Source organism: Collinsella sp. HCP28S3_E12 (assembly GCF_052065595.1).
In the GTDB taxonomy this organism is placed as follows: Bacteria; Actinomycetota; Coriobacteriia; order Coriobacteriales; family Coriobacteriaceae; genus Collinsella.
In genome coordinates, this window is record NZ_JBQHTS010000005.1 from 57,672 (window position 1) to 115,216 (window position 57,545).

The 57,545-nt window shown below is 57.0% G+C and carries 55 protein-coding genes and 1 riboswitch (1 of these 56 only partly in view); of the genes, 45 read left to right on the forward strand and 10 right to left on the reverse strand.

The features are described from left to right. The 21 genes from ACTNBY_RS03230 to ACTNBY_RS03330 all read left to right on the forward strand — a co-directional run. A protein-coding gene (locus ACTNBY_RS03230; protein ID WP_441063333.1) for a DNA-directed RNA polymerase subunit beta' crosses the window boundary here: on the forward strand, positions 1–2,187 show its 3' portion. The gene continues 2,289 nt to the left of window position 1, outside the view; 2,187 of the gene's 4,476 nt are visible here — the last part of the coding sequence; its start codon lies beyond the left edge, outside the window; it ends in the stop codon at positions 2,185–2,187. 439 nt (positions 2,188–2,626) lie between these two features. Then, entirely contained in the window at positions 2,627–3,004 is a 378-nt protein-coding gene (rpsL, locus tag ACTNBY_RS03235) for a 30S ribosomal protein S12 (RefSeq protein WP_154514699.1), read from the forward strand. Between the two features lie 73 nt (positions 3,005–3,077). After that, positions 3,078–3,551 (forward strand): 30S ribosomal protein S7, encoded by a 474-nt coding sequence (gene rpsG / locus ACTNBY_RS03240; protein WP_006235013.1) that lies wholly within the window; start codon positions 3,078–3,080, stop codon positions 3,549–3,551. Between the two features lie 19 nt (positions 3,552–3,570). After that, positions 3,571–5,670, forward strand: a complete 2,100-nt coding sequence (gene fusA / locus ACTNBY_RS03245) for an elongation factor G (RefSeq protein ID WP_154514697.1) — start codon at positions 3,571–3,573, stop codon at positions 5,668–5,670. Positions 5,671–5,730: 60 nt separating this feature from the next. Beyond that, on the forward strand, positions 5,731–6,039 hold the full coding sequence (rpsJ, locus tag ACTNBY_RS03250; protein WP_441063335.1) for a 30S ribosomal protein S10: 309 nt from the start codon (positions 5,731–5,733) through the stop codon (positions 6,037–6,039). A gap of 140 nt (positions 6,040–6,179) precedes the next feature. Then, positions 6,180–7,334, forward strand: coding sequence for a cation diffusion facilitator family transporter (locus ACTNBY_RS03255; RefSeq protein WP_441063337.1), 1,155 nt, complete (start codon positions 6,180–6,182; stop codon positions 7,332–7,334). A gap of 39 nt (positions 7,335–7,373) precedes the next feature. After that, positions 7,374–7,994: a histidine phosphatase family protein gene (locus tag ACTNBY_RS03260; protein ID WP_441063339.1), complete on the forward strand. Its 621-nt coding sequence runs from the start codon at positions 7,374–7,376 to the stop codon at positions 7,992–7,994. A gap of 458 nt (positions 7,995–8,452) precedes the next feature. Further along, on the forward strand, positions 8,453–9,073 hold the full coding sequence (gene rplC / locus ACTNBY_RS03265; RefSeq protein WP_089572481.1) for a 50S ribosomal protein L3: 621 nt from the start codon (positions 8,453–8,455) through the stop codon (positions 9,071–9,073). A 46-nt stretch (positions 9,074–9,119) separates the two neighbouring features. After that, positions 9,120–9,746 carry a 50S ribosomal protein L4 gene (gene rplD / locus ACTNBY_RS03270; protein WP_006235032.1) on the forward strand — a complete coding sequence of 209 codons (627 nt, stop codon included), beginning with the start codon at positions 9,120–9,122 and terminating at the stop codon, positions 9,744–9,746. Next, positions 9,747–10,034 (forward strand): 50S ribosomal protein L23, encoded by a 288-nt coding sequence (rplW, locus tag ACTNBY_RS03275; protein WP_006235033.1) that lies wholly within the window; start codon positions 9,747–9,749, stop codon positions 10,032–10,034. A gap of 179 nt (positions 10,035–10,213) precedes the next feature. Continuing rightward, positions 10,214–11,044 carry a 50S ribosomal protein L2 gene (gene rplB / locus ACTNBY_RS03280; RefSeq protein WP_117583062.1) on the forward strand — a complete coding sequence of 277 codons (831 nt, stop codon included), beginning with the start codon at positions 10,214–10,216 and terminating at the stop codon, positions 11,042–11,044. 32 nt (positions 11,045–11,076) lie between these two features. Next, positions 11,077–11,337, forward strand: a complete 261-nt coding sequence (gene rpsS, locus ACTNBY_RS03285; protein WP_006235035.1) for a 30S ribosomal protein S19 — start codon at positions 11,077–11,079, stop codon at positions 11,335–11,337. Positions 11,338–11,351: 14 nt separating this feature from the next. Further along, on the forward strand, positions 11,352–11,723 hold the full coding sequence (gene rplV, locus ACTNBY_RS03290) for a 50S ribosomal protein L22 (protein WP_006235036.1): 372 nt from the start codon (positions 11,352–11,354) through the stop codon (positions 11,721–11,723). A 6-nt stretch (positions 11,724–11,729) separates the two neighbouring features. Next, a complete protein-coding gene (gene rpsC, locus ACTNBY_RS03295) occupies positions 11,730–12,440 on the forward strand; it encodes a 30S ribosomal protein S3 (RefSeq protein ID WP_154514689.1) in 711 nt (236 codons plus the stop codon). Beyond that, the gene (rplP, locus tag ACTNBY_RS03300; RefSeq protein ID WP_370450531.1) at positions 12,440–12,877 is read left to right on the forward strand and encodes a 50S ribosomal protein L16; all 438 of its coding nucleotides are present in this window, start codon (positions 12,440–12,442) and stop codon (positions 12,875–12,877) included. The genes rpsC and rplP overlap by 1 nt, the downstream gene beginning before the upstream one ends. After that, entirely contained in the window at positions 12,877–13,092 is a 216-nt protein-coding gene (gene rpmC, locus ACTNBY_RS03305; RefSeq protein WP_006235039.1) for a 50S ribosomal protein L29, read from the forward strand. The genes rplP and rpmC overlap by 1 nt, the downstream gene beginning before the upstream one ends. Positions 13,093–13,108: 16 nt before the next feature. After that, the gene (gene rpsQ, locus ACTNBY_RS03310) at positions 13,109–13,369 is read left to right on the forward strand and encodes a 30S ribosomal protein S17 (RefSeq protein WP_006235040.1); all 261 of its coding nucleotides are present in this window, start codon (positions 13,109–13,111) and stop codon (positions 13,367–13,369) included. A 118-nt stretch (positions 13,370–13,487) separates the two neighbouring features. Continuing rightward, positions 13,488–13,856, forward strand: coding sequence for a 50S ribosomal protein L14 (gene rplN, locus ACTNBY_RS03315; RefSeq protein WP_117734331.1), 369 nt, complete (start codon positions 13,488–13,490; stop codon positions 13,854–13,856). A gap of 13 nt (positions 13,857–13,869) precedes the next feature. Next, entirely contained in the window at positions 13,870–14,175 is a 306-nt protein-coding gene (rplX, locus tag ACTNBY_RS03320; RefSeq protein WP_006235043.1) for a 50S ribosomal protein L24, read from the forward strand. A 535-nt stretch (positions 14,176–14,710) separates the two neighbouring features. Next, on the forward strand, positions 14,711–15,790 hold the full coding sequence (locus ACTNBY_RS03325; protein ID WP_441063342.1) for a Gfo/Idh/MocA family protein: 1,080 nt from the start codon (positions 14,711–14,713) through the stop codon (positions 15,788–15,790). A gap of 3 nt (positions 15,791–15,793) precedes the next feature. Further along, the gene (locus ACTNBY_RS03330; protein ID WP_427717633.1) at positions 15,794–16,540 is read left to right on the forward strand and encodes a DeoR/GlpR family DNA-binding transcription regulator; all 747 of its coding nucleotides are present in this window, start codon (positions 15,794–15,796) and stop codon (positions 16,538–16,540) included. A gap of 444 nt (positions 16,541–16,984) precedes the next feature. Here the strand turns inward: ACTNBY_RS03330 and ACTNBY_RS03335 are convergent, their stop codons facing one another. Together ACTNBY_RS03335 and ACTNBY_RS03340 are read right to left on the reverse strand one after the other, a co-directional pair. Further along, a complete protein-coding gene (locus tag ACTNBY_RS03335) occupies positions 16,985–17,644 on the reverse strand; it encodes an RluA family pseudouridine synthase (RefSeq protein WP_441038833.1) in 660 nt (219 codons plus the stop codon). 15 nt (positions 17,645–17,659) lie between these two features. Continuing rightward, entirely contained in the window at positions 17,660–20,155 is a 2,496-nt protein-coding gene (locus tag ACTNBY_RS03340; RefSeq protein WP_441063345.1) for a DUF3656 domain-containing U32 family peptidase, read from the reverse strand. A 299-nt stretch (positions 20,156–20,454) separates the two neighbouring features. On the opposite strand from ACTNBY_RS03340, the gene ACTNBY_RS03345 reads away from it, so the two are divergent. Then, positions 20,455–20,832, forward strand: coding sequence for a RidA family protein (locus tag ACTNBY_RS03345; protein ID WP_152077077.1), 378 nt, complete (start codon positions 20,455–20,457; stop codon positions 20,830–20,832). A gap of 244 nt (positions 20,833–21,076) precedes the next feature. On the opposite strand, the gene ACTNBY_RS03350 is transcribed toward ACTNBY_RS03345, so the two are convergent. Then, on the reverse strand, positions 21,077–21,733 hold the full coding sequence (locus ACTNBY_RS03350; RefSeq protein ID WP_441057188.1) for a helix-turn-helix transcriptional regulator: 657 nt from the start codon (positions 21,731–21,733) through the stop codon (positions 21,077–21,079). Positions 21,734–21,974: 241 nt separating this feature from the next. On the opposite strand from ACTNBY_RS03350, the gene ACTNBY_RS03355 reads away from it, so the two are divergent. Further along, complete coding sequence (locus ACTNBY_RS03355; protein WP_441063347.1) at positions 21,975–23,207, forward strand: uracil-xanthine permease family protein; 1,233 nt, start codon at positions 21,975–21,977, stop codon at positions 23,205–23,207. Positions 23,208–23,821: 614 nt separating this feature from the next. Here ACTNBY_RS03355 and ACTNBY_RS03360 read toward each other — a convergent pair. Continuing rightward, positions 23,822–23,947 (reverse strand): hypothetical protein, encoded by a 126-nt coding sequence (locus ACTNBY_RS03360; RefSeq protein ID WP_441063349.1) that lies wholly within the window; start codon positions 23,945–23,947, stop codon positions 23,822–23,824. A gap of 258 nt (positions 23,948–24,205) precedes the next feature. Between ACTNBY_RS03360 and ACTNBY_RS03365 the strand changes: the two genes are divergently transcribed. The 6 genes from ACTNBY_RS03365 (at position 24,206) to ACTNBY_RS03390 (ending at position 36,031) form a co-directional block, all read left to right on the forward strand. After that, a complete protein-coding gene (locus ACTNBY_RS03365) occupies positions 24,206–24,940 on the forward strand; it encodes an exonuclease domain-containing protein (RefSeq protein ID WP_441063350.1) in 735 nt (244 codons plus the stop codon). A gap of 635 nt (positions 24,941–25,575) precedes the next feature. After that, entirely contained in the window at positions 25,576–28,278 is a 2,703-nt protein-coding gene (locus tag ACTNBY_RS03370; RefSeq protein WP_441063352.1) for a DISARM anti-phage system protein DrmE domain-containing protein, read from the forward strand. Positions 28,279–28,291: 13 nt separating this feature from the next. Next, the gene (locus ACTNBY_RS03375; RefSeq protein ID WP_427727140.1) at positions 28,292–31,582 is read left to right on the forward strand and encodes a helicase-related protein; all 3,291 of its coding nucleotides are present in this window, start codon (positions 28,292–28,294) and stop codon (positions 31,580–31,582) included. Further along, positions 31,575–33,428, forward strand: a complete 1,854-nt coding sequence (drmB, locus tag ACTNBY_RS03380) for a DrmB family protein (protein ID WP_427727142.1) — start codon at positions 31,575–31,577, stop codon at positions 33,426–33,428. Before ACTNBY_RS03375 ends, drmB begins: the two co-directional genes overlap by 8 nt. A gap of 235 nt (positions 33,429–33,663) precedes the next feature. After that, positions 33,664–34,839: a DNA (cytosine-5-)-methyltransferase gene (gene dcm / locus ACTNBY_RS03385; RefSeq protein ID WP_427727144.1), complete on the forward strand. Its 1,176-nt coding sequence runs from the start codon at positions 33,664–33,666 to the stop codon at positions 34,837–34,839. Next, a complete protein-coding gene (locus tag ACTNBY_RS03390) occupies positions 34,817–36,031 on the forward strand; it encodes a type II restriction endonuclease (RefSeq protein WP_441015042.1) in 1,215 nt (404 codons plus the stop codon). The genes dcm and ACTNBY_RS03390 overlap by 23 nt, the downstream gene beginning before the upstream one ends. 174 nt (positions 36,032–36,205) lie before the next feature. Here the strand turns inward: ACTNBY_RS03390 and ACTNBY_RS03395 are convergent, their stop codons facing one another. Both ACTNBY_RS03395 and ACTNBY_RS03400 read right to left on the reverse strand, forming a co-directional pair. Beyond that, positions 36,206–38,767, reverse strand: a complete 2,562-nt coding sequence (locus tag ACTNBY_RS03395) for a DUF2357 domain-containing protein (RefSeq protein WP_441063354.1) — start codon at positions 38,765–38,767, stop codon at positions 36,206–36,208. Beyond that, positions 38,742–41,339, reverse strand: a complete 2,598-nt coding sequence (locus ACTNBY_RS03400; protein ID WP_441063357.1) for a hypothetical protein — start codon at positions 41,337–41,339, stop codon at positions 38,742–38,744. The genes ACTNBY_RS03395 and ACTNBY_RS03400 overlap by 26 nt, the downstream gene beginning before the upstream one ends. A gap of 671 nt (positions 41,340–42,010) precedes the next feature. On the opposite strand from ACTNBY_RS03400, the gene ACTNBY_RS03405 reads away from it, so the two are divergent. Continuing rightward, entirely contained in the window at positions 42,011–43,378 is a 1,368-nt protein-coding gene (locus ACTNBY_RS03405; RefSeq protein WP_441063359.1) for a PqqD family peptide modification chaperone, read from the forward strand. A 55-nt stretch (positions 43,379–43,433) separates the two neighbouring features. On the opposite strand, the gene ACTNBY_RS03410 is transcribed toward ACTNBY_RS03405, so the two are convergent. The 3 genes from ACTNBY_RS03410 to ACTNBY_RS03420 form a co-directional block, all read right to left on the reverse strand. Continuing rightward, on the reverse strand, positions 43,434–43,856 hold the full coding sequence (locus ACTNBY_RS03410) for a hypothetical protein (RefSeq protein ID WP_441063362.1): 423 nt from the start codon (positions 43,854–43,856) through the stop codon (positions 43,434–43,436). Between the two features lie 8 nt (positions 43,857–43,864). Beyond that, positions 43,865–43,955, reverse strand: a riboswitch (SAM riboswitch). A gap of 297 nt (positions 43,956–44,252) precedes the next feature. After that, positions 44,253–44,942, reverse strand: a complete 690-nt coding sequence (locus tag ACTNBY_RS03415; protein ID WP_441063364.1) for a hypothetical protein — start codon at positions 44,940–44,942, stop codon at positions 44,253–44,255. Between the two features lie 121 nt (positions 44,943–45,063). Further along, positions 45,064–45,717 carry a helix-turn-helix transcriptional regulator gene (locus ACTNBY_RS03420; RefSeq protein WP_441063365.1) on the reverse strand — a complete coding sequence of 218 codons (654 nt, stop codon included), beginning with the start codon at positions 45,715–45,717 and terminating at the stop codon, positions 45,064–45,066. A 267-nt stretch (positions 45,718–45,984) separates the two neighbouring features. Here ACTNBY_RS03420 and ACTNBY_RS03425 point away from each other — a divergent pair, with 267 nt between their 5' ends. Continuing rightward, positions 45,985–46,575, forward strand: coding sequence for a nucleotidyltransferase family protein (locus ACTNBY_RS03425; protein WP_441063367.1), 591 nt, complete (start codon positions 45,985–45,987; stop codon positions 46,573–46,575). 114 nt (positions 46,576–46,689) lie between these two features. On the opposite strand, the gene yqeC is transcribed toward ACTNBY_RS03425, so the two are convergent. Then, positions 46,690–47,427 (reverse strand): selenium cofactor biosynthesis protein YqeC, encoded by a 738-nt coding sequence (gene yqeC / locus ACTNBY_RS03430; protein ID WP_441063368.1) that lies wholly within the window; start codon positions 47,425–47,427, stop codon positions 46,690–46,692. A gap of 102 nt (positions 47,428–47,529) precedes the next feature. On the opposite strand from yqeC, the gene yqeB reads away from it, so the two are divergent. The 14 genes from yqeB (at position 47,530) to map (ending at position 57,538) form a co-directional block, all read left to right on the forward strand. After that, positions 47,530–48,321 carry a selenium-dependent molybdenum cofactor biosynthesis protein YqeB gene (yqeB, locus tag ACTNBY_RS03435; protein ID WP_441063370.1) on the forward strand — a complete coding sequence of 264 codons (792 nt, stop codon included), beginning with the start codon at positions 47,530–47,532 and terminating at the stop codon, positions 48,319–48,321. A gap of 12 nt (positions 48,322–48,333) precedes the next feature. After that, a complete protein-coding gene (locus tag ACTNBY_RS03440) occupies positions 48,334–49,377 on the forward strand; it encodes an XdhC family protein (RefSeq protein ID WP_441063372.1) in 1,044 nt (347 codons plus the stop codon). 298 nt (positions 49,378–49,675) lie between these two features. Then, entirely contained in the window at positions 49,676–50,989 is a 1,314-nt protein-coding gene (locus ACTNBY_RS03445; protein ID WP_441015023.1) for a uracil-xanthine permease family protein, read from the forward strand. Positions 50,990–51,296: 307 nt separating this feature from the next. Then, the gene (gene rplE, locus ACTNBY_RS03450) at positions 51,297–51,854 is read left to right on the forward strand and encodes a 50S ribosomal protein L5 (protein ID WP_154516073.1); all 558 of its coding nucleotides are present in this window, start codon (positions 51,297–51,299) and stop codon (positions 51,852–51,854) included. Positions 51,855–51,933: 79 nt separating this feature from the next. After that, positions 51,934–52,119, forward strand: coding sequence for a type Z 30S ribosomal protein S14 (locus tag ACTNBY_RS03455; RefSeq protein WP_022094280.1), 186 nt, complete (start codon positions 51,934–51,936; stop codon positions 52,117–52,119). 119 nt (positions 52,120–52,238) lie between these two features. Then, complete coding sequence (gene rpsH, locus ACTNBY_RS03460) at positions 52,239–52,637, forward strand: 30S ribosomal protein S8 (RefSeq protein ID WP_006235262.1); 399 nt, start codon at positions 52,239–52,241, stop codon at positions 52,635–52,637. Between the two features lie 33 nt (positions 52,638–52,670). Then, positions 52,671–53,207 (forward strand): 50S ribosomal protein L6, encoded by a 537-nt coding sequence (rplF, locus tag ACTNBY_RS03465; protein ID WP_370450587.1) that lies wholly within the window; start codon positions 52,671–52,673, stop codon positions 53,205–53,207. Between the two features lie 75 nt (positions 53,208–53,282). Further along, positions 53,283–53,651, forward strand: a complete 369-nt coding sequence (rplR, locus tag ACTNBY_RS03470; RefSeq protein WP_118270231.1) for a 50S ribosomal protein L18 — start codon at positions 53,283–53,285, stop codon at positions 53,649–53,651. Between the two features lie 14 nt (positions 53,652–53,665). After that, positions 53,666–54,190, forward strand: coding sequence for a 30S ribosomal protein S5 (gene rpsE / locus ACTNBY_RS03475; protein WP_154516070.1), 525 nt, complete (start codon positions 53,666–53,668; stop codon positions 54,188–54,190). A 2-nt stretch (positions 54,191–54,192) separates the two neighbouring features. After that, entirely contained in the window at positions 54,193–54,375 is a 183-nt protein-coding gene (gene rpmD / locus ACTNBY_RS03480; protein WP_154516067.1) for a 50S ribosomal protein L30, read from the forward strand. Between the two features lie 3 nt (positions 54,376–54,378). Continuing rightward, complete coding sequence (rplO, locus tag ACTNBY_RS03485; RefSeq protein ID WP_006235267.1) at positions 54,379–54,828, forward strand: 50S ribosomal protein L15; 450 nt, start codon at positions 54,379–54,381, stop codon at positions 54,826–54,828. Beyond that, positions 54,822–56,108 (forward strand): preprotein translocase subunit SecY, encoded by a 1,287-nt coding sequence (secY, locus tag ACTNBY_RS03490; RefSeq protein WP_370450586.1) that lies wholly within the window; start codon positions 54,822–54,824, stop codon positions 56,106–56,108. The genes rplO and secY overlap by 7 nt, the downstream gene beginning before the upstream one ends. An 18-nt stretch (positions 56,109–56,126) precedes the next feature. Then, positions 56,127–56,753 carry an adenylate kinase gene (locus ACTNBY_RS03495; protein ID WP_347486596.1) on the forward strand — a complete coding sequence of 209 codons (627 nt, stop codon included), beginning with the start codon at positions 56,127–56,129 and terminating at the stop codon, positions 56,751–56,753. Then, positions 56,750–57,538: a type I methionyl aminopeptidase gene (map, locus tag ACTNBY_RS03500; protein ID WP_441063374.1), complete on the forward strand. Its 789-nt coding sequence runs from the start codon at positions 56,750–56,752 to the stop codon at positions 57,536–57,538. The genes ACTNBY_RS03495 and map overlap by 4 nt, the downstream gene beginning before the upstream one ends. Positions 57,539–57,545 lie beyond the last annotated feature (7 nt).

Below are 57,545 nucleotides of genomic sequence, written 5' to 3' on the forward strand. Positions count from 1 at the left end.
GAGGAGGGCTTCATCAACGAGACGGAGCGCCACATCGAAGTCGTTAACGAGTGGACCGCTTGTACCGACAAGGTCGCAGCGCTCATGCTCGACATGTTCGACGAGGAGAACCCGCTGTACATGATGGCCGACTCCGGCGCCCGTGGTTCTAAGACCCAGCTGCGTCAGCTCGGCGGCATGCGTGGCCTGATGGCAGATATGTCCGGCGAGACGATCGACCTTCCCATTAAGGCGAACTTCCGCGAAGGCCTGCTGCCGCTCGAGTACTTCATTTCGACCTACGGCGCCCGTAAGGGCCTGGTCGATACCGCATCCCACACCTCGGACTCTGGCTACCTGACCCGTCGTCTGGTCGACGTGGCCCAGGACGTCATCGTCCGCGAGGAGGACTGCGGTACGCACGAGGGCGTCACCTACAACCTCATCATCCCCGGCACCACCGACCTCAACACCGATCTTGTCGGCCGTTGCTTCATTGAGGACGTCGTGGCTCCCGATGGCACCGTGCTCTTTGAGCAGGACGGCTATATCGAGAAGGTCGCCGACATCCAGAAGATGGTCGATGCGGGCCTTAAGAAGGTCAAGCTTCGCGCGCTGCTCACCTGCCGCTCCAAGTACGGCGTGTGCCAGAAGTGCTACGGCTGGGATCTTTCCACCCGTCGTCCGGTCGCCATCGGTACCGCAGTCGGCATTATTGCCGCCCAGTCCATCGGCGAGCCCGGTACGCAGCTTACGATGCGTACCATTCACTCCGGCGGCGTCGCTGGCGTCGACGATATTACGCAGGGTCTGCCTACGGTCAGCCGTATGTTCGATATCGTCGGCAACGTCAACGAGAAGATCCTGGGTCGCGAGGCCGAGCTGGCTCCGTACTCCGGCCACCTCTCGATTAAGCCCGAGAAGTCCGAGTACGTGCTGACGCTCACCGACTCCGAGGATCACACCCGTGTCCTCGACGAGCGTCGCGTCCCCGCTTCGGTGCGCTTTATGCCCGAGATCGAGGACGGCTGCGAGGTTCGCGCCGGCGACCAGATCACCAAGGGCTTCGTCAACTTCCGCAACCTGCGCAAGCTGACCGACATCGAGTCGACGATGCACACCTTCGTCGAGAGCGTCAAGGACGTCTACACCAGCCAGGGCGTCGACCTGAACGACAAGCACATCGAGGTGCTCGCACGTCAGATGCTGCGTCGCGTTCAGATCACCAACCCCGGCGACTCCAAGTACCTGCTTGGTCAGTACGTCGACCGCTACGAGTTCGCCGACGAGGTCGAGCGCGTTGCCCGTCTGGGCGGTCAGGCTCCCGTGGCTGAGCCCGTCATCTTGGGTACGCTCAAGGTTGCGTCCAACATCGACTCCTGGCTGTCGAGCGCTTCGTTCATCCGTACCGCCGGCGTCCTTACCGAGGCTGCTATTGAGGGCAAGGTCGACCACCTGCTCGACCTTAAGTCCAACGTCATCGTCGGTAAGAAGATCCCGGCTGGTACCGGCCTCAAGCCGTACGCTAACGCCAAGCTGACGTATCGCACGGCCGACGGCTACGTGGACATCGATGGTCCGGCTTCGCCCAACGCCAAGTCACTGCCCGAGTGGGCTCCCGTGGAGCTCAAGGACCTGGACGAGCGGCTCCCACAGCAGCTCGACTGGGCCGGCTACGACGAGTTTGGCGGTGCCGACGGTTCGTTCACCCGCAACGGCCACACCATCTCCGCCGAGAAGGCTCGCCTGTACCTGTTCGACGACCTGGGCGTGTCGCAGCGCTGGACCAACAAGTTCAGCGAGGTCGGCATCGAGACGGTCGGCGACCTGGTTGGCAAGTCCGAGGAGGATCTGCTGCGCATCGATGGCATCGGTGCCAAGGCGATCGAGGAGCTCCGCGACGGCCTCGAGGCCCACGACCTGCTCTACATCCTCGAGAACAACGACGACGTTGCCGACGAGGAAGACCTCTCGCAGCTGCTGCAGATGGTCTTTAGCCCCGACGGTCCGGACGACATCCTGCTGGGCACCTCCGCTCCGACGCATCACGCCGATGCCGACGAGGAGCTCCTGGGCGCCCCGATCGACGACAAGAAGGCTTCCGCCAACGGTGCCATCAACGAGGACATGGCTTCCCTCGACGAGCTGCTCAACCAGCTCGTGGACACCGACGACGCCGAAGAGGCCAAGGACAACGACGGGGAGTAATTTCCCAGTACGTTAACCGCCCTTCCAAAGACCCGCTCCCCAACAGGGAAGCGGGTCTTTTTTGTTGAGGAACGTTGCCCTGACGAGCACGTAGGATTTCCGGTCCGGGCGGCCCCCGGGGTTAAGTTTGTCGCGAGTTCCGCACGAGCCGGAGGCTACTTAATGTGGCCTCCGTGCGAGCCAGGACTGTAGAGCAGCAAACTTAACCCCAGGGCCGCCCGGACCGGAAATCCGCCCTCGCGCACAGGAGGGGATTCCTTTTGTGTAGGCTTTGCGGAAATGTGGCTATTTTAGGATACGCCCGGCGGCGTGGTCTGTTGACGACACAGCTAACGGCACGTATCCTATCGAACTGCGTGTTTCGTAGGGGGATGCTGACCCCTCGATTCAAGCCGTTGCACTTTACAGAAAGCTGGAATCATTCGAGAAGGAGTACGCTTTGCCTACTATTAACCAGCTGGTTCGCCAGGGCCGTCGTTCCGCGCCCAAGAAGTCCAAGAACGCTGCTCTGCAGCACAACTCCCAGAAGCGCGGCGTGTGCACCCGCGTCTTCACCACGAGCCCCAAGAAGCCGAACTCGGCTCTTCGTAAGGTTGCCCGTGTTCGCCTCGTCAACGGCATCGAAGTTACTGCTTACATTCCGGGTGAGGGCCACAACCTGCAGGAGCACTCCATCGTGCTCGTCCGCGGCGGTCGTGTTCGTGACCTCCCTGGTGTCCGTTATCACGTCATCCGTGGCGCCTACGATGCTGCTCCGGTCCAGAACCGTATGCAGGCCCGTTCCAAGTACGGTGCTAAGCGCCCCAAGGCCAAATAAGCCAGATAACGTTTTGATACTTTCGCCGTGTGCCGCCTAAGCGCCGCACGGTAGACACTTAAGGAGATTTCACATGCCGCGTCGTGCAGCAGCTAATCGTCGTGAGGTTCAGCCTGACGCCGTTTACAACAACCGCCTGGTGACTCAGCTCATCAACAAGGTCCTTCTTGACGGCAAGAAGGCCACCGCTGAGCGCATCGTTTACACCGCTTTCGAGATCGTTGCCGAGAAGTCCGAGGGTGGCGACGCTCTCGCTACCTTCAAGAAGGCTATGGACAACGTCAAGCCCACGCTCGAGGTTAAGCCCAAGCGTGTCGGTGGCGCTACCTATCAGGTCCCGATGGAGGTCAACTCCCGTCGTTCCACCGCTCTGGGCATCCGCTGGATCGTCAACTTCTCCCGCGCTCGCAAGGAGAAGACCATGGCTGAGCGTCTCGCAAACGAGATTCTGGACGCTTCCAACGGCCTGGGCGCTTCCGTCAAGAAGCGTGAGGACGTCTTCAAGATGGCCGAGGCCAACCGCGCGTTCTCTCACTATCGTTGGTAAGTTAAGGTAAGGAACTAACATGGCTAAGGCTAAGCACAAGCTTTCCGATACCCGTAACATCGGCATCATGGCCCACATCGATGCCGGTAAGACCACCACGACCGAGCGTATTCTTTACTACACCGGTAAGACCCACAAGATCGGTGAGGTCCATGAGGGCGCTGCCACCATGGACTGGATGGTTCAGGAGCAGGAGCGCGGCGTAACCATTACCTCCGCTGCTACCACGTGCTTCTGGAACAAGGACGGTAAGGACTACCGCATCCAGATCATCGACACCCCGGGCCACGTTGACTTCACCGCCGAGGTCGAGCGCTGCCTGCGCGTCCTCGATGGCGCTGTCGCCGTCTTCGACGCCGTTGCCGGCGTCCAGCCCCAGTCTGAGACCGTTTGGCGTCAGGCTTCTACCTTCAACGTTCCCCGCATCGCCTTCATCAACAAGTATGACCGCGTGGGCGCTGACTTCTTCAACGCTATCGAGACCATGAAGGATCGTCTCGACGCCAACGCCGTGGCCGCTCAGGTCCCGATGGGCGCCGAGGACAACTTCTGGGGCGTCATCGACCTGGTCACCATGACTGCATGGGACTTCAAGGCCGACGAGAAGGGCATGACCTACCCCGAGCCGATGGACGAGATCCCGGCTGAGTTCGCCGACATCGCTGCCACCAAGCGCGAGGAGCTCCTCGACGCCGCTGCCAGCTTTGACGACGAGCTTATGGAGAAGATCCTCATGGAGGAGGACTTCACCGTCGAGGAGCTCAAGGCTGCTCTGCGCAAGGGCGTTCTGGCCAACGAGCTCAACCTCGTCTTTGTGGGCTCCGCCTACAAGAACAAGGGCGTTCAGGAGCTGCTCGACGCTGTCGTCGACTACCTGCCCAGCCCCCTCGACGTTGAGGCCGTCACCGGTACCGATCCGGAAACCGGCGAGGAGATCGTGCGTCATCCCTCCTTCGACGAGCCCTTCTCCGGCCTGGTCTTCAAGATCATGACCGACCCGTTCGTCGGTAAGCTCACCTACGTCCGCGTTTATTCCGGTCGCGCCGAGTCCGGCTCCTACGTGGTCAACGCCTCCAACGGTCAGCGCGAGCGCCTCGGCCGCATCCTCGAGATGAACGCCGCCGAGCGTATCGACCGTGACGACGCTTGCGCCGGTGACATCGTCGCCTGCGTTGGCTTCAAGAACTCCACCACCGGTGACACCCTGTGCGCCGAGGGCAAGGAGATCGTCCTCGAGAAGATCGAGTTCGCTAAGCCCGTTATCGACGTTGCCATCGAGCCCAAGACCAAGGCCGAGCAGGACAAGATGTCCCTGGCTCTGACCAAGCTCGCCGAGGAGGACCCGACCTTCACGGTGTCCACCAACCACGAGACCGGCCAGACCATCATCGCCGGCATGGGCGAGCTGCACCTCGAGATCATCGTTGACCGTCTGCTCCGTGAGTTCAAGGTTGACGCTAACGTCGGTAAGCCCCAGGTTGCCTACCGCGAGACCGCTGGTCACGATGTCGAGAGGGCTGAGGGCAAGTTCGTCCGTCAGTCCGGCGGTCGCGGTCAGTACGGCCACGCCGTCATCAAGCTCGAGAAGATGGAGGAGGGCTTCGGCTACGAGTTCGTCAACGCTATCGTCGGCGGCGTCGTGCCCAAGGAGTACATCCCGTCCATCGACAAGGGCATCCAGGAGGCCCTGAACACCGGTGTTATCGCCGGCTTCCCGGTCCTCGACGTTAAGGTCACCCTGTTCGACGGTTCTTACCACGAGGTCGACTCCTCCGAGGCCGCCTTCAAGATCGCCGGTTCCATGGCTATCAAGGACGCCCTCAAGAAGTCCGATCCGCAGCTGCTCGAGCCGATCATGGCTGTCGAGGTCGAGACCCCCGAGCAGTACATGGGCGACGTTATGGGCAACCTCTCCGGTCGCCGCGGCAAGATCGAGGGCATGGAGGATCGCAAGAACACCAAGCTCATCCGTGCCAAGGTGCCGCTGGGCGAGATGTTCGGTTACGCTACCGACCTTCGCTCCCAGACCCAGGGCCGTGCATCCTACACGATGCAGTTCGACTCTTATGAGCCTGCGCCCAAGTCCATCGTGGACGAGGTCATGAGCAAGAACGCCTAAGTTCGAGCTCCCTGTTACGTAATCCGCGAGAACATCTCTCGCACTCTTTGGAGGTTTAAGTTGGCTACCCAGAAGATCCGCATTCGCCTCAAGGGCTATGATCACGAGGTCGTCGATCAGTCCGCGAAGCTCATCGTCGAGACCGCTCAGAAGACCGGCGCTCGCGTTTCCGGTCCTGTCCCCCTGCCCACCGAGCGCAACCTGTACACGGTTCTCCGCTCGCCGCACAAGGACAAGGACTCCCGTGAGCAGTTCGAGATGCGCACCCACAAGCGCCTCATCGACATCCTCGACCCCACCTCGGGCACCGTTGATTCGCTCATGCGTCTCGACCTCCCCGCTGGCGTCGACATCGACATCAAGCTCTAAGCTTTTTGCTCGATAGTGCGATTTGTAAGGCCGCAGCCCTAAGGGTTGCGGCCTTTTTTGTATCGATGGGGTAAAGGGTCTACACTACTGAGCTATTCGACAAACGAGTGTATGAGTAAAACTGTTGGGGGCAGATATAGATGGTCGAGTGGATCGTTCGTCGTGCGCAGGGCGACCGTGCGCGCGTGGGCACGTTGGCGGGCGTGGTGTGTATTCTCGCCAATGTGGCGCTATGCGCTGCGAAGGGTGCAATTGGCGTGCTGTCGGGATCGGTTTCGATTGTGGCGGACGCCATGAACAACCTGTCTGACGCCAGCTCAAACATCGTGAGCGTGCTTGGCTTTAAGCTGGCGGGCAAGCCGGCAGACCCCGAGCACCCTTACGGCCATGGCCGCTACGAGTATCTCTCGGGTCTGGTCGTGGCGGCGCTCGTGCTGCTTATCGGCCTCGAACTGGTGAAGTCCTCGTTTGAGCGTATCGTCCACCCCGAACCCGTCGAGTTCTCGCTTGCCCTGGTGGCAGTCTTGGCGCTTTCGATGGTTGTTAAACTGTGGATGGCGGCCCTCAACCAAAAGCTCGGTGACCGTATTGAGTCTGAGACGCTGCATGCGACCGCGCAGGATTCCAAGAACGATGTCCTTGCCACAGGCGCCGTGTTAGCGTGCGCAATTGTTTCGCAGGTGACGCATATCAATCTTGATGCTTGGGTCGGCCTTGCCGTTGGCGCCTATATTGGCTGGAGCGGTTTTGAGCTCATCCAGGATACGGTGAGCCCGCTTTTGGGTCAGGCGCCCGATCCCAAGCTGGTCGAACATATTCGCGGCAAGATCTTGAGCTACCCTGGCGTTTTGGGCGTTCATGACCTAATGGTTCACGACTACGGTCCGGGCAGGAAGTTCGCAAGCGCTCACGCCGAGATGGCGGCCGAGGCCAGCCCGCTGGAAAGTCATGACACGCTCGATAACATTGAACAGGCATTTAGGGACGAAGACGACATGATTGTCACGCTTCACTACGATCCCATCGTGACCGATGACCCCAAGGTGGCGAGCATGCGCTTGCGCATTCACGCCATGGCCCAACAGATCGATAGCCGCCTTTCGATTCATGACCTGCGCTGTGTGCCGGGTCCTACGCACACCAACGTGATCTTTGACTGCGTGCGTCCCTCGGATTTGGGCATGGGGGCCGATGAGCTCAAGCACGCGTTGGTCCAGAGGGTCGAATCGGAATTTCCCAAGTCGATTGCCAAGATTACGATCGACGATGACTACGTAGGGCATACCCACGAGTAGGTCTGCGCCGGCAAAGCACGTTATGCAGAAGGGGAGAATATGAAGAGGCTGTATCTGCTCCGCCACGGCCAGACGGAATTCAACGTAAAAAAGCTCGTCCAGGGTCGCTGTGATTCACCGCTTACCGATTTGGGCCGTCAACAGGCCCAAGCGGCAGCCGAATGGCTCAAAGCCCACGGCGTCGTCCCCGACAAAGTTGTCTCATCGCCTTTAGGCCGAGCCATGGACACGGCAAGTATCGTCGCATGCGAGATCCTCGGTCCGGATGCTACTGTCGAGCCCTGCGAAGGCATCATCGAGCGCGGCTATGGGACCTTCGAGGAAGGCCCGCACGACGCATTGCCTACCGACGTTTGGGATCCGGGCGAGGATTTGGTCCCCTTCGGAGGAGAAGGAAGCCGCGCGCTGCAAGAACGCATGGTAGACACCCTCACCAATCTCATGGGCGCCGAGGGCATCGAAACCCTCCTAGCAGTAAGCCACGGCAGCGCCAGCCGCCAATTCATCAAGGCTGCAGCCCCAGAGGGTTTCGAGCTCCCAACAAAACTCCCCAACTGCGCCATCATGATCTTCGATTTCGACGATGCGCGAGAAGAGGACGATACGCCCCAATGCAAGTTCACCTTGCAGCAAATTGTGGATCCCCAACAAAGTCATTAGCTGAGCGAGCAGAGTTAAGCAGACATCAACGTGTCGTTCCCAGTGTGCGGCGGAGGGGGCGGGCCTGAGACATATTAAGGTTGTCGCGAGTTCCGCACGAACAGGAGAGCACTTAATGTGCTCTCCGTCGTGAGCAGGACTGTAGAGCAGCAACCTTAATATGTCTCAGGCACGCCCCCTCCGCCGCACACTGGGAACATGCCACGCACTTTACCTGCGTAAACAATGTGAGTGAAATATGAATCTCGATGGATACGCCCGCAGCCGTGTATACTAAACAGCTGTGTGAAACCAGGGGAGTATTCTGGCTGGACAAAATGCCTGCTTAATAGGGTTGTCAGGTAGTTCGGACGCAATACAAGGCTGGGGAGCACGTCGTGTAAGTAGTGGTCCTCTAGGGGCGTACGCTCGGTGGTGTACGCATTGTCCCAAGACCACGCGAGAGTTGGGATCATATCTTGATCAGCATGATTCTCGGCCGCAAGATTGGCATGACCCAGGTTTGGGACGAGAACGACAACGTCGTTCCCGTCACGGTCATCCAGGCTGGCCCCTGCGCTGTCTCGCAGGTTAAAACTCAGGCAACCGACGGCTATGACGCCGTCCAGATCGGTTTCGGCGACATCAAGGCCAAGAACGTGAACAAGCCCATGGCTGGTCACTTCGCCAAGGCCGGCGTCGAGCCTGTCCGCTTCCTTCGTGAGGTCCGCGTCGAGAACGGCGAGGAGCACAAGGTCGGCGAGGTCGTCACCGTCGCTGATTTCGCTGATGTCGAGAAGGTCGACGTCATCGGTACCTCCAAGGGTAAGGGCTTCCAGGGTCGCATCAAGCGCTGGGGTCAGCGCCGCGGTCCTATGACGCATGGTTCTCACTTCCAGCGTCACCCCGGTTCTATCGGTCAGTGCGCCTATCCTGCGCGCGTCCTCAAGGGCGTCAAGATGGCCGGCCACATGGGTAACGAGCGCGTTACCGTCAAGAACCTTTCCGTTGTCCGCATCGATGCCGAGCAGAACCTCATCTTGGTCAAGGGCGCTGTCCCGGGTGCCAAGAATGGTCTCGTCGCCATCCGTATGGCCTAAGGGCCCAGCCCATTTAGCCCAGCGTCATACCAAGGAGAACACTTAAATGGCAAAGTTTGAAGTAAAGAACAGCGAGGGCAAGAAGGTCGCCGAGGCCGAGCTCGCCGCTGAGGTGTACGGCATCGAGCCGAACATCCACGTTATGCACCACATCGTCAAGTGCCAGATGGCCTCTTGGCGTCAGGGCACCCAGTCCGCTAAGGGCCGCTCTGAGGTTTCCGGTGGCGGCAAGAAGCCTTGGCGTCAGAAGGGCACCGGTCGTGCCCGCCAGGGTTCCATCCGTGCTGCCCAGTGGCGTCACGGTGGCGTTGTCTTCGCCCCCAAGCCCCGTTCCTACGCTAAGCGTATGAACAACAAGGAGGTCAAGCTGGCTATGCGCTCTGCGCTGTCCGCCAAGCTGGCCGATGGCGAGCTCGTGCTCGTCGACGACTACGGCTTCGAGAAGCCTTCCACCAAGGCTGCCGTTGCCATGCTCAAGGCTCTTGGCCTTGAGGGCAAGCGTCTGACCATCATCGTTCGCGATGAGGACGTCAACGCCTACCTGTCGTTCCGCAACATTCCCAAGACGTTCATCATCACTGCCGACGAGGCCAACACCTATGATCTCGTCAACAACAACGCTGTGCTGATGCCCGCCGACATCGCCGCTCACTTCGGGGAGGTGCTTGCATAAATGACCGCCCACGAGATCATCATCCGTCCGATCGTGTCCGAGCGTTCCTTCTCCGGCATGGAGCAGAACAAGTACACGTTCGAGGTCGCCAAGGATGCTAACAAGTATCAGATCAAGGACGCTGTCGAGGAGATCTTCGGCGTCAAGGTCGTTCGCGTGAACACCCTGACGGTCAAGCCCAAGACCAAGCGCGTGCGCTATGTCGCCGGCAAGACCCGTTCTTGGAAGAAGGCCATCGTTACGCTGGCCGAGGGCGACACCATCGAGGTCTTTGGCAACCAGGCCTAAGACTCGCTGCTGTTGAGTGAGCTCATGCCTCCCAAATAGGGGAGGCGAGAGCTCAAGGTTTTGGGCGTATAAAATGGACACGCCCGGAACCGTGTATACGTCCGGTGTCATCGCACCCGAGGCAGAACCTCGAATCCCTGTCTGCGATGGCTAACGGATACCTATTGAAAGGGATTGTAATGGCTGTAAAGCACCTTAAGCCGACCTCCGCTGGTAGGCGTTGGCAGACGATCTCCGACTTCTCCGAGATCACCTGCACCAAGCCCGAGAAGTCTCTTCTCGAGCCCCTGCCCAAGAAGGCCGGTCGTAACAACAACGGCCGCATCACCACCCGCCACCAGGGCGGCGGCGTGAAGCGTCGTTACCGCGTGATCGACTTCAAGCGCAACAAGGACGGCGTGCCCGCCAAGGTTGCCACGATCGAGTACGATCCGAACCGTTCCGCTCGCATCGCTCTGCTGCACTATGCTGACGGTGAGAAGCGCTACATCCTGGCCCCCAAGGGCCTCGAGGTCGGTCAGACCGTCATGTCCGGTTCTGACGCCGACATCAAGCCGGGCAACGCTCTGCCCCTCGCCGACATCCCCGTCGGTACGCTCATCCACGCCGTCGAGTTCCAGCCGGGCAAGGGCGCCGCTATCGCCCGTTCCGCCGGTAACTCCTGCCAGCTGATGGGTAAGGAGGGCAAGTACGCCATCGTCCGTATGCCTTCCTCCGAGATGCGCCGCATCCTCGTTACCTGCCGCGCCACCGTCGGTGAGGTCGGCAACGCTGATCACGCCAACATCGTCATCGGCAAGGCCGGCCGTAAGCGTCACATGAACGTGCGCCCGACCGTCCGCGGTACCGTTATGAACCCTGTCGACCACCCGCACGGCGGTGGCGAGGGCAAGAACCACACCTCTGGTCGTCCCTCTGTTACCCCCTGGGGTAAGCCGACGAAGGGCCTTCGTACGCGCAAGAAGAAGAAGGTCTCGAACCAGCACATCATTCGTCGCCGTAAGAAGTAATTTCGGATACCGAGTTTTAGGAGAAAGCACTTATGAGCAGAAGTCTCAAAAAGGGCCCGTTCGTGGAGACTCGCCTTCTCTCGCGTATCACCGCGATGAACGAGGCTGGCAAGAAGGACGTCGTGAAGACTTGGTCCCGCGCGTCCACCATCTTCCCCGAGATGGTTGGTCACACCATCGCCGTCCACGACGGCCGCAAGCATGTGCCCGTGTATGTTACCGAGTCCATGGTTGGTCACAAGCTCGGCGAGTTCGCGCCGACTCGTACGTTCCGTGGCCACAAGGCCAAATAGGGGGTTAACCGTAAATGGCAACTAAGTCTATTGAAACTGAGGCCACCGAGGTTCGCGCCGTCGCTAAGTACGTGCGTGTTTCCCCCAGCAAGGCCCGCCTGGTGGTCGATCTGATCCGCCGCAAGCCTGTCGCTCAGGCCTTCGACATCCTCCACTTCTGCGACCGCGCCGTCGCCGTGGATGTCGAGAAGGTTCTCCGTTCCGCCGTTGCGAACGCCGAGAACAACAACGGTCTGCGTGCCGACAACCTGGTTGTCGCTGCTGCCTATGTTGACGAGGGTCCGACGCTTAAGCGCATCCGTCCCCGCGCCAAGGGTTCCGCTTCTCGCATTCTGAAGCGTACTTCCCACATCACCGTCGTCGTTGCTCCTCGAAAGGAGGCGTAAAGCTGTATGGGTCAGAAAGTCTACCCCACCGGCTTCCGTCTTGGCATCACCGAGAACTGGCGCTCCCGCTGGTTCGCAGAGAAGGATTACGCTAAGACCCTCGGTAACGATCTCGAGATCCGCAAGTACCTCGAGAAGCGTCTCTCCCGCGCAGCTGTCTCCCGCGTCGAGATCGAGCGCGCTGGCGACAAGGTGAAGGTCATCATCTTCACCGCTCGCCCCGGCGTTGTCATCGGTAAGAAGGGTGCCGAGATCGATACCCTCCGCACCGAGCTCGAGAAGGTCGCTGGCGTCTCCAAGGGCCAGCTCTCCGTCGACGTTGTCGAGATCAAGCGCCCCGAGCTCGACGCCAACCTCGTTGCTCAGTCTATCGCTGAGCAGCTCGAGGGCCGCGTTGCCTTCCGTCGCGCCATGCGCAAGGCTGTCCAGTCCGCCCGCAAGGCCGGCGCCAAGGGCATCCGTATCCAGTGCTCCGGTCGTCTCGGCGGTGCCGAGATGGGCCGTCGTGAGTGGTACCGTGAGGGTCGCGTGCCTCTGCACACCCTCCGTGCCAAGATCGACTACGGCACGGCTGTCGCCAGCACCACCATGGGTGCCTGCGGCGTGAAGGTCTGGATCTACCTGGGCGAGAAGCTCCCGGGCCAGCCTGTTCCCAACCCTGCACTCGAGGGCTCTTCCCGTCCTCGTCGTCGTAACTCCGAGAGGAGGGGTCAGTAGTGCTTGCCCCTAAGCGTATTCTTCACCGCAAGGTGCAGCGTGGCTCCATGAAGGGCCAGGCCAAGGGTAATACCGAGCTGCATTTCGGCGAGTTTGGTATCCAGGCTCTCGAGGCCCATTGGATCACCAACCGTCAGATCGAGGCCGCTCGTATTGCCATGACCCGCTACATGAAGCGTGGCGGTCGTGTCTACATCACGATCTTCCCCGATAAGCCCATCACTAAGAAGCCTGCCGAGACTCGCATGGGTTCTGGTAAGGGTAACCCCGAGGAGTGGGTGGCCGTCGTCAAGCCCGGCCGCATCATGTTCGAGGTCAAGGGCGTGCCCGAGGAGGTCGCTCGCGAGGCTCTGCGTCTGGCGCAGCACAAGCTCCCCATCAAGACCAAGATCGTCGCTAAGCCTGCCGCTACAGAGACGGCCGAGGAGGAGAACTAATGAAGCCCGCAGAGATTCGTGAGCTCTCGGACGCTCAGCTCGTTGAGAAGCTGAAGGAAATGCGCGCCGAGCTCTTTAACCTTCGTTTCCAGATGGCCACCAGCCAGCTGGACAACACCGCTCGCGTCAACACCGTGAAGAAGGACATCGCTCGCGTCCTCACGGAGCAGCGCGCCCGCGAGATCGCAGCGGAGAAGTCCGCTGTCGCCGAGTAGGACCTAAGGAGAGAATATGACTGATTCGCGTAACTCGCGTAAGGTCCGTACGGGTGTCGTTACCTCCGTCTCCGGTGCCAAGACCATCGTTGTCACCATCACCGAGCGCAAGCGTCACCCCAAGTACGGCAAGATGATGACCAGCTCCAAGAAGCTGCACGCTCACGACGAGGAGTGCACGGCTGGCGTGGGCGACACCGTCCGCGTTATGGAGACCCGTCCTATGTCCAAGATGAAGCGTTGGCGCCTCATCGAGGTCGTCGAGCGCGCTAAATAAGCAGTCGCTCTTACGACTTGTACGTTTCCGAAGATGTGCGTATGCCTGGCTTGCATACCACGGGCCGCATAAAGGCTGCGCACCTCTCTTCGGTTCTTAGTTCGGAGGAACATCTACCATGATTCAGATGCAAACCATGCTGAACGTCGCCGACAACTCCGGCGCTCGCAAGATTCGCTGCATCAAGGTGCTTGGCGGTTCCAAGCGTCGTTATGCAGGCATCGGCGATGTGTTCATCGGTGCTGTCCAGGAGGCTACCCCTGGCGCCAACGTCAAGAAGAAGGACGTTGTCCGTTGCGTCGTCGTTCGCACCGTTAAGGAGATCCGCCGCAAGGATGGCTCCTACATTCGCTTTGATGATAACGCCTGCGTTGTCATCAACAACGATGGTTCGCCCGTCGGCACCCGTATCTTCGGGCCCGTCGCTCGCGAGCTTCGTGACAAGAAGTACATGAAGATCGTCTCGCTCGCTCCCGAGACCCTGTAGTTAGGGGAGATATATGTATATCAAGAAGGGCGATAAGGTCCAGGTTCTCTCTGGTAAGGATCGCGGCAAGCAGGGCGTTGTCCTGCGTGCTCTCCCCGCCGAGAACAAGGTCGTTGTCGAGGGCGTTTCGGTCGTCAAGAAGGCCGTCAAGCCCAACGCTGCCAACCAGCAGGGCGGCATCGTTTCGCAGGAGGCTCCCATCGATGCCTCCAACGTCAATCTCGTTTGCCCCGAGTGCGGTAAGGTTACCCGCGTCGGTCACGAGAAGGACGGCAAGAACAAGCTGCGTGTCTGCAAGAAGTGCGGCCACAAGTTCTAAGCTGCCCGCAACATCTAAGTTGCTAGCAAAGGCCCGGATGCCACGGCACCCGGGCCTTTTTCTATCCCTACTCATTGGGGACAGACATAAATGAGTGGCTACTCATTGGGGACAGACATAAATGACTAGTCGTTGGGGACGTTCTTAAACGGCTAGTTGATGGGGACAGTCTTGCCACGAAAGCGTCGTACGGGAAACGCCCCCAGGTTTCGGCAGCCTGGGACAGTCCCTATGTGCCGGCAGTTAGGGATGGTCTTTTGATGTCTGATGCCCCTAGGGGGCAGAGTAAGACAGCCTGCTTTGCCTTTAGGGGTTTTGGTGTTCCAACTTTTTATGCATCATAACGATCGATGCATGCGTATTTACGCACAGAGTCTTGCGCGATAATGCGCATAGCCGCGCAAATATCTGCTAATTATGGTTTAATAATAACCGATAAACAAATAAACACGCAAATACAAGCAAATACGCGCAAGTTTGTGCGAATATAAGGCTGTTGGAAATGAAGAACTTCCGGTGACTCAGGAGGCACATGATGACAGATTCCAAACAGGCTCCGCTCGACGCCGAAGCAGCCGCTAAGGCGGCGTTTGCCTCGGTCCAGGATCAGCCGTTCCCTAACGACATCTTTACGGCTCCCGAGCTTCGCTGGGCTGTGATCGGCTGCGGCGTTATCGCCAACCAGATGGCCCAGTCTCTCGCCCTTGCCGGCCGCAAGCTTGCGGGCGTCGCCAACCGTACGCTCTCCAAGGCTCAGGCTTTTGCCGAGCAGTATGGCGTCGAGAAGGTGTACGAGACGGTTGAGGACCTCTACGCCGATCCCGACATCGACGCCGTTTATATCACCACGCCGCATAACACGCATATCACCTACCTGCGCGCCGCTCTGGCAGCAGGCAAGCACGTGCTTTGCGAAAAGGCCATCACCCTCAACTCCGCCGAGCTCGACGAAGCGCGTGCCATTGCCGACGAGCATAACGTGGTCCTTATGGACGCCACCACGGTGCTCCACATGCCCTTGTATCGGGAGCTGCGTCGCCGCATGGATGCCGGCGAGTTTGGCCGCATGAACCTCGCTCAGCTCAACTTTGGCAGCTACAAGGACTACGGCGACCTGACCAACCGGTTCTACAACCGTAGTCTCGCCGGCGGTGCCATGCTCGATATTGGCGTGTATGCCCTGTCCGTCATGCGCCTCTTTATGGCAAGCCAGCCTGTTGAGGTCGTTTCGCTCGGCAACACCTGTGAGACCGGCGTTGACGTTGCGGGCGGCATCGTCTGCCGTAATGCCGAGCAGCAGCTGGGCGTGGTGAGCCTTACACTTCACTCCAAGCAGCCCAAGCGCTCGGTCATCAGCTTTGACAAGTGCTATATCGAGGTCAACGAGTATCCGCGTGCCGATCACGCGACCATCGTGTGGACTGCGGACGGGCACCGTGAGGAGGTCCACACCGGCACCGAGGCATACGCTCTGTGCTACGAGATGGCCGACCTGGAGAAGGCCGTTGCCGGCGATGATTCGAAGCGCGAGCTTCTGGATTACGCTTCTGATGTCATGGAGCTTATGACCAAGCTCCGCGCCGACTGGGGAGTCGTGTACCCCGAGGAGGAGTAAGCGATGCTTGCGGAGGATAGGCTCAACGCGATCGTGTCGATGGTCCAGCAGGCTGGCTCGGTTACTGTGCAAGAGCTTGCCGATACCCTGGGCGTAACGGCGTCTACCATTCGGCGCGACCTGCAGACGCTCGATCGAGCACACCGTATCGCCAAGGTCCACGGCGGAGCGACAAGTCTTGAGCGCGCGCACGTGACGCGCGACCTAACGCTCAATGAGCGCAGCGACCTCCATAACGACGATAAGGAGCGTATCTGCGCCCGCGCCGCGGCGCTGGTGGAGCCCGAGAGCTTTGTATACATCGACTCGGGCTCGACGACGCTCAAGCTCATCGAGCATCTTCCACACCTTGAAGATGTCACCTATGTGACCGATTCCGTGCTCCATGCTCAGCACCTCGCTTTGCGCGGCATGCGCACCGTGGTGCTGGGCGGCGAGCTCAAGCCCGAGACCGAAGCGCTCGTCGGTCCCGATGCTCTGGCAACCCTAGACCGCTACAACTTTAACTGCGGCTTTTGGGGTTCTAACGGCATTGCCGCCGAGCAGGGCTTCACGGCGCCCGATATCGAGGAGGCACAAGTAAAGCGCATCTCGATGCGCCATACGGCCAAGCGCTTTGTAATCTCGGACGCCAGTAAATTTGGCATGGTGGCGCCCGTCAAGTTCGCGGATTTTCGCGACGCAACGATTATTACCGCGGGCGAGGTGCCCGCCAAGTATCGGGCAATGGACAACGTCATCACGGTCTAGCGACGGGACAAGGCCAAAACCATCACAAAGGCGCCTGTCCCCATTGTGGTGGTTAGTAACGAAAACCGAGTAGTTTTCTCAATAGAAAAGCGGCAACGTCCATCACAGGCGTTGCCGCTTTCGTTGTCCGCCGGTTTGTCTAAGTCTGTAACAACTGGACCGTTAAAAGTGGGCTAGATGTTACAGATTGAGATACTTCCGAACCGCGCCATCCCTTTGTCTCAATCTGTAACATCTGGGACCGATTTTGCCGAGTTATTGTTACAGATCGAGATTTTCCCTTGAGGGGGATTTGAATGTCTCGATCTGTAACAGATAGACCGGAAAATGGGTTCTAACTGTTACAGATCGAGACGTTTTGGCGCCGCGGCTGAGCCATCGTGGCGGCTTGACGTTTGCCCAGATAAAACCTGCCAAAATAAACCTGTCCCTTTTTGGCAGGTTTTAGGGCTCCCAGGGGCAGGGGGCTTCGATGTAGATGTGCTCGCCGGTTACGGGATGGGTAAAGGATACGCTGTGGGCGTGGAGCATGAGGCCACAGGGGCGCGGCGTTCCGTACAGGTCGTCGCCAACCAGGGGATGGCGCTCGCTTGCCAGGTGCACGCGGATCTGGTGTTTGCGGCCCGTGAGCAGCTCAACATCGATATACGAACGGGTGGGCAGGCCTCGGCGGCTCTTAAGGCGCTTGAGCACCTTCACGCGCGTCTGCGACGGCTTGCCGCTGGCACCGACGCGCATCTTGCGGCTATCGTGGCGGTCGCGGGCGATGGGCTTGTCGATGAGCTTTTCGTTCCAGTCGATCTTGCCCTCGGCGAGCGCCAGATAGTGCTTTTCGAAGGCGTGGTCGATGACCATCTGGTCAAAGGCGGGCTGCGTCTGCTTGTCGAGCGAGAACAACACCACGCCGGTAGTGTCGCGGTCCAAGCGGTTGAGCGGCTGCATGTCGGTCGCGGCAAAGCCGTCGCCCATCGCCAGCAAAAGGTCGCTGGCATAGTCGGTAAGCGTGCGCTCGCCGGTGCCGTCGCCGTGGACGATCATGCCGGCGGGCTTATCGATGGCCATGAGCCAGGCGTCGCAGTAGAGGACTTGGGGTTCTTCGTTCACGTGTAAGCCTTTCGGTTAGCTAATTCCCACAAACATGCAGCCCGAAGTGGCGCCGCGCAGGCGGGCGGCGGGCTTACGGCCGGCCTGCGCGGCCTCGACGGCGCGACGGACGCGTGCGACGGCGCGGCCAATCTCATCGGCCTCGAGCAGGGTTCCGTCGACCATGAGACGGCGCACGCCGGCGTCGAGCAGCTGTGGAACCTGCGGTGTGAGGTCGATGGGGTAGGCGTCGTACAGGCGCGAGCGGCCGTGGATGTCGGTGCGCACCGGCATGACCTTGCCGTCGATATTCTTGAGCGACAGCTTGCGGGCGCGCAGGCGGCAGTGGGCGCAATCGTGGATGCAGCCATTGGCCACCTGCAGGATACAGTGCTCGCTCGTCATAACGCGCGGGCGGCCGAAAACGGTGATGCCCAGGGCTGCGGGCGCGGAGGTGCCAAGCGAGATAATCTCGTCGAGCGTGATCTCGGGCGAGAGCCAAAACGCCCCGGCTCCGCGCTCGGCAAGTGCCTCCATGCAAGGCGTGTTGTGCACGGGCAGGCAAGAGCGAATCTCGGCCGTGGCACCAACCTGGGCGGCCAGGGCAAGCTCAGAGATGTTGCCAATAGCGACCGTGGCACCGGCAACGACCCACGGGTCGACGCGCGCGTGGTCGACGGCGCGGCAGACCTCATCGAGCACGGGAACAATACCCTGCTCAAACGCATCGGCGGGGGAGAGCTCGGCCGCATCGAGCGCGTCGGTGGTCATGTAGATGCGCGCGGCTCCCTCCGCGCGCGCTGCCTCGGCGGCCTCGAGCGAGGTGACGGTGGCACAGATCTGCGGCTCATCGCGGTAGTGCTCGGGCGCGGGGCGGGAATCACTGGTGACAATCGCCGGAATCTCGAGCGTTTTCGCGCGCTCCTCGTAAGGCGCCAGAATGGCCTCCTCGAGCGCCTTGCAAGCGGCGGCGCGCACCTTGTGCACAGCGGAGAAGCCCATGCCACAGCCCTCATCGAGCGCCACGTCAAAGCTCGCGGCCTCAAAGGGCGAGGAGCCCATGCGGCCCACATGCTCCACCAGATCGGACGCCTCAACCGCGCGGGTCTTGGCGGTCTCGACGGTAAAGCCGGTGGCGGTGGCGGTGAGCGTGGGGTCGTCGCAGCAGGTGAGCGTGACGGTAAACGGCTCGCCCAGACGCGCCGCGACGGACACGTCTACGGCGCGGCGGCGTAGCACGTCGCGCTTGAGCGCGGCGCCGGCAGCGTCAATGGCGCGCTGACTGCGAATCACACGCACGCGGCAGCCCTCGGGCATACTACGGGGCACGCGGCACTCGATGATGTCGCCGGCGGCGGCATCATCGGCGGCGATGGTAGTCAGGAACTGGTCGAACTCATCGTCGTGACGAAGCTCCAACAGGTCGCCCTTGCCCACGGGCTCAAACAGCTCAATGCGGGCGATGGCGGCGCGGCGACGACGGTCGTCGGGTTTGAGCCCGCGCACGTCGCGGTTGGCCATACGGCTGCCCAGCACCGTGCCCACGATCTGGCCGCGGTTGTTGGAGCGCCCGTAGCTCATCATCTCGTCGCCCGAGGTGCCGTCCTGATAGGCGTGCGTAAAGTCGCGGTTAAAGCAGCGCTTGAGTTGGCGCTGGCGAGCGGCGTCCTCGTCCTTATCTACGACGGCCCCGGCCAGCATGTCATCGATCTGATGACGATACACATCGACGATGGAGTACACGTAATCGGGCGCCTTCATACGGCCCTCGAGCTTGAGCGATGCGGCGCCGGCGTCATACAGGCGGCGAACAAGCTGTGAAGTGTTGGTGTCGCGCGGGCATAGCGCGCGCTCGCGACCGGCGGGGGAGAGCGTGCGGCCGTTCTCGTCAATTAGCTCGTAAGGCAGGCGACAGGGCTGGGCGCACATGCCGCGGTTGGCCGAGCGGCCCGCCATGGCAAAGCTCGAGAGCAGGCACAGGCCCGAGTAGCAAAAGCAGATGGCGCCGTGGCTAAAGACCTCCAGGTCAACGTCGGGCGCGGCGTCGTGGATGGCGGCGATCTCGTCGATGGAAAGCTCGCGCGAGAGGGTCACGCGGTCGGCGCCCTGCTCGCGGCACCAGATGGTTCCACGGTCATCGTGGATGTTCGCTTGGGTCGAGATATGGGTCTCGATGCCGGGCATGGTGCGCTTGACCTCAAAGAACAGGCCCCAGTCCTGGATGATAAAAGCGTCGGCGCCCAGCGTGGAGCAGCGGTGGATGAGCTGCAGTGCATCGCTCATCTCGGACTGCTTGATGACGATGTTGACCGTGACGTAGACGCGCGAGCCGGCCAGGTGCGCGGCGCGGCAGGCCTGCTCAAAGGCCTCATCGGTAAAGTTGGTGGCCTTGCGGCGGGCGTTGAAGCTGCCCATGCCGCAGTAGATGGCGTCTGCCCCGGCGGCGAGCGCGGCGGCAAAGGGCTCCGGGCCTCCGGCGGGGGCCAGAAGCTCGGGCCTGCGGTTGGTGGTTCGGCTGGCGGTTGCGGTCATATCCTGCCTTTCAAAATGCTCAGATACTCAAAAGTATAGTGGCACCGTCGCGATGGGCGATGCCCGCAGCCTAAGCAGGACAAAGTCTTCAGCAGCCTGGGCTGGCTGACCCCGTGGAGAACCGTTCAGCGGTTCGGGGAAACCGTTGGGCGATAAAATATTCTCGCATTCTGATAATTATCTTGCAGCGGGCAAAATCATCCCCTACTATCCCAATCAAGCGCGGTATTCAGACCGAACTGTGCCTCCCGGTGCGAACGCCGCGCTCACGCTCTCTATTTGATCGTAAGGAGAAAAACATGAGCAAGACCGTCGTGTCTTCCGATAACGCGCCCGCAGCCATCGGCCCGTATTCCCCCGGTATCCAGACCGGCAACATGGTGTTCCTGTCCGGCCAGCTGGGCATCGATCCCGCGACCGGCAAGCTGCCCGAGGGCATCGAGGCCCAAGCCAAGCAGTCCCTCGCCAACGTCGAGGCCCTGCTGACCGCTGCCGGCGCTACGTTTGCCGATGTCGTCAAGACCACGGTCTACCTGGCTGACATCGCCGACTTTGCCGCCGTGAACGAGATTTATGCCTCCAAGTTTGAGGCCCCGTTCCCCGCGCGCAGCGCTTTCCAGGTTGCCGCTCTTCCGGCTGGCGGTCTGGTCGAGATCGAGGTCGTCGCCGCTCTCTAAGGCGTTGGCAACAACTAAACATGACATGCAAAAAGACCCTGCAGCGCGTGTGAGCTGCAGGGTCTTTTGTCACGTGACGGATCGCTTGCGGAGCCACCAAGGGCAGTCTTTTTGGGACGGGGCCATTTTAGCTACCCCTATATGCAGGATTGATTTTACTTGCGGCTCATCGAAATCGTGGGCAGAGGGAGGGTAGCTAAAAGAGCCCCGTCCCAAAAAGACTGCCCGCGCTCCATTTTGCTCGTTAGCCCTCCTTGCGAACTTTTTGCAGGTAGCGGTAGACGCTGGGCTCCGAGATGCCCAGCGAGGTGGCAGCGCAGGCAACAGCGCCCTTGAGCATAAATACGCCGTTGCCGTTAAGGTGGCGAATAACGTCCACGCGATCGGCCTGCCCAAGCGAGGCGACATCCTGGCCGCGGCTTTCGAGCAATTCGGAAATGCTGTGGTCGATGAGCTCCTGCGTGGACTCCGAAAGGCTTTCGATCTCGATGGGGGAGGGCTCCGTGCGGACCGGCGCGGCGTCGAAGCAGGCCATGAGCTGCTGAGCCATGGCGTTGATGGAGCGTACCGTGGAAAGATCGGTGTTGACGCAGAGCATGCCGACGATCTCGTTATCCTCGCGAATAAAGTACGTTGCGGATTCCAACGTCTTGCCACCGGCACCGCGCCCCTCGTAGCCCGTAATAAACGGCAGGTCGCGATACTTGGGATCGTGCATGATCTTGAGTGCCAGATCGGTGGCGGGACCGCCGACCTTGCGGCCGCTCACGATGCCGTTGCGGATATCGACGATGGCGTGGTCGGGATCCGAGAAATCGTGCAGCACGATTTCGCTGTTTTTGCCGAGTATCTGCTCCAGGAAATCGACCATCGGCAAAAAGCGACGTACAGTCTCGTTCACGGGCAACTCCTTTGGATGAAATCGGAAGTTTCATAACAATTTTTTCTCATGGTAACACGGTGTCTATTGACTCGTATATTCGCAGGTACATTGCGTAATGCAGACGAACGGTAGGATTTTGGCGGTAAGCGGTCGACCAAAAGAAAAGTTAGATGTTATTTTGACCAGACACTTTCCTGACCTGCGGAAATGCGTTATCTCAGCTGAAAAAAAGTCTGATAACAAAAAATTATTATTGAGAATGAGAAAGAGCACCGACATCATTCAGGTGGCGCTCATTCTTTCGGCAATCGACACGGCCCTTCAGGCCTTCGCTCCCTTCCGCCGCATCGGCGGCGGCCTGCCCATCGTCATGGGCGTCTCGTTCGCGTTCCTGCCGGCCCTGCAGGCCATGGGTGCCTCGGGCTTTAGCTTTGGTGCGCTGCTGGGCGGCGAGATTGTCGGCGGTGCCGTCGCGGTCCTCTTTGGTCTGGCCTACAGCAAGATTAAGTGGCTGTTCCCGCCCGTCGTGACCGGTACGGTCATCTTCTCCATCGGCGTCTCCCTGTATCCCACGGCCGTCAAGTATATGGCCGGCGGTATGGGCACGCCGCTGTGGGGCACCCCGCAGGCCTGGTGCGTCGCTCTTATCACCTTCGCCGTGGTCTTCGCGCTCGCCAACTTTGGCAAGGGTACGTTCAAGCTGGGATCTGTGTTCTTTGGCATGATCGTTGGCATGATCGTCTCCATCCCCTTTGGCATGATCGACTTCTCCAGCGTCGCCACCGCTCAGGTCTTCGCCCTTCCCAAGCTCATGCCCTACGCGCTCGAGTTTGATCCCGAGGTCTGCATTACCCTCGCCGTCGTGTTCCCCATGGTTGCCATCCAGGTTATCGGCGATGTCTCCGCCGCCTGCCTGGGCTCCATCGACCGTATGCCCACCGAGCGCGAGCTCTCCGGCGCCATCGTGTCTCAGGGCCTCACTTCTATGGCCGGCGGCCTGCTGGGCGGTCTTCCCACCAGCGCCCTTGGCCAGAACGTGGGCATCATCTGCTCCAACAAGGTCGTCAACAAGTGGGTCTTTGTGATCATCGCGTCCGTCTTTGCCATCGCCGGCCTGTTCCCGCAGCTTTCTGCCGTCCTTTCCGGTATCCCGCAGCCCGTCATCGGCGGCGCGACCGTCGGCGTCTTTGGCACCATCACCATGAACGGCGTGCGCATGTTCACCCGCGAGGGCCTTACGCAGCGCACTACCACCATCGTCGGTACCTCCGTCGTCTTTGGCTTGGGTATCTGGATGGCCAGCGGTTGCCTTGCCGGCGAGGGTATGCCCACCTGGGTGTCCACCGTCATCGGCTCCAATGCCGTAACCCCCACCGCCATCATGGCCATTGTCCTTAACCTGATCCTTCCGCAGACGCCGGTCGTGGCTCAGCACATCGATGCTGCCAAGGACGCTGCCGTGGATCTGGTCTTGCCCGAGAGCAAGAAGTAACTAATTCGGTGCTATTCGTCGGCGGACGCATCGCCTCGTCCGCCGACGCCATGCGGCGCCAAGCCGCACTTCAAAGGGTTTGTCCCGTGGGTAAAATAAGGCTGACGGCAGCCCAAGTGGTGAAGAGCTGGGCAGTGTCGTTGTTTAGATTAAGGGGTCGATGCCTTAACGGCGTCGACCCCTCTTTTTATGCTTCGGACGCTGCTTGAGTGCCTCGGAAAGTCCGATGAGCGCTGTGAGGAGCGAGACCAGAGCGGTCAGGAGCTTCCGGAACGGTCCGTGTGCGGTGGTGTACCGCCCCTTTTGCGTGCGCCGCTTGTCGAATTACGTTATAGCTAGCTATAACGTAAAGGAAGCTGAGGGTCCGTCCTGTGTTGTTGGTGACGGGGCTTTGCCCGATCGCGTGGTCTTTAGCATTTGCGGTTGAGTGCTCCGTGGATGTTGAGTGGTGGCTGGAGTAGAGCGACGAGTTGAGCGAACGCAGGAGCGGGCGCCGAGGCCTCGTTACTGAAAATTCATTTGTTAAACCTGGCAACCGTGGGTAGAATGAAGTCGACGGCAGCCCAAGGGTGATAGCTGGGCAGCGCCGTTACTTAGTTCAAGGGGTCAATGCCTTAACGGCGTCGACCCCTCTTCTTTTGCTTCGTACGCTGCTTAAGTGCCTCGGTAAGCCCGATAAGCGCCGTGAGGAGCGAGACCAAAGCGGTCAGAAGCCTCACGAAATCAATCAGATCGGTCATGGGCATCACCTCCCATCGCATGGAGGGCGCTGCCCGGCACATGGAACTGCCGTCAACAATAACCAGTCTATCAAACTGCAGTCATAAATACGAATATATGTTCGCTAATAACAGCGACGTGGCCATCTCAAAGCGCGGCTTTACGCAAGGGTGCCGGGTGGCCGCGCTGGGCGATTTCATGTCCGCACGAGCGCCTATCCTTACGGCAATGTAGCCGCCTATGTAGCAAGCGGCAGGCAACGGAGAGAGGCCATAACCGTGTCAGCTGAAAAGACGCCGCGTATCTCGGCTATCGATACGACGAACTTTGCGCGCCAGATCGTGCTGGACTTTGAGTTTGCGCCGGTGCCAAAGCAGCGCCAGCGACGTGGACTGCGCAACGAGATTATCGAGGTCGGCGCCGTTAAGCTCGATTACCACGGCAACGTTATGGGCGAGTTCTCGCAGTTTGTGCAGACGGAATTTACCGAAGGCGTTGCGTTTCCCGTCCGCGAGCTCACAGGGATATCGGCCGTGGACACCGCGATGGCCGATCCGCTCTATGTGGTGATCAAAAGGCTCAGCGATTGGATCGGTCGCTACTCCGCCCAGATAGTTTGCTGGAGCGGGACGGACCGTCGACAGCTTTTGGCCGAGTGCCAGGCAAAGCACATCGACCTTTCCGCATTTCCTACGGACTGGGCCGACCTGCAGGCGTTTTACACCTCGATCATGGATGTGGGCAGCCACGGGCGCGTCTCGTTGGGCGACGCGGCAACGTGGTTTGGCATCGAGTTCGACGAGTCGACGGGCCATGCCCACAGCGCCCTAGCCGATGCGCGCGTGACCGCCAAGCTGCTCAAGCAGGTGATGGACGAGGACTACCACGTGAGCCCGCGCGCCCAGGAAGTCCGCCAGCGGTTGGGGATGGGCGAGCGAGCCGAGACGTGCCTTTCTAGCAAGTGCCCCGAGCTGGGCGACCTGCTGCTGAAGCTGAAGGCGGAGGGGAGGTAGGTAGATTGTGGAGACCTAACTCTGCATCAAATTCGGCGTGGAGCAAGGTCAGATCAAAATGAGCCGTACGAGCTGCTGGTGCAATATACTTGAGATACCCAAGGGGGAAAGGAGGCGAAATGGCAAAGCCGCTTTAGAAAAAGCGAAGCGGGGTGTTGATTGCCTTGAAAGTGATGCAATGTCTCTGATTTGGCTTAATAATTGCCTAACTGCCTATGATTACTTTTTCCACAATGCAAACAACTTCAATCGCGATATCGAAGACGAACTCAACCGAAATTTTCTGATGCACGGGATGATGTACAAGCCGGTAAGAAAACAGGCATGCAAGAAGCTGCTCCTTCTGCTCCATTCTTCATCAGCGGTCTTCGAAATGTTGAAGTGCTAGATCGGAAAGCTCGTTTGCAACTAAGCTATTCGAATGAGAGGCGACCGCATTTTGAGCGTCTCATACTCTAGGTGTCTAGGTGTCTAGGTGCAATATATCGGACTGTGTTTGATTCGTAAACCCGAATTGTTGTTCAACAATTTGCGCTGTACCTGCGGCGAGAGAATAGATACCGCTCATCGTTAATATGCCGAGTTTGGCAATAAAAATCACGAAACCGAATATAATTCAAGACAAGGTTATGGGGTTGCTGGCTTCATTTCAGGTGGCCAAACAACAGAATGGCCAAGATAACGAGGGTATTGTGAACAGTAGTCAAAGGGCGTCATTCGCTGATCTATTTAACTCTCATTCTTGCGTAGGAAATGATATCCATTTCTCTTTCCCAAATATGGGTGAGGTTGAAATTACGTCGATCACGCGGGCGAACTTGTCTTTGCTGCGCAGGGCTCGAACAAAGGGATGCCCGGGCCTTATTGTCAGCTGCCCTGATTTTGAAAGAGAAGCCATCGCTATTGTGCTCTTGGCGGCGCTGGAGAACTTGATGACTGGTGAGCCTCGCCAAGGACTTCATAAGGTTCAGGTTGGCGATAAGGTCGCGATCGGAAACTGTGTCGTCAAGATTACCTCGATTGACGAAAAAACAGTCAGATTTTCTTCTCAAGATGAATCGCTTGGCCTCAGCAGAGAGGTGAGGGAGTTTCCACTTGCCCACAACGCTTCCGCTGCCGCGGAACTCTCGTTGACGCGAAGCACGAAAAAACGCAAGCGCAATTCATGGCGTAGAGAAGAAGAGCTCTATCAGTCGCTTGCCCCAACACTCAGAGACATTTTGAATCAATGTGGCAGAACCGTTCAACCAGTTGGTTACGTTACCTCTCCATCCCAATACGCGAATGATGCACCGACTGCCATCTGTAAAGGCAAAGTGCGTATAGGGGGCCGGGAATACGACCTGAATGAAGCAATGCCAGTGGTTTACGTTGACCAAAACGGCGAGGAGCACTGTGGCTTTAAATGGCCTTTTGCATGCACTCCATCCATTTATATTGGTCCGCGGGTAGACGGAGTAGGTAGCATTTCTCAAATAATCGACATCTCTATGGATGAATCGCTTCCCGTTGAATTTGTGTCCCTGAACATTTCTACTCCCGATTTGATGAACACAACACTTCTAAGCGACATCTTAGATTTAAAAGATTGTGGAATTGAGGCTATAGGCTTCTGTGATCGTTGGACTATGGATCGTTTGCGTCAGCTTGGCGATCAGGGCTTTCTGCTATTTGACTGGGATGACTGCAATGCCGCGCTGTTGTCAGATGACCCAGTTCTGTCCGATATCCAGCGCAGGGTTCTTGATAAGCCTCATGAAATTGTGTATCCGGTGCCCGATGAACGGGCGGGCTTAACGCGTGCGGCCGAGATCGTATATAACACATTGGGCGGCATTGATGTGGATGACGACGATGTCCTCGGGGCAATCCAAGACATCTATGTTGTTTTGGGGTCTGCAATTCGAATGACGGAAGCGCCTGACAAAAAATACAGCGATTTGCAGTGTGACATTATCAACTCCGCGCGTGAATTGATCGAAGACTCGAGAGTTTTGATGCTCCCTGATTACAATCTGCTCGTTGAGGCATGCGGCATTTTAACTGATGTATTTAGAGCGGGACATCGAATGCCAAAAGAACAGGTCATATACGATTTAATTGTCGACGGCATTGAGGATGACTTGTCTACCATTCTTGTTGTTGACAGAAATCGGGTTGACGAAGTCTATGCTTATTGGGCAAAGGAACTTGAGCTAAACGGATATAGCGCGAAGCAATTTAAAGTGATTGCGGTAAGAGACTATCTGCGAGGAAAATATCTCGGCAGCCAGGATCGAGTTATTTTTAGCGGATGGTATGACAAGGGGACTATGGTCAAGGCCCTTCATGCCGGTTTGGCGAACAATGTCTATCTTGTTCTCTATGGATATGAAGATGGAAACGGTGGACTAGAAGTTGGTTGGCGGACAAATGCCCGCTTGCAATGGAATGAAATGACGAACCGTTGTCTCAAAATATCGGATAAGACATTGGATGCATTGGACGTTTCGCCGCTTAAGAGAATAAATAGAGTCTTGCCGTCAAGACGGGCAGGTGTACCGGTTGAAACTGAAGTTATTTGCGGAGAACAGCCATCGTCTTTCGTTAGTAAATTAGAGGAAAAGAGAATAAGCAAAGACATTGCAAAAGACGGAGAAGAATCAGTTCTCGCAACGCCGGTGTTGTTTCATGATGGAACTCACGTTTGGCTTAGAGCCAAAACTTCGGGTAGGAAGGGTGGCCGTCTTCTTGTTATCAGCAATTGTCTTGCTGGAAAAAGTGCAGAGCCCGATCAGAAATCCGCTTCGGCTCTTCTTCCGGGGGACGTGGTTTTGCGAACTCATTCGGATAAGTCGTATATAAAAAGGGAATCTGAAAGGTCCACAGAAAACTACGACAACGTGCTGGCTGTGGCGCATAAATGGCGTGAACCAATTAAGGACGCACGTATGGCTGGATACACAGATGCCGAAATAATAGACAGGATTTACTCAGAGGTGTCGGAAACGCGAACGAAAAGCGCAGTCCGAGCTTGGGTGAGAGGGAGGAATATTGCACCGCAAGCGAAAGAGGACGTGCGGGCGATATTTGTTGCGCTTGGTTTTTCGATAACCGACGAAGAATTAAATTCTATCGAGCATGCTGTCTCTGCCATCAGGAACAAGCACCGCGCGGTCGGCAGAATTGCGGCGAAAGATATGGTTGCAGCGTTTATTCGCGATTTAGCTAAATATGGTCTAGATAGCGCGGTTGCCGGTTTCGACGAGCGACATGAGGCAGGCGATATCGAGCTGCTCAGAGTGGCTTGCGTTGGCGATCAAAAGGACGTGGCGATTAGTCGTGTTGACGTTTTGTAGGGAGTGCTTTTAGATGAATACAAAATTCGATGACACTATTGATGAAGAGCTCAGGAACCGTCTGTATAAGTCTGTGCATGAGGAGTTTGTTGGGCCGATGGACCCAGACTCTGAAGAAATACTTGACGAGCGTGATTCTCCGGCGGGTCGGTATCATGCTGGAGTCTTGCACCCAAGGGGCGCTCACGTTGATGTCGCCCAAGGGGAGAGCGCCGGCAGAGAACCGGACACGGCTCTGGATGAACGCAATGAGGGCCCTGCTCGCGACGGTGGCTTGCCAGATATAGCGGATGCCTCAGATGTGGGCGAGGCTTTACCCGACGAGGACTATGAAGAGCCGGTCGCGCTATCTAACGCACGTGCACAGTCTGCCATTAGCATGACCGTGGCAGTTCGGCCGGGAGACGTCCTGTCGGCCGATATCCGTTGCGCAAAATATGTCCGAATCAAAGCCGACGACAAGAGCCATTTTAAACGCGTTCCTGTGCACTTTGTTTTCAAATCGGGAGACCTTGCAATTCCAAGCGGACGTCATGATGATGTCAAGCGCGTTTACAGGTTGGGGAAAGAGCATCTCGAGCTATGGCTCGTTTACCGTCGTGCTATTTCCGGCGGCGTAGTGCTCACGGTGGCTGTATGTAATACGGACAACGCAACGGGCAATCGGTCCGACGATGATCTCAAGTGTTATTACCAAACTTATTTAAGAATTAGCTCTAGCAGCGGCCTTATTCCGCCGGTATGGAATCAGGCAAATGATGTTGCATCAGCGGAAGAAGCGACAAAACGACTTATCTATCGCAATATTCGAAACTATGCGATAGGGCATGGGTGTGCAACTCGTTGGGATGATAATCGGCCTGTATTATGGGCTGAAACTCAGATTATTCCAACTGCCGAAACGCGCTCAATGAAGCCAATTCACCCGTCTATGGAAAACGTGACCCTATCGATTGAAGATTTTGGCAATCCTGACCATTGGGATGACACTGTCAAGTCGATTCAGCTTTTATGCAAGAAATATGGTCAGTGGATTGCAGAAGTGAGGGGCAAGGCTGAAGGGCTATCGGAATGCTATCGAGCGGCAGCGTGGGATAACTTGGCTCAGTGTGAAATCTGCCTTAATCGTATTGAAGAGGGCCTCGGCACGTTGGAAACGGATGACATAGCAAAAAAGGCGTTCATAATGGCCAACGAGGCCATGTATGAACAGTTCTTGCATTATAGCGTTGTCTCGGGAGAGCGTGGCAGCCTTGATGAGCCCCTTGGATACACGCGTAGTTGGAGGCCCTTTCAGCTGGCCTTTATTTTGATGAATATCAGATCGATGGTGGATGAGACATGCGAAGACAGGAAAGTCGTCGACTTGATCTGGTTCCCAACTGGTGGCGGTAAAACGGAGGCGTATCTGGGGCTTACAGCATTCGTGCTAATTTGGGAGCGTCTGTCGCATAATGAGAGTGAAGGCGTCACCGTGTTTATGCGGTATACCTTACGTCTTCTGACTTCACAACAATTCGATCGCGCCTCTTCCCTTATCTGCTCTCTTGAAGCGATGAGGCGCAAGGAGCCCGAGCTACTCGGTGGTCGCGAGTTCAGAATTGGATTATGGGTTGGTGGTGATGCAAGTCCGAATAAGCGTGACGAAGCTGAGAAAAAGAGGCAGGCTTATGTTGATAGAAACGAAGGCCTTAATCCATTTCCAGTGCGCAAGTGCCCTTGGTGTGGGAGTAGTTTTGAAGACGACCGCAGGGCATCTTATGTGCGTCAAAGGCGGACAAAAAAGCTATTGTTTGTCTGCTCGAATCCTGAATGCGGTTATTCGAAAGGCGACGGACTGCCTTTGGATGTCGTCGATGAGGAGATTTATCAAAACCCGCCATCACTTCTTGTCGGAACAATTGATAAGTTCGCAATGCTGCCCTACCGTCACGAAGCCTTTGCTTTGTTCGGAATTCACAACGGCAGAAGGGGTCGTCCTCCCAAACTGATCATCCAGGATGAGTTACATTTAATATCTGGGCCGTTAGGGTCGATGGCGGGCCATTACGAAACCCTTGTTTCTGCGCTTTGCGAGCGTACGGACGACTCTTCCAAGATTTTGCCAAAAGTCGTTGCTTCGACAGCGACGGTTGGCAGGGCTAAAGAGCAGTGCAATCAGTTATATGCCTGTGGGGAAGACAAGGTATTTCAGTTTCCGCCTTCAGGAATAGACTACGACGACTCTTTCTTTTCCTATGAAGACAAGGAAGCTCGAGGTCGCCGATATGCTGGTTTGTTTATCCCGACATTGAATGCTGCTTCAGCAAATATACGCCTCTATGCAGACCTTCTTTGGGAGCCTGCAACATGGAATGATGTTACTGATGAACAAAAAGATCCTTATTGGACCATCGTTGGCTACTATGGAACAACGAGAGAACTTGGACAAGCCGTCACTTGGATGGGCGGTGATATTCCGGAACGACTTCACGAACACAAGATGCGTGCGGAGCGAGTTGGCGATAAATCCGTGCGGTATATCAACGTGGCGAAAGAGCTGACGGGACGTAAGGATGCCGACGAGGTGAGAAAGGGCTTAGACAGCCTCACTATTTCATATCCTTCGAGTAAGGCTGTTGACCTTTGTTTTGCGACTAATATGATTTCTGTAGGCTTGGATGTCGGGCGTCTTGGGCTGATGGTTGTCGAGGGCCAGCCCAAGACAACGGCAGAATACATTCAGGCAAGTAGTCGTGTTGGCCGCGGTAAGGCCAAGGGCATTGTGTTTGTTGTTTATAGTGCTACGAAGCCACGCGATCGTTCGCATTACGAGAATTTTGCAATGTATCACAATGGGTTTTATCAAAACGTTGAGCCATCTAGCGTCACCTCATTTTGTAGACAGGTCCGCGATCGTGCTCTGTTCGGAACCTTGATCGGTATTTATCGGTCGGTGGATGAAGAAGATTCCGAGGCGTTCCGAAGCCCCGAGGAAAGGGCTTTTTCACTTGCGGCGGAAACGATACTATCTCGAATCGAAAAGGTTGACCCTCATGAGCTTGCTGGTGCCAAACAGGATATAGAAGCCATTCGCGCCATTTGGCAAGAGAGTGACTATGACCGATGGTTCGAACTTAAGCCGGATAATCTTGATCCGCCGACTCCGCTTATGCATCCTTCGGGAAGCAAGACGAGCGATGCATGGAGCGGGGGAACGTTTGATGTTCCGACTTCGATGAGAAGCGTTGACGCTCAATGCAAGCTGCGGATTGTAGGCTCATATGGCGAATATAACGAGAGGGAGGCGGAATGTAATGCCTAGGTTCAATGCTGGAAATACTCGCAAACAGGGAAGAGGAAAAAGTTATTCGCTTCGCATGGGCCAGATGTTCGGGCCGTATAGCGTTGGCGCAATTTACCCGTGCGATGCCAATACTACGGTAATGATTGCCGGCCTTGATGCTTATGAGCAACAGGTAAACAAGGGGAACCTGGAGACAATTGCAGATTCAAGGCTGAAAAGATACGTTGGAGTAAATAGGTTGTATGCGCCTCCAGTTGATGACGGGCACCACGGCGGTTTCGTCCCAGCGCTTCGTTTTCCCAACTGGTTGTATTGCCCACGATGCGGTCAAATGCAATACAAAGAGTCGACCAATGTAAGTACACAGATTCGATGCGAGGCTTGTTCAAAAAAATTTAAGCGCGATATTAAGCTCATTCCAGAGCGTTTTGTCGTCGTGTGTCCACATGGCCATATCGATAATTTTCCCGTTATGCAGTGGGTGCATAACGGAACAGACATTGATCCGAAATCAAGAGAACATGTTGTAAGCAGAAGGACCATGGGCGGAAGTACGACCATGGGCGATATCGTCTATCAGTGCACTTGCGGAGCTCGTAAATCGCTCCACGGAGCTAATAGACCAGAAGGACTGAACAAGATTGGTTATCACTGCAGCGGCAGGCAGCCATGGCTTAATCGTATTTCCAAACAACAATGTTCTTGCGACGGGAAAGACCTGCGCGTCGTTATTATGGGCGCAACGAACGTATGTTATCCCGATGTGGTCAGCTCGGTGCTCATCCCCGATGCATTGGATGAGCGGGTGAAGAAAGTTGCTGATGAGCAGTTTACTACGATGCTCGAGTTCGATCGAAAAGGTGATTTGGACGCAGCGTTATCGTTAATTGCAAGCATGGGCGGAGTCGACCCGGAAGACTTGCGTCTGGCTTATCAACGAAAGAAAACTGAAGGGGACTCTGGACAATCCGAGATTGAGTATCTTCATGACGAGTATCTGACGCTGCGAGATCCTAAAATTAGGAAGAGTGGGGAATTTGTCGGTCGTGCCGTTAACCCCAATGAATACGAGTCGCCGCTAATCCGTAACTACATAGCGGGTGTATCCCTGATAGACACTTTGACCGTAACCCGGGCTCTCGTTGGGTTCACCAGATTGAACCCTGAATACAACGATCTGAAGAGTATGGAGGAAAGGCGAAGAGAGCTTTCGAGAAAACGACTTGACTGGACGCTTGCAAACCAAACCGTTGGTGAGGGAGTGTTTGTCGAATTCGACCAGAGCGTTTTGGAAGAGTGGTGTGCGCGGCCCGAGGTTGCTGCCAGAATCGAGGTAATGCAGGAAAACCTTAATAACGCGATAAAAAGTCGTAATGCTAAGCCTAGGGAGATCAATCCCCTGTTCGTCGCCATTCACACTTTTTCTCACATAGTTTTGTTGGGTATCAGCGAAGTCTGCGGTTATTCCGCCGCATCTCTTCGTGAAAGAGTGTATTGCCAAGCGTACCTAGAGGATGGCGCCGAGGAGTTCGAGGACATGCACGGCGTTCTAATCTACACTGCGTCCGCGTCGGGAGATGGTTCCCTGGGCGGCTTGGTCAGATCCGGGGAGCCGGGTAGGTTCGAAGAGATTCTAAACAATTCCATGCAGAAAGCTACTTGGTGTTCAGATGATCCTGTCTGTATTGAATCGCGGGGCCAAGGGCTTGACTCCTGTAATCTGGCAGCTTGTTATAACTGTGCACTTGTTCCGGAAACCGCCTGCGAAAACGGCAACAGGTTTCTCGATAGGGCTCTAATCGTAGGTACGTTCGACATGCCGACGACTGGTTTATTTAGTGCTGATCTTTACAATGCCCTTTGAGGAAATTGGAACAGGAAACAGACTGCTCAAACGCCTGTTTAACTAGTGGGCTAGCGAAAGCTGGCCCACTAGTTAATTGAAGGTCATAAAGACTATTCGGCTAAATATGTCCGCATGCGCATTTAATTTACTGTCATGCTGTCACTATTGCCATGCGTTGTGATACGCCTTAAGCTAGTGATTCGCTGTGTCAATTAGCGGACAAGTCGTCCGCAGTTTATTCCGATTGGATAGCATGTTAGACGTAAAAGGGGAGATAACTGCAAAGCGTAAAGAGCTTGCGTTAACTCAAAAAGAGTTCGCCGCTGCCCTTGGGATGGGGCCAAATGGTGATAGAACTGTGCGCCGGTGGGAGACGGGAGAATCTTGTCCTTCTGCAGCTGAGCTGGCTTTTATTCGCTCTTTTGGCCATAAGGCTCCATTTGCACAAGGCGATCGCAAGGACGCCCCCTTTACTTATATTGACCTCTTTGCGGGCATCGGTGGCATACGCATGCCTTTTCAAGAATTGGGCGGCAGGTGCGTTTTCTCTTGCGAGTGGGATAAGTTCGCGCAGAAGACCTATCGAATGAATTACGGGGACACCCCTGCGGGAGATATTCACGAGGTCCGCTCGGAAGACATTCCGAGTTTTAATGTGCTGCTAGCAGGCTTTCCGTGTCAGCCCTTTTCGCTTGCAGGTGTGTCAAAAAAGAAATCTATGGGCAGGGCGACGGGATTCGAAGACAAAACTCAGGGTACTTTATTCTTTGAAGTTGCTCGGATCCTGCGCGATAAGAAGCCGGAGGCTTTCCTGCTTGAGAACGTTAAGAATTTAACGAGCCATGACCATGGCAAAACCTTCAAGATTATTATGCAGACGCTTGAAGATGAACTGGGTTATGACGTCCATTACAAAGTGCTCGACAGTAAAAATTGGACTTGCCAACACCGTGAGCGCATCTATATTGTCGGCTTCAAGAAAAAGACTCCATTTGACTGGAATCAGCTTGATATGGGGTCTGGTGGTCATACTGTTAAGGAGATCCTTGAAGACAGCCCGGATAATCGATACATTTTGTCGGATAAGTTATGGGACTATTTGCGTGCTTATAAGAAAAAGCATCAGGCGGCTGGCAATGGATTTGGCTATAGCACAGTGGGCCCCGACGACACCACACGTACCCTTTCAGCGCGATATCATAAGGACGGTAGCGAAATTCTTATTTCTCGTGGCGAGGGAGTCAATCCCCGCAAGCTCACTCCGCGTGAATGCGCAAGGCTCCAGGGCTTTCCCGATCAATTCATCATTCCGGTGTCTGACACGCAGGCATATCATCAATTCGGAAACTCCGTTACTGTTCCAGCAGTGCGGGCGGTTGCCAAGGTAATGATGGAGGCTTATTTCGATGGATTACGGTGTACTGAGTAGCTACTTTGATGGCGCAGTCGCAAAGAGGCTGGTCGCGGTTGATATCGACGGGAAAGTAAGCAATCAGCACGAATTCAATGGTACCGCTGAGCTTCGATCGCTCTTTGGCGATAATGATATCAGGGGCATACCGACGACCTTTGCTTATCTGTGCGACGATGCTAACCCACTGTTTGACCATGGCTTCACAACTTGGTATGACGCTCGCAGGAAGCATCCTACTAGGACTGAATACAGGCTTTACTACAATGACAATGACGCAATTAAGGCCGCCCATATCGACGACCTAATGATCATGGCGATTTCTGATGAGCACGGTCTTTTGGTTGTGTTCGCGAGTCGAGGATCAAATGCCGAAAGTCAACTGAGGTGGCTGTTTGGTTTAGAGGATGTCTCTAGTGGCAGATTCTCGCGGTCAACGACCGATGACATTAGAATCGGATCGATTGCGGCATCTATTCTCGAGGCAATTGGTGTTGAGGTTGCCTTACCTGCTTCTGCCGAGTCATATCTGGACGATATGATCGAAAAGTTCGGCGACTCGTTTCCCAAAGGAATCGACTTCACAAGGTATTCTGCTTCGACGCTTGGCGATCTTGACTGGAGAGAATTTCCTGACCAGTGCTTACTCGATTGCTATGAACGAGAAGAGATTCTATTCAAGGTATTCGAAAGGTACTTACTTGAAAATGACCTCACTCCCTATATGAGGGGAGTGCTGGATGTTGACGCGGTACTTCGAATAACGATGTCAACATTTCAGCGAAGGAAGTCGCGAGCAGGTGCGGCGTTTGAACACCAGCTCGAGTTTCTGTTTAAAGGAAGGGGCATTCGTTATACCGCTCAGCCCTACACTGAGGGTAAATCGAAGCCGGATTTCATTATGCCGTCCATTGAGGCGTACAGAGATGCCTGTTTTCCGGTAGAGCGGCTGACGATGCTTGGGGCAAAGACGACAATAAAAGAGCGTTGGCGTCAGGTTCTCGAAGAGGCAAATCGAATTGATCATAAGCACCTAATTACGCTCGATGCTGCGGTTAGCACGGAGTACACGGATTCGATGCGCGAACACAATCTGCAACTAGTTGTGCCTCGTCCCGTTTTTGCTTCATATACTGCCGAACAACAAAAATGGTTGATGAGCGTAAGCGAGCTTTGCGAGATGCTTGAGGAAAAACAAGCAAGCGAATAGTTTGTGTGCCGTTCGCTTGCTTGACCGTACTCATAAGTTTTACGCGAAGGGCAATGTGTTGGGTAGTACTGCGGTAATTACATACACTGCTCACTGTTGGCTAATGGAACGTTGTAGATTGTAGTCACGAATGGTACGCATCCTCTCCCTGCCATTAGGCCTTCAAACAAGTCGTCAATCCCCAGCCTGCTCCTTAGCCAATCGGGCGCAGGCGCGTTTGATCTGATTCACATTCATCGGCGTCCAGGCCTTAAAGATAAAAGCGTCCTTTCCGTCAACGGTGATGGGCTCTACATCGTAGAACTTGCCTTCGCGGCCCGCTGGTATTTTGTCGCGAAGCAGCGGATGGCTAATACCCAAGGTGTCGAATGAGCACCGCTGGTCGTAAAGCGCACGTCTGTCAGGCGTCCCGTCGATAATCTGGAGCAGCATCCGTCGAACTTCGGCAGTGTCTATTGCCGGCCCAGCGGGGCGCTTTGGCTTGGCCTTGCTTTTCGGCTTGCGCTTCTTCTCCTTTTTGGGGTTTGCGGGCTTGTCGGGCTCAGCGGGATTGGCTGCGCCAGCTTCCTCCGCGGGCGCCTTGACCGCATCGGTTGCCTCTACCACAGGCTCGGCTTCAACGACCGCCGAGACCTCGATGGACTCCTCGGGTTCCGGTTCCGGTTCGCGCACAGGCTCTGCAGGATCAGGCTCCACCACTTGTTCAATTTCGACCTGAACAGGCGCCGCCGGATTCTCCGGCATCGCCGTAGTTGCAGCAAACGGTTCCCATTGCGGCTCAGGGCTTACCTCAACAACGTTCTCGGCAGCCTGCATGACATTCTCGATCGTAGCGCCCTTCGCAATTCCCAGACACTGCATCATCTGGTCAATAGAGTTTCCAAAGGGCGAGAGCGCCGCCAGTCCTCCGATAGGGGGGATGCCCTGCTGGCGGGCCCAGGACATTGCTCCTGTTGGGACGCAAGCTGCCTCGGGTGCCTGTCCGCAAAGGAGCCACACGCTATCGATGGGCATGCCGTTGGAACGAATGGTTTGAAAACGGTATTTGTTGATGCAGGGATTGAAGCGTTGCTCTTTTGCATTCTCGACAGACGTGAACTTGGAATCGAGTAAAAACAGCGAATTTTGGTCGGCATCTTTGAAGCTCAGGGCAAAATCGGGCGTCCAGTAGGAGTCACTTGGCTGCTGATCAAACAAATCATTTGCGAGCAGGCGATGCGCGCCAAGGCCGGCGAATTCTCGGTCGTTTCCATAGAGCACGGGCTGATACCACAGCGTGACCCGTTCGCTTCCACGCTGCAGGCGGTAGACGTTTGCGACTTCTCGTTCGTTGTTGGGCATCCCGTATTCCTGAGTTCGCTCAACTCGCTCAAAGGGAGCTGCGTACGAACTGTCCGGTGTATATCCCTGGCAGTCAAACCAACGGAGCAGAGAGGCGAGCGAGTACAGCTCGTAAAGGCGCGAGACGCGATGCATGCTCAAGATGAGACCTTCGCGCGCAAAATCAAATTCACCAAAAGCGTCCCACGCGCGCATGAGCTGAAAAAGGCGCGCGTAATGGGGTATTTCCTGGAAGATCTTGGTTTTGCGAGGCATCTGGAACGTGTTGGAAACGGCGGCCGGCATGGCTTCGGAAAGGAGCCTATAAAAGCGCTGTGCACGAGTTCTCTGTGCTTGGAGCTTTGACAGCAAAGGCTGGTCGCGTTCAATCTGCGCATCGATAATCATGACGGGAATGAGGTGTCCCTCGGTGCCCTGTATCCCAGACAGCCTGTTTTTCGCTTCTTGAAGGGCATCCAGCTTTTGATTGATGCCCGCGATTACCTGCGCGAGCGTGCGGGAAACGTGCGAGATAAAAGAAACGACGGACCTGTTCTCGTACGTATCGCACGAGCGGACGGTCTGTTTTGTTTGAATCTTGCGGCTATACCAGTTGCGTCCCTGCATACGGATAGCGGTACTCTGGCGCACGGGGAACAGCCGGTCGGGGTTTTTGTAAAGCCATTCGATTTCATTTCGACCGATCTGCCGCAACTTTTCGGCGGTGACGAGCTGCTCCGATCGATCGGTTTTGGTATATGGCCGTGTTTTAAAGTTGGGAAGCTCCACTTCGATACCGGCAAGGATTGTCTCGGCAAGCAAAACGAACGATCGAAGGCTGTTTGCTCCTGAGCCCTCCGCATTTCCAAGGAAGTCGCTGTCCTGAGTGTTTCCCGCCGATAGCATCCACCCAATGGGCGTGGCAAGTTCCTGCCCGGCAAGTTCATCTAGCAATCCCACGACATACTGGCGCTGATTGCTAATAGTGCTGGTGCAAGGGATTTCTTTTGTCTTTACCGCGAACGGCTCAAAGCGGCGCTGACACGAATAGATGCGAGCTTCGACGGTTGCAAACCCATAGGTATCCGAGAACGGTCTCCAATTGTTATTTCCATTGGAGGGGTCAAGTCGATAAACATAACTGCTGCCCGCCTGTTCTGGCATTAGGCAGCGCCAATGATGTTCGTCCTCGTTGATTCGCAGCGTTATCTTGACCGCACCCAGGTCACTGTCGGTAAACAAGGACAACTCATACTGGGCGCGGTCGACGATCGCCGCGCTGTAGTCTATTTCACCCAAGCCAGGTGTCCTGCGACCCTCGTGCATCTCAAACGACAGGGGAGCGGAAGGGTTACGGGGGTCGCGCAGGATAAGCCGGATCGAGCAGGCTTTAAGCGAAGAACTGGTAGAAGCCACTGTCTCCACCAACCTCGAGAATGTGCTCGATACGCTGCTTTGTCTTGGGAAGGCCGGTTATGGCTCCCAGGCCATCGAGCAGGTTTCTCACGCGATCCTCTGTTCCGCAGATTTGAGGCAGGACCTTTTGGGCGACGGCAAAATCGACCGGATCATAGGTGGTCGATGCCGAGGAGGTATCCATAAGGTTGCTCGCGGTAACGATGTAATTGCGCATCATGAGCTGGGAGCGCGGGCTTACGGGATGATTGGATGTAGCGCAGCATGTGAGCACTTCCTGGAATTTCGCCGCAAGGCCAGCGGGCATCTGCGTTTCGCGGACTCCAAATGCGGATTCGATCGTCGAGAGGGGGACGGCGGGCTCGTCGGAAAAGTCGTGCTCCTCGCTCTGAATGTCATCGATATCCAGGGGAGTGTCCGGCGCGTCGAGCATAATGACCCAGCTTCGGTCGAGGAAGCGGGGAGAGAGCTCTTCGGTTGTGTGGTCAAAGTTGACCGTCGCGATAAAGCGCAGCCAGGAAGGGGTCGTAAAGGCGTGCCCGCCGCCAAGGGAGAGCGCCGTGGGACGGTTCCTAAACTTGTCGCACGCCAGGAGGAACGGTGACCAGTAGTGCTCGAGCGAGCTAAGGTTTGCTTCGTCTAGGAGCATGATGTAGGGGGTGGGGGTGAGGTCTTTGAGCTGTTGCTCGGCATCGAGTTGCTCAAAGGCCTGGTAGGCGGCAGCGTTTGCAGGCTCCACGCGCTCCATAAAGGGATTGTAGAAGCCGATGAAGTCCTTGTAGCTGGTCCATCCGCGCTCGACTGAGACCTCGCAGAAGCGGTTTGCTTGGGGCTGGGTAAGCCCCAAGGCTCCGGCGAGTATTCCCGCGAGGCTCGTCTTGCCCGTGCCCGGCATGCCGGCAAAGGTAGTGATATAGCCTTGTGTAAGGCAGATCATAAGGTTGGCGATATCGTTGCGGGTAAAGTCGCGTCCAGCTCGATTGATGACGGTATCGCTCATACGGTCTAAAAGGTCCGAAGCTGAAAGCTTATCGTCGGACAGCATGGCGGGCATGGCCAAAGTGGGGGCTACTTCATTTGCTTGTTGCGGGTTTGCCAAGGGGGCGGTCCCCGACGGTACGGGATTGACCGCTCCCAGAATCTCGCGAACGACGGTCGACTCGAGGAGCTTTTCGCTCGCGGTCATCTCATCCTTAAACGACTCGACGACATTTTTAATGGCTCGCTTGGCAAGGACCTTGCCTTCTTCTAGGCTTTCGAGATCTGCTTTCGCGCTCCTGAGGTCCTCGAGCGTCTTATCGAGCTCCGCTTTGCGTCCGGTGAGTTCCGCTTCCGTCTCGGCTACGATTCGTTTTTTGACCTCGTCGCGGCTGGCTTCCGCCTCATCGGCGGCCGCCTTGGCGTCACGAGCTCGCTGCTCTGCTTGAGCAGTTTCTTCTTGGGCTCTTTGGATTTGTTTTTCCAGGTCAGCCTGACGGCGCGCGACCTCTTGGCGGATTTGCTCGTTCTCTTTGACCTTGTCATAGAACTCTGCAAAGTGCTCGTCATCTAGAACGTACTGTGCGAGCTGCTCGCTAGAGACGGTATCGATAATTTCGCGCTTGCGGTTGTCGGAAAGAGTCGACCACTCTTCGTACTTGCTCAGCGCGGTGAGCATGCGCTTGCGTCGCTCTGGGGTCGTGACGATCTTCGTTTCCAGGTCGGTGCAGGCCTCGATTGCCGTCTTAAGATTACGGGCTTCGTTTTTCGAAAGGCCGACTTCCGTGGTGCGTGAAACTCGAGCGATGGCGCTCAAAACCGTTTCATTGGGCATCCAGTCATACTTGCGATTGCTGGATGTAAATCGAGTTTTGATTTCGTCGATGTCGAGAAGGCGTGCATAGGGATTGCCCTCTCCATCGTTTACGGTGAGCTTAAAGGTAAAGCTCGACGCTTTCTCGGCAAAAATGTACTCGTCAAAAGACTGAACGGCCTTGATGGAATAGACGCCGGGTGCTTTTTGCTCAATCTCGAATGGCCCGTAGAGGTAAGGCTGGTCGTCTATTTCCTGGCGCAGCATGATGTACTTGGTGAGCGGCATTGCCTGTGAAACAGACGGATGAATGGTGCTGACGAGCGGTTGGCTGAAATCGATCAGCCCGTCGTCTGCGGAAATAATCTGAACAAGGCGTGATGAGATTTGGCTTTTTCTGAACTCGACAAAGTCGATGTTGCTGCGTCCCGGCTTCCAGTTGTAATTGGCAATTGAGTTGTAGCGATGATGTTCCAGATGGGGATAGTAGTTATTCTCCATGAACTGGTCGACATCAACGTTGGTTTTCATAACGACGAGTCGGCCAAAAATACCTTCGTATTCTTCTTTGGTTTTGCCTTCGAGTGTTACCGGGAGGCCGCCGATTTCGGGGAAGGTAGTGGTATCGATTCGCGTTATCTTGTCTTCGTCTACGAGGTATTGAGGATAGGTAATTGCTCGTTTTGGAGATGGCCCGTCGTACTCCACGTAGGTAATCATTTCCTTACGAACGCATTCCGAGATACTCGTAACTTTACGCGATGCGAGTGTGAAGCCCATGAGCGGTTCCTTTCAACACTGCCAAGACAGATGACTGACTAATAATTAATTGTACGGACGCTACCTGCCAATTTATTGAGCAACAAAATCGATTACGCGAACGGTTGATTACATGAGGTGAGCGCCAGTTTAGTCGTATGGCTGTCGCGATGTTCAGCTGTTTCGTCGGAAGCCAAAAGGCGAGAAGAGGATGCGTCGTCTGATCAGCCTGAGCAAATTAGATGAAACTATGCTATCTACCTGCTATTTCTGGATGAAAAAAGTTAATTCGTTTGATTGCCATGCATATTCGCAGGTAAACAGGCGCGTTTTTCATTAAATTAAATAATTAAATAATTAAATAAGAAATGCGCAGCTCAGTAACGCTTGGCCTCTTCCCAATTAAACCTAACGCCGCAAAACGCTCTTGTTTATTTGCCGTATCGGACATACCATTGGTTTGACGTGGAGAATGTGCTCGCGTCGTCATTCAATGAAAGGTGATCCACATGAAGAAGGCCTACGTCAAGCCTCAGGTTTCAAAGAAGGGCTCGGTTGCGATTATTACCTCCATGTCTTGCTCTCGTGGCGGCTCCGGCCGCTCCCATTGCCTGCGTGCGTAGTTTTTGCGGTCAGATTGATTGAAAAGACGCCTGCCCTACGGGACGGGCGTCTTTCTGTTTGGAGGCGTGATGCGGATTTCTTACTCACCGAATGATATCTGCTGGAGGGAATACGAACCCTTTACCGTTCTATACGATTTACGCACGCGGCAGATGCTTACGCTTGAGAACGTGGCGGCTGATATATGGCATAAGATTGCCAATGAGCAGTCTTGTGAGCTTGTTGACATTGCCAGATATATCGCACAGCAATACGACTGTGATAGCGGTGAAGTCATCAGTGATGTGTGTTCCTTTGTTGACGAGCTTTATGAAATGGGCATTATCCTTCTTGATGGAGGCTACAGCGAGGCTGAAGCTGTGTCGGGGAATTTCGCCAAGCCGGATGATGATATTGAGGGCGAAGTTATGCGATGCTTGGAGCCGTGCGATCAGATTTACTCAGCGACCTTTGAGATGACTTATGCGTGCAATGAAAGCTGTGTACATTGTTACGCTCATTTCCCTGGTGCCACGCAGTCGCATTGTGTAATTGATTTTGAAGACTGCCGTGGTGCAATCGATGAGCTATGCGAAATGGGTTGTATGCATCTCGCTTTTACTGGTGGAGACCCATTTGTGCATAGAGAATTCCCCGATGTTTTCTTCTATGCTAGAGAACGCGGGTTCGTCTGCGACGTATACACCAATGGATTATTTCTCTACGAGAATGATGCGCTGCTGGTGCGCTTGGCGAAAGCTAGGCCTAGGGCATTTTTCATTAGTCTGTATGGCTCAAATCCGAACGTGCATGATGCGATTACATGTAAACCTGGGTCATTCGACAGGACAATTCATGTTATAAAGCGGCTTCGGGAGCTCGATGTTCCTGTGGTTCTCAATGTTATGCTTCTATCGATCAATCATCTTGATCTTCCTAACGTTATCGATCTCGCTGAAAAGCTTGGAGTGGAATACCGCGTTAGTGCGAGTCTAATTTCGCGCAACGATGGCAGCGACAAACCCATGGAGTACTTCATTGGCGACAAGGCTGCTATTAGGACCGCGATTTCGGCGATCCGTAGTAACTATTTCTCAATTGACGTTTCTGCTTCGGGACTCGAAAGAACTGAGTACATGTGTGGTGCGGGAGTCACCTCGATCTCTATTGATCCCAGCGGGCAGATACATCCCTGTGTGTCCCTAAAAAATGTTCTTGGCAATATCAAGACCGGTACAGTAAGGCAAGCTTGGAATAGTCCAGCAAGAAAAACAGTGATGGAGTCTCTGAGATGGGATAATACGAGGGAATGTACATCCTGTAAAACCCGGGATTTCTGTCCACATTGTCCAGGTATGTCTCAGGCGGAATCTGGTGATATTTTTGCTTGCAATATGTGCGATAGGATAATATCCGAGTGCATAATGGAAATTGATTCCGGATACGTTGGAATGTAAGCCCGATTTTTGCGTCACTTCGACGTATCAGAAAATGCAATTATCGAAAACTTGCCTACACCCTCGCAATCCCGCGGGCAGCACTCAGCAGCTCGTACTCCCTCTGGCTCCACTGGCGCAGTTCGGCAGTCTCGACGGCATCGCGACACAGGTCCAGAAACACCTCGGCGCCCTCGTAGAAGCACTCGCGGGCAAAGTCACCCGAGCCGTCCGCGATGCACGTGCCGTCTGCAAACAGCTTCCAACTCGACGGCTCGCGTGAGTCGTCTCCGAGCAGCTTGATCTGCAGTACGTGCGGATTGCCGGCAGCACAGAGCTCTTCCTCGAGCTTCTGTACCGTAAAGCGCATCTGGTGGGGGAGGCTGTTCTTGACCATGGCCGAGGCATAGCCGTTCGGCTTGTCCAGAAGATGCATTCGTTTTGGCTTGGCTGCCAGGTTGTGGAAATTGCGCTCACTGCGCACGGAGAAATTGTCCATACGGACTCCTTTCATCGATGTTGGCAGGGCCACCGTGCCTCTTGGCCGGTTGGCGTCGGGATCGTGGAGCCAACTCTCTACCCCGACTCTGGATAAAACGCGCCCGCTCCTTGCGGGCACGATGGAGTCTATCAGCGCGCGCGGACACAAATCAAGCGCGCCTGCGAAATGATGTGCAGACGGCGCTTGATTACGCGGCAATTATTCGGCCAACATCCGGAAAAGTGTCGAAATCAGACTTATAAAAGTACGGAAAAGTGTCGAAATCGGCACCTCAAAAGTACGGAAAAGTGTCGAATCTGACGGTCTCAACATCTGGAAAAGTGTAACTGGATAACAAAACAGCACGTAGAAGCTGGTGCTACATATGGACGCTTCAGCCGCCCTCAGCCCCCGCTACTCGTCCCCGTCGTTGGGGTCGCCCTTGGGGTTGTTGACGTCGAGGTAGTCGTTGCTCTCGTCCTCTTTTTGCTGCGTTGCCGATTCGGACTCGACGGGGCTGCGGAACAGCTGAAATCCCTCAAACGCGATTACGCCAAGCAGCACTACGACGATCGCTATAAAGATAATCTTTGCTACTGGATTGAAATCCAAAAAGCGCGGCGCCTCTTCTGCGGCGTAGTAGTCGCCATAATAATCGTTGTTATCAGTGTGGCTATCGGTGTATGAGGATGTGGGTATAGCTTGCGCATGGTCGTCCGGCTCGTATTCGGAAGCAGACGCGGCGACAAGCGGATTTACCGGCTCGCCGAGCGTCGGCGCGCCGGCAGATGTTTCGTCCAGATCGGCATCAGCCCAGGAATCGAAGGCAAACTGACGGGTCGCAAAGTCGTCGAGATCTGCAACGGGCGGTTCGGGCGCAAGATGCTGCGCCGCGGCGATAAACGATGCCGTCTCGGAAGGATCGCCTGCCGAATGGGTTTTGCCGCTCATGGGCTCGTCGGCGGTCCAAGGGCGATCGCTCATCACGTCGTCGAGGCTCAACGCAAACAGATCGTCTTCGCCCTCGTCAAACGCGCGTTTCGCATGCCTGGCGGCAGAAGCGAAGCCTCCGTGGTCGTTGCGCGATGCGTTGCTCGACCCCATCTTGTTCCATCCTTTCGAACTGTCTCGTCCTTCGATTATATGGAACTTGCCTTGCGGCCGAGTCTTGGATTCGTGCATTCCAGAACTCACGCCCAAAAGGGGAGGGGCGCAGGCGCGCTGACTATTTGTCGCCGGCGGCAGCCTTTGCCTCGTTGAGGTAGCTATAGAAGCTGTACTTAGAGATGCCAAAGAACTCGCAGGCACGCTCGCTCGACTTGGAAATGAGGAAGGCGCCGCGACGATCGAGGTAGCCAATGGCGCGAATGCGCTCATCTTTGGTCATAAGGGCCGCGGGCTTGCCCACGTATTGCTCGCACTCGCGCAGCAGATCTTCGAGCAAGTCGCCGATGGTTTTGGTAATGGGCTCGGGCTCGGTGTAGCCCGTGCCGTCGGTGCCGGTAAAGGCATCGAGCGAGCGCTCAAAAGCTTTCATGAGCGTAATGTCAAAGTTAATGCCCAAAATGCCGACAGGCTTGCCCTCGTCGTTGCGGATAAAGATGGTCGAGGACTTAAGCAGCTTGCCATCGGCGGTTTTGGTGAGGTATGGCTCGCGGTCGTGCACGTCGGTGGTGTCCTCGTGCATGGACTCAAACACAATATGGCTGGGACCGTCACCCAGCTTGCGCCCGCTTACATGGCCGTTTTCGATCACCACGATGGAGTGGTCCACGTCCTCGGTCTCCAGATCGTGGACGACGATTTCGCAGTTGGGGCCAAACTGGAGCGCCAGGCCGTGTGCAAGGCGCTTATAAAACTCAATCTGTGCGGGGGTCATGGGTGCCTTCCTAAAAATTAGTTTGGGCACACTTTGCCATAAACCCCACTTGTTCGCAAATAACGAAAGCGTCGCTGCGTTATGAGCGCAACGCCGTCCGTTGGTTTCAGGCCTAAAGCCGGGCTGAGGTAAACCATGTAAAGGGGGCGCTCTGCCAACCGGCGGGGTGCCCCCTTTTTGCATCGTGGGCGTGCGGGATAAGCGCTTTCGATGTAGATGCCCCGCGACGCGCGTTATGGGTACGATGGCTTCAGGGGAGGTATCGCCATGAAACTTGGTTGCGTCATTATGGCTTCGGGCGAGGGCAAGCGGTTTGGCTCTAACAAGATGCTTGCCGATATCTATGGCGAGCCGCTGATTGCCCGGACCATCGATTCGGTTCCCCGGGGCTTTGACGTTGTGGTTTCGACGCGTTGGCCCGAGGTCGCTCAGATTTGCGAGGACAAGCATTGCCCGTGCGCGCTGCACGAGGGTGAGCTGCGCAGCGAAAGCGTCCGTGCGGGCCTTTCGTGGGGATTCGATCACAACTGGAAAGGTTGCCTCTTTTTGCCGGGCGACCAGCCGCTTGTGAGCGCGGATTCTTTTGAGGCCATGGTTCGCGCGTTTGACGAGCGCGGCCGCAAACACCCGGTGCGCTTGGCGTGCAGCGGTGAGCCTTCGAGCCCGGTGCTCTTTCCGGCGGAACTGTTCGATGCGCTTATGTGTCTTGAGGGCAAGGACGGCGGCGGTTCGATTCTCAAGGACCGCACCGACGTGGTGCTGGTCGAGGCGCGTGCCTACGAGCTGTGGGACGTCGATACCGCCAAGGGACAGCGCCGCGTCTCAGAACACGTTGCGGCCTGCTACGCGCCTCGCTAGCAGGGGGTGCCGCCAGGGGTAGCTAATTTGGGACGGGGCTCTTTTAGCTACCCTGCCTACCTGATGATTTTTCTCTCAACATGGGGTAGCTAAAAGAGCCCCGTCCCAAATTAGCTACCCCTGGAGGCTGGTGGCGACGACGGGGCGGCCGAGGGCAGCCTCAAAGCGGTCGGCTATCGTGGGGTCGCTGAGCGCGTCGACTTGGTTGAGTATGACGTGCGCGGCGTCGAGCCTCAGCGCCTGCATTTCGGCATTGAGCACCTGGGCGACGCGCTCGGGCGTGGCGATGTCGGTGGTCTCGCAGCCGCAACGCTCGCAAAAGAGCTCGGGGCGGTGGACGGCTTCGTTGATGGGCTTGCCGAGCCCCGAGGCGCCAACGATCCAGACGATGTTGGCCGTGCCAGAGGGAATCACCGGCTCCCAGGCAGCGTGGGCTTTGAGCGGGAGCCGCTTGCTGCCGTCCGCCTCGGCCAAGACGTAGTTAAAGCGCTGTGCCAGCTTGCCGAGCGGCTCGGCGGGGGCGGAGAGCTTGCCCGTCTCGGGGTCCAAGACACCTGCTTGGCAGATGCTTCCCCGCGCAAGGCCCGCGCAGGCCTCGCAGGTGCAACCGGGGACATGTGCGGCGCCCGGCTTCCAAGGTGCGGCGTCCAGGAGACGACTCGACCCGTCCCATGGCACGCCGGCGACGGGAAACATATGCGTGGTGGTGCAGAGGAGCACGCGGCCGCCCACGCGCATAAGCTCAAGGCCGAGCGCCTTTAGCAAGGTCGACTTGCCACCGCTGCCGATAATCGCGGTAATGCCCGGCTCGAGCTTGAGCGCGGAGGCAAGGTTTCCGCTCGTCGTTTCCATCTGTTCACCGCCGTATAATACTGTGATAATAAATAATCATCAGAGTAGCGGTCGAACCGCTTTTGCTCTGCTCAAACCGTAGCACAGGGAGGTGCCCCGGAAATGCTCGTTTATGTTCGCGGCGCCGGCGATATCGCCACGGGCGTCGCCGCCCGTTTGGTGCGCGCCGGCGTGTCGGTCGTTATGGCCGATATCGCGGTTCCCACGTGTATCCGCCGCACAATCAGTTTTTGCGAGGCCATTCGCCTGGGCGAGGTTCAGGTCGAGGGCATTCGCGCCCGCTTGGCGCAGACGCCGGCAGAGGCGCTTGCAATTACCCAGGCCGGAGATGTTGCCGTCGTGGTGGATCCCCAGGCCAAGATGCTCGACGAACTTAAGCCCGCTGCCGTGGTCGACGCGATCCTGGCCAAGCGCAATTTGGGCACCACGCGCGATATGGCGCCTGTCGTCATTGCCGTAGGACCGGGCTTTACCGCGCCGCTCGATTGCGATGCCGTGGTCGAGACCATGCGCGGTCATTTTCTCGGCCGCGTCATCACCCAGGGCTCGCCCCAGCCCAATACGGGCGTGCCGGGTGTCATCGCCGGCTATGGCAAGGAGCGCGTTATCCACAGCCCCGCCGCCGGCGTGTTTAGGTCCGACCATGTGATTGGCGACATCGTGAGTGCCGGTGATGCGATTGGGTATGCGGGCGATGCGCCCATGGTCACGCAGATTGACGGCTGCTTGCGCGGGCTTTTGGCGAACGGCGTTCAAGTCACTGAGGGCTTTAAATGTGCCGATGTCGATCCACGCGGCGATGCCAGCTATATCAACTATATTTCGGACAAGGCGACGTCGGTCGGCGGCGGCGTACTCGAGGCGCTCGCCATGTTCACCGACGTTTTTAGGTGATAGGAAGCGACGATGGAAAAGCTCGATGTGGTGAATGCTGCGCTTGGCGCTCTGAAGGCCGGTAAGACGTGCGAGCTGGTGGTAGTTGCCGGCACGGCAGGGTCATCGCCGCGCGGCGTGGGCGCCTGGATGGCCGTCTTTGCCGATGGCAGCCAAGCGGGCACCATCGGTGGCGGTAAGATTGAGCTCCTTGCGCTGGACGAGGCGCGCGAGCTGTTGGCCGCAGGGCAATCGCGTCTGGTCCGCTACACCATGGGCGGCGAGAACTCCGATACCGGCATGATCTGCGGCGGAGCCATCTGCCTGTGCTATCTGCACCTGGATGCATCGCAGGCGCCGTTGTTCCAGTCGGTTGCCGACGTCTTGGCGTATCGACGCATCGGCGACTTCGTCATCGACTTTGAACCGTTTATCGCAAGCGCGCTCGAAAGCGACGCTGCCGAATACCATGGCGAGGAGTCGCGCCGCACCATTGTGGGTTGCCCCGGGCTTTCGCTGACGGAAGAGGGGAGTAAGGTCACCTACACCAACGCCGCCTCCGAGATTCCCCCGGCGCACATCGAGACGCTTTGCCCCGAGGGCCTGACCTACATCTTTGGCTGCGGTCACGTGGGCGCCGCGACGGCGCGCGTGCTCACGGCGGCGGGCTTTGCCGTTGTGGCGTGCGATGACCGCCCCGGCACGCTGACGCCCGAATGGGTGCCCGGCGTCTACGACCGTCGTCTGGTCGACTACAAGAACCTGGACGAGCAATGCCCCATCGGTCCGCGCGATCTGGTGGTCGTCGCCACGGCGGGCCACAAGTCCGATATCGATGTGGTGATTCAGGCCATGCGCGCCAAGCCCGCCTATTTGGGTTGCCTGGGTTCGCGCCGCAAGACGGCCTTTGTGCGGGCTCGCTTGGAGCAGGAGGGCTTTACGCAGGACCAGATCGACGAGCTGCACCTGCCGATCGGCGTTGCCATTCAGGCCGAGGATCCCGAAGAGATCGCCATCTCCATCGCCGCCGAGATGATCCATCTGCGTCGCACCAAGCTCGTCCCCCGCAAGCGCTAGTCGCATCCCAGAGGTAGCTAATTTGGGACGGGGCTCTTTTAGCTACCCTGCCTGCTCGATGATTTTTCTGGGACGGGGATTAAAAAATCATTAGGTACGCAATGATTTTTTAATCCCCGTCCCAGAAAAATCATCTCGAGGCGTTCGCTCACTGTTGGGTAGCTAAAAGAGCCCCGTCCCAAATTAGCTACCCCAGCCCTCTGCCGCATGCGGGTCAAAATGCTACCTGTGCCATATGCCCTATAATGTCCGCCCGTTGGGCGGCATAGGGCCGCTGCCTAGGGTATGGGAGGCGTAAATGGCAGAGTCGGTGGCAGGGGACGCCCTGTTCGAGCGTACGGGAAAAGTTTCGTTTGTGCAGGTATTGCCCCATGCACTGCAGCATGTGCTGGCGGCATTCGCGGGTATCGTTACGCCCGCTATCATCATCGCGTCGGTCTGCGGCTTTACCCCTCAAGAGGAAGCCGCCGTCATTCAGGCGTCGCTGGTCCTCTCGGCGCTTGATATTTTCCTTCAACAGTTCCCCATAAAAGGCATCGTCGGTTCGGGCCTGCCCATCGTGATGGGCGCGAGCTTTACCTTCGTGCCGGCACTTAAAGCGGTCGGTCTTGAGCTTGGTTTCGAGGCCGTGCTGGGCGCTCAAGTTATCGGCGGCGCGCTCGTCGTGCTCTTCGGTCTTTTGTTTAAGCGCGTGAGCTTTCTGTTCCCAGCTCCGGTGCTCGGTACCGTCATCTTTGTCATTGGCCTGTCGCTGTGCCCGGTTGCCGTGGCGTCCATGGCAGGCGGGGAGGGCGCGGCCGATTTTGGCAGCGTCACCAACTGGACCGTCGCGCTCGTGACGTTTGTCGTCACCTTTATGGTCGGTAACTACGGCAAGGGCGCGCTCAAGCTGGGCAGCATCCTGGCCGGTATCTGCGCAGGTTTTGTCGTTGCGGCGGTGTTGGGCATGGTCGACTTATCGGCTGTCGCGACTGCAAGTTGGTTTGCCCCACCGGCGTTTGGCGCCCATCGTCTGGTGTTCGATCCAGCGGCGTGCGCCGTGGTGGGCGTTGTGGCCATCGTGAACGCCGTGCAGGTTATGGGAGAGTTTGCCGCCGTGTCCTCTGCTGCGCTCGATACCCCCGCGACCGATAGTCAGATCTCGGGCGGATTGATCGCCAATGGTCTCGTCGGTATGCTCTCGGGCTTTTTGGGCGGCGTCCCCACGGCAACCTTTGGCCAGAATGTGGGCATCATCGCCGAGAACAAGGTCGTCAACCGTATGGTCTTTACGCTCGCAGCCGCCATTCTGCTCGTCGCGGGCCTGCTGCCCAAGTGCGCGGCAGTGCTCACGTCCATTCCGCAACCGGTGATCGGCGGCGCCACGATCGGCGTGTTCGCAACCATCGGCATGAACGGTGTGGTCATGTTTTCCCGCCACGGCCTGTCTCAGCGCGATACCACGCTCATGGGTCTCTCTATCGCCTTTGGCACGGGTATTGAGCGCACGGCCGGCGCGCTTGCCGGCGCTGGATTCCCCGCATGGGTCGACACCGTCTTTGGCGGATCCTCCATTGCCGTCGCCGCACTTGTCGCCGTCGTCCTCAACCTGGTCCTGCCTCGCCAAAAATAACGCCCCATATATGAGTTGCGGTGAAATACGGATTGTTTAAGCCGGTTAAGCTGTCAAACAGTCCCTATTTCACTGCAACGGCTTTTTGGGACCCATTTGTGCGAGGGAGTTGTGGAGTTGTGCAGGCAGACGATGTTTTTCTGGAAATACGCACCCAATGCGCGTATAGTACCGATTGTTTTGTCGGCTCCTGCTGCGTCGAGTCCAAACCGCGAAATGCCATGAGCGGCGCGGATGCAGTCAGGAGGCACGAGGACAACCCACCGTGGCCACGCCCCGTGCTTAAAACCCCAAGAAGGAGTGAACAATGGCAGAAGAGAAGTATGTGCCGCGTCTGAAGGCCAAGTACAACAACGAGGTCAAGCAGCAGCTTCAGGACAAGTTCCAGTACGAGAACGTCATGATGATCCCCAAGTTTGAGAAGATCGTCGTGAACATGGGTGTCGGCGAGGCCGCTACCGATTCCAAGGCCATCGACGGTGCCGTGCGCGACCTGCGCGCCATCACCGGCCAGCAGCCGATGATCACCCGTGCCCGCAAGTCCATCGCTACCTTCCGCCTGCGCGCTGGTATGCCGATCGGCTGCAAGGTTACCCTGCGTGGCGACCGTATGTGGGAGTTCTTCGATCGTCTGACCTCCGTCGCTATCCCCCGTATCCGCGACTTCCGCGGCATCTCCGCCAAGAGCTTCGACGGCCGTGGTAACTTCTCCATGGGCGTCACCGAGCAGCTCATCTTCCCCGAGATCGACTTTGACTCCGTCGATCACCAGCGTGGTATGGACATCACTTTCGTGACCACCGCCAACACCGATGAGGAGGCCAAGGCCCTTCTGGACGCCTTTGGTTTCCCGTTCAAGAAATAGGTTCACCTGCCCTATAAGCGCCGTTCCCACAAGGGGGCGGCGCTTGGGGCGAACAATACTCTATGTGAGGAGGATATAAGTGGCTAAGACATCGATGATCGTCAAGTGCAATCGCAAGCAGAAGTTCTCTACTCGTGAGTACACGCGCTGCCAGCGCTGCGGCCGTCCGCACTCTGTGTACCGCAAGTTCGGCCTGTGCCGTGTCTGCTTCCGCGAGCTTGCACTCAAGGGCGAGCTTCCCGGCGTTAAGAAGGCCAGCTGGTAAGTCACTACCAGCGTTTCAAGCATCCGTTTGGAACAGGGAAAACGTGCTAGTTAGGCTTTGCCGTTAAGGGCGGCGAAGAACCAAGAGCACGTGTTCATCAAGAACGAAGGAGAATCTGTATGAACCTTACAGACCCGATCGCAGATATGCTTACGCGCATTCGTAACGCTAACTCTGTGAACAAGGCCACGGTCTCCATGCCGAGCAGCAAGAAGCTCGTCGAGATCGCTCGTGTTCTGCACGAGGAGGGCTACATCGAGGGCTACGATGTCGAGGACACCGTTCCCCAGAAGACTCTGCACATCACGCTTAAGTATGGTCCCAAGAAGGCTAAGGTCATCAACGGCATCCGCCGCATTTCCAAGCCGGGCCTGCGTAAGTACACCGGCGTTGCCGACATGCCCCGCGTCCGCGGTGGCCTTGGTACCGCCATTATTTCCACCAGCCATGGCGTCATGACCGACCGCGATGCTCGCAAGCACAACGTCGGCGGCGAGATCATCGCTTACGTCTGGTAATTCGCTCGGTAGGTAGAAGGAAAGGAGATCACCGTGTCTCGTATCGGTAATAAGCCTGTCCAGATTCCCGCCGGAGTCGAAGTGGCAGTCAACGGCAACAACGTTGTCGTCAAGGGCCCCAAGGGCCAGCTCGAGCTCGATGTCTATGAGAAGCTCGCTATCAACATCGAGGACAACGTCCTCACCGTTTCCCGTCCCGACGACGAGCGTGAGACCCGTGCCCGCCACGGCCTCACCCGCGCCCTCATCCACAACATGGTTGTTGGCGTTTCCGAGGGCTTCGAGAAGAAGCTCGAGCTCGCCGGCGTCGGTTACCGCGTGCAGCAGAAGGGCAAGAACCTCGAGTTCTCCCTGGGCTTCTCGCACCCCGTGATCGTCGAGGCTCCCGAGGGTATCACCTTCGAGGTTCCCGACAACACCCACGTGAACGTCAAGGGTATCAACAAGCAGCAGGTCGGTCAGATCGCCGCTGAGATCCGCGGCCATCGTCCTCCCGAGCCTTACAAGGGCAAGGGTATCCACTACGTTGGCGAGCACATCCGCCGCAAGCTGGGTAAGGCCGCCAAGTAGTCGTAACCGACTCACTCGCATAAGACCAGCACCCCGTTAGGTGCTGGCAAGATCAACCTTTTTAGGAGTTTACGTATGAACAAGCATAAGGCGAAGCTGGAAGGCCTCAAGCGTCGTCAGCGTCGTGTTCGCGGCAAGATCTCGGGTACCGCCGAGCGTCCGCGTCTTCGCGTGACCCGTACCAACGCCAACATCTATGCCCAGATCATCGACGACAGCAAGGGCTCCAGCCTGACGCTCGTCTCTGCCTCGACCCTCGAGGCCGAGTTCAAGGGCACCCACACCTCGAACAAGGAGGCTGCGGAGAAGGTCGGTCAGCTCGTTGGCAAGCGTGCCATCGAGGCCGGCATCACCAAGGTCGCCTTCGATCGCGGTGGCCGTATCTACCATGGCCGCGTCAAGGCCCTCGCCGACGGTGCTCGTGCCGCCGGTCTCGAGTTCTAGGAGGTATGTAGCACATGGCTCGTAATCAGAAGCAGCAGCGCGAGGCCTCCGAGTTCGAGGAGCGCGTCGTTTACATCAACCGCGTGTCGAAGACCGTCAAGGGCGGTCGTCGCATGAGCCTCGTCGCTCTCGTCGTCGTTGGCGATGGCAAGGGCAACGTCGGCGTTGGCATGGGCAAGTCCGCTGAGGTGCCCATGGCCATCTCCAAGGCGTCTCTCGATGCCAAGAAGAACATGTTCCACGTGCCGGTGACCGAAGAGGGCACCATTCCGCACGAGGTTATCGGCCACTTTGGTGCCGGCCGCATCATCATCAAGCCCGCTGTCGAGGGTACCGGCGTTATCGCCGGCGGCGCTGTGCGTCCCCTCTTTGAGCTTGCTGGCATCAAGAACGTCCTGTCCAAGTCCCTCGGTACCGACAACGGCCTCAACATCATCAAGGCTGCCGTCGAGGGCCTCAAGGAGCTCTCCAGCCCTGAGGACGTCGCGGCTCGCCGTGGCCTGACGGTCTCCGAGATGTTCGTCGGTAAGGAGAACTAAGCATGGCTGACACCATCAAGATCAAGCAGGTCCGCAGCACCAACGGTTGCAAGCAGGACCAGGTCCGTACTGTCCGTGCCCTCGGTCTCCACAGGATCCGCGAGGTTCGCGAGATTACTGACAACGAGTCCGTCCGCGGCATGATCTTCAAGGTCAAGCACCTTGTCGAGATTGTAGAGGAGTAGCAAATGCAGCTTCACGATCTTACTCCCGCGCCCGGTTCCACCAAGAACCGCAAGCGCGTTGGCCGTGGCAATTCTTCGGGTCACGGCACCACTTCTGGCCGCGGCCAGAAGGGCCAGGGCTCTCGCTCTGGCGGCACCAAGGGTGCCGGCTTCGAGGGTGGCCAGACTCCGCTGGCTATGCGCCTGCCCAAGCTTCCGGGCTTCCGCAACCCCCGTCGTATCGAGTACACCGCTGTTAACGTTGAGCGTCTCGAGCGTAAGTTCGAGGATGGCGCTGTGATCGACGGTGCCGCTCTTAAGGCCGCTCGCATCACCAAGAGCGAGTTCGAGCCCGTCAAGGTGCTCGGCAATGGTGAGCTTACCAAGAAGTTCACGGTCAAGGTCGACAAGGTCAGCGCTTCTGCGCAGGCCAAGATCGAGGCCGCCGGCGGAAAGGTCGAGCTGCCGTGCTAAATGGTCTTAAGAATGCTTTCCGCATCAAAGAACTGCGCGAAAAGATTCTTTTTACCATAGCTATGCTCGTCGTGTACCGCATTGGTGCGCACGTTCCTGTGCCCGGCATTCCCTTCCAGGGGATGCTGGGCCTTTTCTCGACCGATAACAATTCGGTCGCCGCAGGTGCTATGGCCCTCCTGAATCTTTTCTCTGGCGGCGCGTTGAGCTATGTGTCGGTGTTTTCGCTGGGCATCATGCCTTACATCACCAGCTCGATCATCCTCCAGATGCTCCAGGCCGTTGTGCCTTCCCTGCATGAGCTTGCCCGCGAGGGCGAGGTCGGTCAGACCAAGATTACGCAGTATTCGCGTTACCTCACCCTGGCTCTGGCAATCCTCAACTCCGTGGGTTACCTCTTCCTCTTTAAGAGCTTCGGCATCAGCTTTAATGGCGCCGCCGCTCCCGAGATCATCTTCGACCTCATGATCGTCGGCACGCTCACCGCGGGCGCCATGCTGATCATGTGGATTGGTGAGCTCATTACCCAGCGCGGTATCGGCAATGGCATGTCGCTGATCATCTTTGCGAACATCATGGCCGGTCTGCCGCAGGCGATCTTCTCCAGCACCGAGGGCAATGGCGGTGGCATCATCACTATGGTGATCATCTGCGCCATCATCCTGCTGGTTATCCCGCTGATCGTTTTCCTTGAGCGCGGCCAGCGCCGCATTCCGGTCTCCTACGCTAAGCGCGTCGTGGGCCGTCGCATGATGGGTGGCCAGACCACCTACCTGCCCATCAAGGTCAACACCGCGGGTGTCGTGCCGATCATCTTCGCTTCGGCGCTGCTGTACTTCCCGGCTCAGGTTGCCGTGTTCTTCCCCGGCATCGGCTGGATTCAGGCAGTTGCCTCTGCGCTTTCGACCGGTTGGCTCAACTGGGTGCTTAACGTTGTCCTCATCGTGTTCTTCGCGTACTTCTACACCTCCATGGTGTTCAATCCCGATGACACGGCCGACAACCTTAAGAAGCAGGGCGGCTTCATTCCGGGCGTTCGTCCGGGTAGGGCTACCGCGGCCTACATCAAGAACGCGCTCAACAAGATTACGCTTCCCAGCGCTGTCTTTTTGGCGCTCATCGCCATCGTGCCTTCGATCATCTTCTCCTTCACGGGCAATCAGCTGATCCAGGCATTTGGCGGCACGTCCATCCTCATCATGGTCGGCGTCGTGCTCGACACGGTCGACAAGCTCGAAGGCCAGATCAAGATGTATGATTACGATGGATTCTTTAAATAGGCTAGAGGAGGATTGCTCATGAACCTGGTATTGCTCGGAGCTCCGGGTGCCGGTAAGGGCACCGTTGCACAGGAGCTCGTCGCCGAGTTTGGCGTCGCCCACATCTCCACGGGCGACCTGCTGCGTGCTGCCGTCAAGGGTGGCACCGAGCTTGGTATTCAGGCTAAGAAGTACATGGACGCTGGCGAGCTCGTTCCCGACCAGCTCGTGATCGACCTTGTCAAGGAGCGCCTTGCCGCCGATGACGCCCAGCAGGGCTTCATCCTCGACGGCTTCCCGCGCAACACCGCCCAGGCTGTGACGCTCGATTCCGAGCTCTCCGCCATGGGTCGCGAGATCGACTGCGCCCTTCTGGTCGACGTGGCCCCCGAGGTCATCATCGATCGTCTGTCTTCGCGTCGCACCTGCCGCGCCTGCGGTTACACCGGCACTGCTGCCGATGTTACTTGCCCCAAATGCGGCGGCGAGATGTATCAGCGCGACGACGATAAGCCCGAGACCATCAAGAACCGTCTCGACGTCTACGAGAAGTCCACGAGCCCGCTTGTCGATTACTATCGTGGCCAGGGTCTGCTCAAGTCGGTCAACGGTGACCAGGCTCGCGAGACCGTATACGGGGATGTCAAAGAGGCCCTCGGTCTATGATTAAGATTAAGTCTGCAACGCAAATCGAGCAGATGAAGAAGGCAGGAGCGCTATCTAAGATGGCGCTCCGCCACGTTGGAGCCATGGTGCGCCCCGGCGTTTCGACTTTTGAGCTCGATCAGCTCGCGGAGCAGATTATCCGCATGCATGGCGGCACCCCGGCCTTTAAGGGTTACGGCGGGTTCCCGGGGACCATTTGCGCATCGATCAACGATGCCGTGGTCCACGGTATTCCCAACCCCGATATGATCCTGCGCGATGGCGATATCATCTCTATCGATACGGGAGCCGTTGTCGACGGTTGGGTTGGCGATAACGCATGGACGTTTTTCGTCGGCACCCCTACGCCCGAGGCCAAGGCCCTGTGCGAGGTTACGCGCGATTGCCTTAAGGCTGCCATTGAGCAGGCTGTTCCCGGTAACCATATCGGGGATGTTGGCCATGCCGTCCAGTCTCTCGCCGAGTCTCACGGTTATGGCGTGCTTCGTGACTATGTGGGCCATGGCATTGGCCGCGCGATGCACGAGGACCCCAATGTTCCTAACTATGGAAAGAAGGGGAGGGGCGTTCGCCTCCAGGCCGGTATGGTCATTGCCATCGAGCCGATGGTAACGATGGGTTCCAACCATGTGAGCACGGGCTCCGACGGTTGGATCGTCACCACCAACGACCACCTGCCCGCCGCGCACTACGAGAACACCGTCGCCATCACCAATGACGGTCCGGTGATTCTCACCACCGATGCGCAAGGATCCTGGTGTTCGCTCCAAGGCGGAGAAATGTAAAAGTTGC

Bases quoted from the DNA above. Each gene is read 5' to 3' on its own strand.
- rpsG (WP_006235013.1), top strand. From the start codon at position 3,078: ATGCCGCGTCGTGCAGCAGCTAATCGTCGTGAGGTTCAGCCTGACGCC.
- fusA (WP_154514697.1), top strand. From the start codon at position 3,571: ATGGCTAAGGCTAAGCACAAGCTTTCCGATACCCGTAACATCGGCATC.
- ACTNBY_RS03255 (WP_441063337.1), top strand. From the start codon at position 6,180: ATGGTCGAGTGGATCGTTCGTCGTGCGCAGGGCGACCGTGCGCGCGTG.
- ACTNBY_RS03260 (WP_441063339.1), top strand. From the start codon at position 7,374: ATGAAGAGGCTGTATCTGCTCCGCCACGGCCAGACGGAATTCAACGTA.
- rplD (WP_006235032.1), top strand. From the start codon at position 9,120: ATGGCAAAGTTTGAAGTAAAGAACAGCGAGGGCAAGAAGGTCGCCGAG.
- rplW (WP_006235033.1), top strand. From the start codon at position 9,747: ATGACCGCCCACGAGATCATCATCCGTCCGATCGTGTCCGAGCGTTCC.
- rplB (WP_117583062.1), top strand. From the start codon at position 10,214: ATGGCTGTAAAGCACCTTAAGCCGACCTCCGCTGGTAGGCGTTGGCAG.
- rpsS (WP_006235035.1), top strand. From the start codon at position 11,077: ATGAGCAGAAGTCTCAAAAAGGGCCCGTTCGTGGAGACTCGCCTTCTC.
- rplV (WP_006235036.1), top strand. From the start codon at position 11,352: ATGGCAACTAAGTCTATTGAAACTGAGGCCACCGAGGTTCGCGCCGTC.
- rpsC (WP_154514689.1), top strand. From the start codon at position 11,730: ATGGGTCAGAAAGTCTACCCCACCGGCTTCCGTCTTGGCATCACCGAG.
- rpmC (WP_006235039.1), top strand. From the start codon at position 12,877: ATGAAGCCCGCAGAGATTCGTGAGCTCTCGGACGCTCAGCTCGTTGAG.
- rpsQ (WP_006235040.1), top strand. From the start codon at position 13,109: ATGACTGATTCGCGTAACTCGCGTAAGGTCCGTACGGGTGTCGTTACC.
- rplN (WP_117734331.1), top strand. From the start codon at position 13,488: ATGATTCAGATGCAAACCATGCTGAACGTCGCCGACAACTCCGGCGCT.
- rplX (WP_006235043.1), top strand. From the start codon at position 13,870: ATGTATATCAAGAAGGGCGATAAGGTCCAGGTTCTCTCTGGTAAGGAT.
- ACTNBY_RS03325 (WP_441063342.1), top strand. From the start codon at position 14,711: ATGACAGATTCCAAACAGGCTCCGCTCGACGCCGAAGCAGCCGCTAAG.
- ACTNBY_RS03330 (WP_427717633.1), top strand. From the start codon at position 15,794: ATGCTTGCGGAGGATAGGCTCAACGCGATCGTGTCGATGGTCCAGCAG.
- ACTNBY_RS03340 (WP_441063345.1), bottom strand. From the start codon at position 20,155: ATGACCGCAACCGCCAGCCGAACCACCAACCGCAGGCCCGAGCTTCTG.
- ACTNBY_RS03345 (WP_152077077.1), top strand. From the start codon at position 20,455: ATGAGCAAGACCGTCGTGTCTTCCGATAACGCGCCCGCAGCCATCGGC.
- ACTNBY_RS03355 (WP_441063347.1), top strand. From the start codon at position 21,975: ATGAGAAAGAGCACCGACATCATTCAGGTGGCGCTCATTCTTTCGGCA.
- ACTNBY_RS03360 (WP_441063349.1), bottom strand. From the start codon at position 23,947: ATGACCGATCTGATTGATTTCGTGAGGCTTCTGACCGCTTTGGTCTCG.
- ACTNBY_RS03375 (WP_427727140.1), top strand. From the start codon at position 28,292: ATGAATACAAAATTCGATGACACTATTGATGAAGAGCTCAGGAACCGT.
- drmB (WP_427727142.1), top strand. From the start codon at position 31,575: ATGCCTAGGTTCAATGCTGGAAATACTCGCAAACAGGGAAGAGGAAAA.
- dcm (WP_427727144.1), top strand. From the start codon at position 33,664: ATGTTAGACGTAAAAGGGGAGATAACTGCAAAGCGTAAAGAGCTTGCG.
- ACTNBY_RS03390 (WP_441015042.1), top strand. From the start codon at position 34,817: ATGGATTACGGTGTACTGAGTAGCTACTTTGATGGCGCAGTCGCAAAG.
- ACTNBY_RS03400 (WP_441063357.1), bottom strand. From the start codon at position 41,339: ATGGGCTTCACACTCGCATCGCGTAAAGTTACGAGTATCTCGGAATGC.
- ACTNBY_RS03405 (WP_441063359.1), top strand. From the start codon at position 42,011: ATGCGGATTTCTTACTCACCGAATGATATCTGCTGGAGGGAATACGAA.
- ACTNBY_RS03410 (WP_441063362.1), bottom strand. From the start codon at position 43,856: ATGGACAATTTCTCCGTGCGCAGTGAGCGCAATTTCCACAACCTGGCA.
- ACTNBY_RS03415 (WP_441063364.1), bottom strand. From the start codon at position 44,942: ATGGGGTCGAGCAACGCATCGCGCAACGACCACGGAGGCTTCGCTTCT.
- ACTNBY_RS03420 (WP_441063365.1), bottom strand. From the start codon at position 45,717: ATGACCCCCGCACAGATTGAGTTTTATAAGCGCCTTGCACACGGCCTG.
- ACTNBY_RS03425 (WP_441063367.1), top strand. From the start codon at position 45,985: ATGAAACTTGGTTGCGTCATTATGGCTTCGGGCGAGGGCAAGCGGTTT.
- yqeC (WP_441063368.1), bottom strand. From the start codon at position 47,427: ATGGAAACGACGAGCGGAAACCTTGCCTCCGCGCTCAAGCTCGAGCCG.
- yqeB (WP_441063370.1), top strand. From the start codon at position 47,530: ATGCTCGTTTATGTTCGCGGCGCCGGCGATATCGCCACGGGCGTCGCC.
- ACTNBY_RS03440 (WP_441063372.1), top strand. From the start codon at position 48,334: ATGGAAAAGCTCGATGTGGTGAATGCTGCGCTTGGCGCTCTGAAGGCC.
- ACTNBY_RS03445 (WP_441015023.1), top strand. From the start codon at position 49,676: ATGGCAGAGTCGGTGGCAGGGGACGCCCTGTTCGAGCGTACGGGAAAA.
- rplE (WP_154516073.1), top strand. From the start codon at position 51,297: ATGGCAGAAGAGAAGTATGTGCCGCGTCTGAAGGCCAAGTACAACAAC.
- rpsH (WP_006235262.1), top strand. From the start codon at position 52,239: ATGAACCTTACAGACCCGATCGCAGATATGCTTACGCGCATTCGTAAC.
- rplR (WP_118270231.1), top strand. From the start codon at position 53,283: ATGAACAAGCATAAGGCGAAGCTGGAAGGCCTCAAGCGTCGTCAGCGT.
- rpsE (WP_154516070.1), top strand. From the start codon at position 53,666: ATGGCTCGTAATCAGAAGCAGCAGCGCGAGGCCTCCGAGTTCGAGGAG.
- rpmD (WP_154516067.1), top strand. From the start codon at position 54,193: ATGGCTGACACCATCAAGATCAAGCAGGTCCGCAGCACCAACGGTTGC.
- rplO (WP_006235267.1), top strand. From the start codon at position 54,379: ATGCAGCTTCACGATCTTACTCCCGCGCCCGGTTCCACCAAGAACCGC.
- ACTNBY_RS03495 (WP_347486596.1), top strand. From the start codon at position 56,127: ATGAACCTGGTATTGCTCGGAGCTCCGGGTGCCGGTAAGGGCACCGTT.
- map (WP_441063374.1), top strand. From the start codon at position 56,750: ATGATTAAGATTAAGTCTGCAACGCAAATCGAGCAGATGAAGAAGGCA.